Below are 57,671 nucleotides of genomic sequence, written 5' to 3'. Positions count from 1 at the left end.
GGCTTGAAGGTCCCCATCACGGCGCTCCACCAGCCCTCCTCGCCTGAACCCTTGCGGCGGAGCTGGAGCAGGTACCTGAACTGCTCGGGCTCGCGGTTCATCACGAAGCGCAGCTCGTGGCCGGAGATTTCCGCGTCGTCCCAGGGTCCCCAGACGCGCAGCTCCGATGCGCGCGTCGTCGGCCGCAGCTTCCGGATGCGCTCCAGGACGGTGAGCAGTCCGTCCAGCCCGGTGTTGAACTCGTCCGAGACCCTGCGCGTTTCCACGTAGCGCTGGGAGATGTTCCCCAGGGCCTGAAGCTCCGTGCGCTGGCCGAGGCCTTGCTCGCTCACGGACTCCCCGGTCCCGGGAAGCTTGGCGGTCAGGTCCTCGCGCGTGGGCAGGGCGTTGAGGAACTCGAGGTCGTCGTTGGAGAAGTTCCCACCACACGAGGCGGTGAAGCAGCCCAGGAGGAGGAGCCAGCAGGTCCGCATCACGCGCTCCTTGTCAGAGGCGGTACGTCAGGAGCGCCCCGAGCTCCCAATAGCCCAGGGAGCGCTTCGCATCGACGTTGTAGAGGAGGTAATGGACGCGGGCGCGTCCGGTGAGCTCGAAGCGCTCCAGGAGCCGCCAGTGCACGCCCGTCACGAGGCCCGGGGTGAGCACCGCGTAGAACTGGTCCGGGAGACTCGCGTCCTCGAAGTCTCGGACCATGACCAGATAGGACAGCCGCGCCCCGACGAAGGGCGACACCCTGCCCAGGGGCCACTCGGCCACCAGCGAGGTGCCCACCGTCAGCAGCGAGTAGCGGTAGTCCAGGCCCGAGAGGGTGGGCAGCTCCAGGGTGGCCCGCTGGCTTCCCAGCGAGACATCGAAGTCCCAGCGCCAGTTCTCGCGGAAGTAGTGGTGCAGGCCCACCTCCAGGCCCAGCAGCGGGGTGGAGAGGAAGAGGTTCTCGCGCGTGGGCGCATCGAAGAAGGAGTGGTAGCCGCCGGTGAGCCCCAGCGTCCAGGCCGTGCGGAGCGCGCGCTCCCGAGGCGGTGCGCCCTTCACCGGGTCATCCGAGAAGGGCGCGTCGCGCAGCAGCGACTCGTCGAGCACCGAGGTGCGCCCGCGCCGGACCTCCGCCAGGCCGATGCGCAGCCGGTCCGGCAGCCGGCGCTTCACCGTGTACGTGCCCGGGGCGAGCGCCACGCGCCGCTCCGAGTCCGCGGCCTTGTCCAGCTCGGCCACCACGGCGCCTCGCGGATCCACGAAGTAGTAGGCCCCGGCGGGCGCGGTGGCGGGCACCAGCAGTCCCTCGTCGTGTACCCGCAGGTCCGTCAGCACCAGGTCGCCGTTGCCGGCCAGGTCGTAGCTGAAGGTGGGGTGTTGGGGCCCGGCGCTGCTGTCCGCGGTGTCCGCCACGGTGCGGGCGTAGGCATGGGAGTAGGCCTCGAAGAGCGTCACCTGCCCGTCGCCCGAGCGGTCCGCGTCTCCCATCAGCCCGCTGACCAGGTGGTGGGAGAAGTAGCTGGCTCGCAGCAGGTCCGACTCCTGCGAGTCCTCGTCCGACGCACTGGAGGTGAGGATGACGAGCCCCCGCGCCTCCCGTGGCGCCCCCGCGTCGATGGCGAAGGCCGGCGCGCGCCGGGCCCCCTTCGTCCGCGTGAGCGCCCCCGAGCGGCACGAGTCCAGGATGGCGATGCGGATGTCCGCGGGTGCCGCCGACAGCCGGCGCTTGAGCGCCTCGAGCTCCACCGCGCTGTCCCCCAGCCGCAGCGAGCCGTCCTTCGCATGGCCCGAGTAGTAGACGATGAGCGCGGTGCGCTCGCCCCGGGCCCGCGCCGCCCGGACGCCCGTCTCCAGCTCGGCCAGCGCCTGGTGGAAGTCCTCCGCGTCCTGGTCCAACAGCAGCCGCGCGTCGCCGCGCGCCACGCCGCCGAGCCGCAGCAGCAGGTCGTGCATCTTGCGCGCGTCGTCCCGGGCGAAGCGCAGCGGCCGGGTGTCCGCGCCGCCCTCGTCGTTGCCCACCACCAGCGCGAAGCGGTGCGGCGTCTCCGCCCGGACGGCCGCGGCCAGCAGCAGCACCACCAGGGCAAGCGCCTGGCCGTAGCCCACGAGGCGTCTCATGGCTTGCGCAGCAGCCAGTGCGTCTCCTCGCCGTCCACGCCCAGCGAGGTCATGGCCTCCACCTTCCTCCCGGCGGCCTCCCAGGCCCGCCGCGCCTCGGCGGCCACCGCCTCCGCCTCCAGCGGCTTCTCGGAGAGCACCATCACCACGCGCTCGTAACCCCCGGGGGTGAACGCCACGCTGTCGGGCAGCCAGTGCCTCCCGGCGCCCGCCTCCACGGGAAGGCTCGGCCCCGACTCGGGGTAGAGCGACGACACCACGCCGGCCTCGTCCACCGACACCGCCAGCACGTACCGGTACGTCCCCGCCACGTACCCCAGCCGGACCTGCTCGTCCGGCAGCAACTCCTCGGTGTCGCCCGGCAGGACGGCGCGCTGGGGCCCGTTGCCTCCGATGCGCAGCTCCGCCGACGCGCCTCCCTTGAGCCGGTTGCCCGCGGGGGGCTCGGACAGCAGCGGACGCACCGCCACGGCCAGCAGCACCGTGGCCGCCACCGCCACCAGCAATCCATTGAGCCGGGGCCTTGTCTTCTCCGCCGGCCCCTCCTTCACGATGCGCTCCACCCCGGCCGCGAAGCGCTCGAAGGGCACTTCCGCCTCGAACCGGGCCTGGTTCGCCTCGAGGCCCGCGAGCACCGCGTGACACTCCGCGCAGGCGGCCACGTGCTCCCGGGCGCGTTGGGACTCCGCTTCGGGGAGCTCTCCAACGTGCAGCCGCCGCAGCGTCCACTCCGACAGGTGCGCGCTCATGGGACCTTCAGCTCCTCGTTCGTCAGGGTGGCGAACTGCTCCAGCCGCTTGCGCACCGTGGGCACCGAGCGCCCCAGCACCGCGGCCACCTCTTCCATCGTCATTCCATCCACCCAGTAGTGCACCACCGCCGTCTGTGTCTCCAGGTCCACCCGGGACAGGAGCGCGCGCACCAGCTCCCGCGTCTCCATCACCTGCGCCCCCCGGTCTCCCTCGGGGCGGGCCAGCTCGTCCCGCTCGAACCAGCGCCGCCAGGGCGCCCGCTCCGAGCGCAGCTGGTTGAGGCAGTGGTGGGTGGCGATCTTCATCAACCACGCCAGCGGCGAGGACTCGGCGCGGAACTCATTCGAGTGGGTGAGGGCGCGGGCGAACACCTCCTGCATCGCGTCCTCCGCCTTGGTGGCGTCCTTCAACAGGTAGCGGCAACGTCCATACACGCTGCCGCCATATGCCGAGTACAGCTCGCGCAGGAACGCGCGCCGATCCTTCTGACCACCGTCGATGACCTTCAGGGCCGGTTGGGGCGTTCCCGACAAGAGCTGCCTCATGGGGTTACGGAGTGGGCTCCCCCGAGCTTACAACGTGGAGTAGGCCGCCGGGGTGAAGACGCAGCCGGTGGCCTCGGTGCCATAGCCCACCCGAGGGTCATAGCTGGCGCGCATGAAGCGGCTGATGAAGTTCGTGTCCCAGCACTCGTTGACGGTGGCCTCGCCGACGAGGTCCCCGCCCGACAGCCGGACATCCGAGCGGCCAGCGCCCCCCTGCTGCCAACGGCTCTTGATGGTGAGGACCTCGAGCTGGCTGGTGGTGTTGTCCGGCTTGTACCAGTCCTGGGTCAGCTTGAAGTTGAACTCACCGCCCTGGCCCGGGGTGGCGGCGTAGCGGTAGTCCGCGTCCGCGCGCCGGGTGGCGTCCTGGTCGTCACGCACCTGGCGGAACGCCGCGTCCACGGTGGCGGCGCTCTTGTCGTCCAGGCGCGAGTACTTGACCGTCATGCGGCCGACGTTGTCGTCGTTCTCGGGCAGCGTCCGCTGCCGGTCCCAGTCGAGGGTGAGCTCGCCCTGGCCGAAGCCCCTCATCGGCTCGCCGGCCTCGTTCAGCGCGGCGGTATGCGTGCCGGTGATGACGTCCACGAAAGCCGAGTCGTCCGCAGTCTTCGCCTTGGCCGAGACGGTGTAGCTATAAGTGTTGTCGCCCGTCTTCTTCACGGTGAGCTTCCAGGTGTTGCGGGCCAGCGCCTCCGTGTGCGGGCCCCACACCGCGGTGTCCTCGGTGACGGTGGTGGGCTTGTGCTTCGTCACCGCGTCCACCAGACGCAGTACCGCCAGCGTGCCGCCGTTGACCACCGCGGTGGTGCGGCGGGTCAGCTGGTAGAGGTCGCTCGTCCGTCCCTCCCCGGCCTGCGCGCTCACGTCATCCACCACCAGCGCCTGGCCGCTCTCCTGTGGCGTCTTCACCTCCACCAGCTCCTGGGTGGGGAGCACGGAACGGAACTCCTCCTCGCGGTCCATACGGCCACAGCCAACGAGCATCAGGGCGGCGAACAGCAGGTTCTTGCGCAGCGTCATGGGTAGGTCCCCCTCGGGTTTCCGCCCGGCCTCCATGGCCGGTGCGGGTCATTCGTCCGTAGGGACACGGCAGGGGTCCAAAAACAGAAAGTCGATTTTCAGAAGACGAAAAACCCAGGGATTCCAGGCCCTTGGAGGTCCCCTGGCTGCCCACCAGGCATACCGGACGGGGGCTCCGACGGGGAAAAGGACCCGTTCCTAGGTTTGCCGCATGGAAACGCGACACCCCAACCATCCCGGGGACATGGGAACCGACGCCTCGCTCGCGGAGCGGGCTCGTACACCAGAGGAAATCAACGCCCGGGGCCGGGCCATCGAGGTGTTGCTGGACGCCGGTGTCCCGTTCCTGGTGGGCGGGGCCTACGCCTACGCCACCTATACGGGCATCTACCGGGACACCAAGGACCTGGACCTGTTCCCTCGCAAGTGCGACGCGGAGCGGGCGCTCGTGGTGCTGGAGAAGGACGGCTGGCGCACCGAGCGGGCCGACGAGGTGTGGATCTACAAGGCCTACCGGGGCGAGTACTTCGTCGACTTCATCTTCTCTTCCGGCAATGGCGTGGCCACCGTGGACGACGAGTGGTTCGTCCACGCGAGGTCCGCCACCGTCTTCGGCCACCACTGCCTCATCGCACCGGCCGAGGAGATGATCTGGTCCAAGGCCTTCGTGAACGAGCGGGAGCGGTATGACGGAGCGGACATCAACCACCTCATCCTCAAGATGGGGACGGGGATGGACTGGGAGCGGCTGCTGCGGCGCTTCGACCGGTACTGGGAAGTGCTGCTCAGCCACCTGATGATGTTCCGCTTCGCCTACCCGTGTGAGCGCGACCTCATCCCCACGTGGCTGATGACGGAGCTGATGTCGCGCACGCTGGACACGCTCAAGGAAGGCAACTGGGACGAACGGCTGTGCCGCGGGAATCTCATCTCGCGGGTGAACTACGCGGTGGACATCCATCACTGGGGCTACGGTGATGGACGGTCCTGGGACGAGCGAGATCGACAGAAGGGGGAGGCACGTGGCGCGGGATGCGAGCTCGAAAATACGGTTGGCGGCGGTCGGTGACCTGCACTGCCGCGAGGACCAGCACGGCCGCTTCCGCCAGCTCGTCAAGCAGATCAACGCGGAAGCGGACATGCTGTTGCTCTGCGGGGACCTGACGGACCGGGGGATGGTGGAGGAGGGCAAGGTGCTCGCCGAGGAGCTGTCGGCCCTCCGGGTGCCGGTGGCGGCGGTGCTCGGCAATCACGACTACGAGCACAACCAGGCCAAGGAGATCTGCGGCGAGCTGTCACGGGCGGGGGTGCACATCCTCGATGGCGACCACTTCATCTTCGAGAAGATGCTGGGCGTGGCCGGGGTGAAGGGCTTCGGCGGCGGCTTCGGCAACGCCACGCTGCAGGCCTTCGGCGAGGGACAGACGAAGTCCTTCGTGCAGGAGGCGGTGACCGAGTCGCTCAAGCTGGAAGCGGCGCTCAGCCACCTGGATACGCCGAAGAAGGTGGTCATCATGCACTACGCCCCCGTTCCCGAGACGCTGGAGGGCGAGAACATCGAGATACGTCCCTTCCTGGGGACGAGCCGCCTGGCGATGCCTGTGGACCACTATGGGGCGGAGGCCGTCTTCCACGGACACGCGCACCACGGTGCGCCCCAGGGGAAGACGAAGAGCGGCATCCCCGTCTACAACGTGGCGATGCCGCTCATGACGAAGATGCACCCCGAGCAGCGCTTCCTGCTGCTCGAGGTGTGATGCGGGGACTCAGGGCGAGCCGTTCGCGGCCGGCACGCCCTGCATGAGGTCCTCGAGCTTCAGGGGCAGGGCGTCGAGCACGGACTTCTCCAGCTCGAGCACTTCCTCGCCCGAGCCGCGCGCCCACAGGCGCTTGGGGTTGCCCTTCACCTCGTTGCCGACCGACAGCCGGACCAGCTCCTTGCCCTGGGCGTCCAGCAGCGCCACGCCGCGCGAGGAGTCGGAGATGCCGTACCTGCTCCAGCTCTTCGGGCGGGCCTCGCCGAGCGCCGCGGCCTTGAGCTTCTCCAGCGAGCCCAGGAGCGAGGCGACCTTGAACTCGCGGGCCTTGCCGGGCATGGGCGCCACCACCTCCCACGTCTTGGTGTCGAGCGTCTTGGCCAGTTTGACGAGCTCTCCGCCGGCGGCCGGGTGGATGACGATGTGGTGCACGTCGTCGGCGGTGAACGCGAGCGCCTTCTTGTCCTTGAATTCGGACACCGCCAGGTCCAGGACGTTGACGGTGTTGCTGTCCACCAGGGCGAGCACGGAGTCCCGGCCCCACTCGCTCAGCGAGACGATCTGCTTCATCCCGTTCAGGTCCGCCTCGGCGAGGCGCACGCGCAACGGATCGCCCAGGTGGGGGACGAAGAGTGCCTCCACCACGGGCTTCTCCAGGGCGGCCCGCGCCTTCGCCTCCCAGTCCCGCTCGGGGAAGGTGAGGGCCCGATAGCCCTTGAACGTGGACACCATGCTCGCCACCCGCTCTCCATCCGCGCGCAACGCCACCGGCTTCGTGAGCTGCCAGGGCTTGTCGGTGCTCGCGCGCTCCAGGGTGAAGGCGTTCTTGCGCGTCTTCACCTCGATGCGCAGCAGCGAGGGCTCGTTCACGGGGAACGCCTCGTGATCCCTCCAGTCATGGGTGCGCTTCTGCACCGCGAAGCGGAGCGAGCCCTGGGAGGAGTACACGGCCGGGTCTCCCTCGCGGCGCACGTACACCGAGCCGTCGAAGCGGTTCTCGACGCCGGTGTGGAACGTCAGCGTGCGCTGGCGGGAGGGCTCCTCCGCCCCGCCGCCCTTCGCGTCCGGCACATACGCCCTGGCCGTCACGGTGACGACGGGCGGCTTCAGCCCGTAGCGCTCCAGGTCCGCGTCGGTGGGGTTCTTGTCCAGCACGCTCAGGAACTTCGCGGAGGCGAGCTCCTGGGTGAGGGCGTCCACCTCGGTCTTGTTGGCCAGCGCGGACACCGGCGCGGTGACGCGCCACTGGCCCTCCACGAGCTGCATCTCCGTCTTCGACCCCGTCATCTCCACGGAGAGGTGCGTGAAGACGGGCGCAGGGGGCGCACCGCCGTCCTGGCCGCGCTCGCCGGGATCGTGGGTGACGAAGAGCTTGTCTTCCACTTCCTTGCGCTGGGCCTCCTGCTCCTCCGGCTTCATCACGCCGAAGTACGTGTAGAGCCCGAGCCCACAGGCCGCCAGGGTGGCGGCCAGCACACTGACGAGGTTCTTCTGTCTGGCGTTCACTTGTTTCGCCTCGAGAGCCAGATGGCCAGCCCCACGCCGAGCAACGACAGGGGCAGGACGTCGGTGGATACGAACCGGATGCGGTTGAGCATCTCCGCATCCAGCTCCAGGGTGGACGTCGCGCGGTCGGGCGGGCGGATGGTGATCTTCTCCACCTGCTGGGTGGCCCACCCGAGCGCGTTCATCACCAGGTTGCGGTTGCCCTCGTGGCCCCAGTTGGAGTCCAGGAGGAGCTCCGAGTCACCCACCACCACGAGCCGCGCCTCGTCGAAGCGCTTGACCAGCGCCTTGGAGGTATCGCGCGTGCTTGCCATCACCAGGTTGAGCTGCCCCTTCTTCTCTCCCTCGGTGGGGGCCGGCTTGTCGTCGGGCGTCGTCTCCACCCAGCCGAAGGGCGAGGTGAGGATCACCGGCGTCACCTTCACGCCCTCGGCGAGGCCCTGGCTCAGCCCGCTGATGCTGCGCGCGGTGGGGAACTCGATGTTGAGCTGCCGCTGGCTCAACGGCAGGGAGATCTCATGCCGGCCGAAGAAGAGCGAGAGGACGACGTAGGGGCTGCCACCGTTGAACTGACCATCGGCGACCACGCCCTTGTCGAGCTCCACGCCGTACTCGGCCAGCAGCTTCGCCAGCTCCGGGCCGGGCTCGCCATAGGCCTCGGCGAAGTAGAGCAGCCGGCCACCGGCGGCGAGGTACTGACGCAGCGACTCGACCTCCGGAGCGCTGAAGGGGGCCTTGGCGCCAGCGATGAGCACCAGGGAGGCGTCCCTCGGCACCGTGGTGCCGCCCGCGAGGTTCAGCTCCCGGGGGGTGTAGCCCTCCTGGATGAGCTGCTGCTTCAGCTCCGAGAGGCTCGTCGTCCGCCCGCGCTGGCCGGGCATGGGCACCTGCCGGTCCAGGGGCCACTCACCATGGCCCACCACGAAGTAGACCATCTGGTCCTTCACCTTCGTGAGCTTGAGGAGGGCGTTGGTGAGCTCCTGCTCGCTGATGACGTTGAGCGAGGTGTGCGACTCGTTGGCGCCCTCGCCGCGGGTGAGCACCACCGTCGTCTGGCTGTCGCGCAGCTGGTACTTCTGCGCCAGGTCCGGGTGCCGGCGCGGATCCTTGAACGAGTAGTCGAACACGTCCGGCGCCTCGGTGTGGTAGCGCTCGAAGGTGGCCTGGAGGCCCGCGTAGGCGGGGTGATCCGGCTGCACGAAGCCGATGGCCCGCACCGGCTCCTTCAGGCTCTTGAGCGTGCTCACCGTCTGGGGCGAGAGCGTGAAGACCTTCCGCTCGGTGAGATCCCACCGCTGGTTCTTCTTGTGGGCGATGTAGTTGATGGCCACGAGCGCGCCCAGCGTCATCAGCACCATCACCGCCGTGGTGCCGAAGAAGAAGCTGGAGCGGCGCGAGGCGAACTGGCCGAACTGCTTGAAGTTCGTGGCGAAGTACAGGCCCACCATGATCGCGCCGGCCACGGCCTTCGTGGCGGCGATGGCGATGGAGCCCGAGGTGAGGAAGAGGGTGAAGGGGCTGGAGAGCAGCAGCAGCAGCCCGAACACGCCGAGGATCTTTCCGATGTTGGCCGCTTTCATGGGCATCCTCGAGAGGGGCTCACGTCCAGCGCTGCGCCTCCACCGTGCGGTGGCTGAGCAGCAGCGAGAAGAAGATGACGGAGACGAAGAAGACGAGCGCCTTGAGATCCAACACGCCGCGCAGCAGGCCGGCGAGCTGCACGTCGAAGGACACGGCGTTGATGAGGGAGCGCACCGGCTCCTCGGTGCCCTCGGCGAGCCCGCTCAGGAACATCCACGGCAGCAGCACCGCGAAGCTGAGCAGGGCGGCCACCATCTGGCTCTCCGTCAGCATGGAGATGAACATGCCGATGGCCATGCACGTGGCGCCCCACAGCAGCAGCCCGCCATAGCCCAGCAGCACCGTGCTCCACTCGAGCGCGCTGCCGGACTCGCCCTTGCCGAACACGGAGAGGATGACGGGGAAGACGATGGTGAGCCCCAGGGTGGCGGTGATGACGCCCAGGCCGCCCAGGTACTTGCCCAGGACGATCTCCAGGGGCCGCACCGGCGCCGTCATCAACAGCTCGAACGTCCTGTTGCGCTTCTCCTCGGCGAACAGCCGCATGGAGAGGAAGGGCGCCACGAACAGGGTGATGAACATCACCGTGCCCCAGAAGGGCACCGCCACGCCGTCGGTGAGGTTGCGGAACTGCTGCGGCACCTTCTCCCAGCCGTACACCCGGGCCAGTTCCTGGGCCTGCTGGAACTTGTAGAGGTTGTTGATGAAGAAGAACGACGCGAGGGCCTGCATCGCGGTGAAGACCGCGTAGGCCCAGGGCGTGGTGAAGTAGATGGACAGCTCTTTTCGAGCGATCGCCAGCGCGGTGCGCATGGAGTCCTCCGGAACCGTGGATGGGGGAACGCGCGGGCGCTAGGCCGCGGTCAGCTTGATGAAGATCTCCTCCAACGACACGTTCTCCGCCTTGCCGCCGTGCACGTGCGTCAGCTTGCGGATCTCGTCGTACGCCACCACCCGGCCCTGGTTGATGATGAGGACCTTCTCGCAGGTCATCGTCACCTCGGGGAGGATGTGGGTGGAGAGGATGACGGTGTGCTTGCCCGCCAGCCCCTTGATGAGGCCGCGCACCTCGGCGCGCTGGGCGGGATCCAACCCCTCGGTGGGCTCGTCGAGGATGAGCACCGGTGGGGAGCCGAGCAGGGCCTGGGCAATGCCCACGCGCTGCTTGTAGCCCTTGGACAGGTTCTGGATGACCCGGCCCATCACGTCGGACACGCCGGCGAGCCCGCCCACCCGGTCCACCTCGGCGCGAAGGCCGCGGCCGGGCAGCCGCTTGAGCTCGGCGACGAACTTCAGGTACCCGGCCACCGTCATCTCCGGGTACAGCGGCGGGGTCTCCGGCAGGTAGCCGATCCGCCGTTTGACCTCCAGGGGCTGCTCGAAGACGTCGAACCCCGCCACCCGGGCCGTCCCCTCGGAGGGAGGCAGGAACCCGGTGAGGATCTTCATGGTGGTGGACTTGCCCGCTCCATTGGGCCCGAGGAAGCCGAGTATCTGTCCCTCGGCGACCGAGAAGTTCAGGCGGTCCACGGCGATCCGCTCACGGTATCGCTTGGTGAGGTTCTGGACCTCGATCATCGGCATGGGACGGCTCCAGGGAGAAGCACTCGACCGGCGGCCGATATAAAAGCCGTTTCCGACCTGTCAAGGAGGGCAGGCAGGCGTCGGGGAGTGTCGGGGCGGCGCTGGCGAGCCTTGTGCATGACGTGCTTCCAGTGTGTCCTGACGGACACGCCCGGCAGGTTACCTGTGACCTTGACCGGCCCCTAGGAACAACGCAGCGGGTGCTTTATGCCGATCGTGGTGCAGAAGTACGGCGGCTCGTCAGTCGCCGATGTGGAGAAGATCCGCAAGGTCGCACGCAGAGTGAAGGAGACGCGGGACCGGGGCTACCGGGTGGTGGTGGTGGTGTCGGCCATGGGGGACACGACGGACGAGCTGCTGGCGCTGGCCAAGCAGGTGTCGCCGGACCCGGCGCGGCGCGAGCTGGACATGCTGCTCACGTGCGGGGAGCGCATCTCCATGGCGCTCTTGTCCATGGCGCTACAGGAGATGGGGGTGCCGGCCATCAGCTTCACGGGGAGCCAGAGCGGCATCATCACGAATGACGCGCACTCGCAGGCGCGCATCGTGGAGGTGCGGCCCTACCGCATCCAGGACGAGCTGGAGCAGGGCAAGGTGGTCATCGTCGCGGGGTACCAGGGCGTCTCCTACAAGAAGGAGGTGACGACGCTGGGGCGGGGTGGCTCGGACACGACGGCGGTGGCGCTGGCGGCGGCGTTGAGCGCGGAGTCGTGTGAGATCTACTCGGACGTGGACGGGGTGTTCAGCGCGGATCCGCGGGTGGTGCCGGACGCGCGCAAGCTGGAGACGCTCTCGTACGACGAGATGCAGGAGCTGGCGAGCGCGGGGGCGAAGGTGCTCAACGCGCAGGCGGTGGAGTTCGCGAAGGCGAAGGGGATCGTCATCCTGGCGAGGACGGCGCACGGGCAGGGGAGTGGGACGGCGGTGCAGGAGCTGGTGGCGCCGGCGGACACACGGGTGAAGGGGGTGACGGCGGAGGCGGAGATGGCGGTGCTGTCGGCGGCGGTGGAGGAGGTGCGGCTGCCGGAGCTGCTGGAGTTCCTGGACGCGCGAGGGGTGCGCGGCAGGGCGCTGGCGTTCGACGGGTTGCTGGGGCGCGAGGGGCGGGCGTTCATCGCGGTGCCGTTGCAGGACGTGCACGGGTTGGAGGCGCTGAAGCGGGACGTGGTGGCGCGCTTCGGGGAGACGGTGAGGCTGAGGGAGGAGGTGGGGACGGTGACGGCGGTGGGGGCGGGGCTGAACGCGGACTGGAGCTACCTGCGCCGGGCCCTGGACGTGGCGGAGGAGCTGGGGGCGAGGGTGCATGCCGTCCACACCTCGCCACTCCAGCTCACGTTGCTGGTGGACAAGCAGCACCTCAAGCCGCTCACCGCGAGGCTGCACCGCGAGTTCCTGGGCAGCTGAGGGCAATCCGCGAGGACGGGCAGGCGTTGAACTGTCCACGAAAACGCCCTGGAAGGAGCGGAAGACTTCCCACACCGGACCTCATGCTTACCCTCGCAGCCCGAGAGGGTGGAGGCAGGCATGGGAAAGGGTGGTCGGGTCATCGGGGTGTTGGTTTCCGTACTGTGCCTCCTGGGCCTGGTCGGAGGGTGTGAGGATTCCTCCTCCGGCATGGGTGGACGGGATGGCGGCTCACGGGACACCCCACCGCTTCAACGCTCGGACGGCGGGCAGCCAGACATCGGGGATGGAAGTGTGCCGCCGCCACCGGACCCGGATGGAGGCGTGCCGGATGGGGGGTCGATTCCTCCGCATGACACGCAGGCCATCCGCAAGGAGAACGCGCGCCCGGGGACGACGGCGTGGCGCATCGTCAAGAAGGCGGCCAACAACAACGAGATCGAAGGTTACGCGCTCGTCTCCACGGTGTCGCCGGGCGAGCGGGTGCCCATCGCGGTGTCGGTGACGGGCTCGCCCCGCAAGTTCAGCTGGGAGGTGTACCGGCTGGGGTACTACGGGGGAGCGGGGGCACGCGAGGTGGCGCGGGGTGGTCCGCTGCAGGCGGTGCCGCAGGCGCCGTGTCCCGCGCAGCAGCCCACGGGCATCGTCGCCTGCAACTGGACGCCGACCCTGGAGCTGCCGACGAACGGGTGGATGCGCGGGGTGTACGTGGTGAAGCTGGTGCGTGAGGACGGCTTCCAGCGCTACGTGCCGTTCTTCGTGAGGGATCCGAATCCGCGCTCGGAGGTGACGGTGATCATCCCGACCGCGACCTGGCAGGCCTACAACACGTGGGGCGGCACGAGCCTCTACGACGACAAGTTCCGCATCACCGGGGTGGGGCGCGGCTTCCAGGCCTCGTACGATCGGCCCTACTACCGTGGCTACGGCTCGGGCCACCTGCTGGATGACGACCAGGGCCTCATCATGTGGCTGGAGGCGCAGGGGCTGGACGTCACCTACGTGACGAACGAGGAGCTGGACCGCAGTGGGGACGCGCTGCGCGAGGCGAAGGTCCTGATCATGTCCGGGCACGACGAGTACTGGACGCGCACGCTGCGTGACCGTGCCGAGAAGGCGCAGGCCGAGGGGCGGTCGATCATCAACCTCGGCGCGAACCAGGCCTACTGGCAGGTGCGGCTCGAGCCGGCGGCGGACGGCCGGCCGCGGCGCATCATCACCTGCTACAAGGGCGACGCGAGGGATCCGGTGGGGGTGAGGAGCCTGGATCGTTCGACGAAGTTCAGGGATCTGGCCACGCCGCGCCCGGAGAACTCGTTGCTGGGGGTGATGTTCTCCAGCCGCTGGCACCAGTTCGCCTTCCCGACGGTCATCACGAACGAGGGGCACTGGGCGCTGGAGGGGACGGGGCTGAGGAACGGGGACACGCTGTGGCGTGCCAACGGCTACGAGCAGGACCAGGTGGTGGACAACGGCCGTTCGCCCGCGGGGCTGGAGGTGCTGGCCGAGTCTCCCGCGTTGTCGCTGCAGGGGGCGTTCGGCTTCGGACAGATGGTGGTGTTCCGCAAGGGGAACGCGTGGGTGTTCTCGGCGGGTGGCATCGACTTCGTGCACACGCTGGGGACGACGGAGGCGGCGGATCCGCGCGCTGCGCGCATCGTGGCCAACGTCCTCTACCGGGCGTTGGGGAGGCAGGTGCCGCGGGATCTGGTGGTGCTGCCGGCGACGCAGTTGCCGCGAGCGCGAGGTCCCTTCGCGACCGACGTGAGGACGGTGGCCGGGCAGCCGGGGCGGCGGGGTGATCAGGATGGTGAGCAGGGCCGTGGACTGCTGGCCGCGCCGGTGGCGGTGGCGGTGCTGCCCGGAGGTGGCTGGGCGGTGGCGGACGCGCTGGCGAACGAGGTGAAGCGGGTGGGGTCGGACGGGAGCATCTCGACGCTCTCCTCGGTGAAGCTCAACGGCCCGATGGGGATCGCCGCGGACGCGCAGGGGAACGTCTACGTGGCGGACTCGGACAACTACTGCATCCGCCGCATCACGCCGGACGGGACGACGACGGTGTTCGCCGGGGCGGTGATGGAGCCGGGGCTGATGGATGGACCCGCCGCGCAGGCGCGCTTCAACCAGCCGGCGGGGCTGTTCGTCACGCCGCAGGGGGAGTTGCTGGTGGCGGATCTGGGCAACGGCGTCATCCGGCGGATTGATCTGCTGACGCCGGGCAATCCGGTGACGACGCTGCCGGCGAACCTGTGGCTGTACCGGCCGTCGGCGGTGGCGGCGGCGCCGGACGGGACGGTGTACGTGGTGGAGACGGGGATGTCGCGCGTGGTGGCGTTGCGCAACGGCACGGTGAGCGTGCTGGCGGGAACTCCGCCGGGAGGCTTCGCGGAAGGGCAGGGCGAGGACGCGCGGATGCTGCCGTACCTGGGCATCGCGGTGCTGCCGGACGGGAGCGTTGCGGTGTCGGATCCGGGCAACTACCGGGTGCGGCGCATCTCTCCGAACGGGATGGTGACCACATTGGCGGGCTCGGGCCGTTTCGGGGCGCGTGATGGGACGGGGGATGACGCGGACCTCGTTCTGCCGGCGGGTCTCGCGGTGGGCCCGGACGGAACGCTGTACGTGGCGGACTCGGGCAACGCGTTGCTGCGCGCCATCACTCCGTAGCGAGTACCTGGTCACTGGCGGAGACCCGTGGGTCGTCGACGCGGGTCTCCCTGCCTGGGGTACAATCACGAGCGTTGCTTCCGGTGGTGCTGCTCGGAGGAACGCATGCGTGACTGGAAGTGGCTTCTTGGTGCGCTCGTGCTGCTCGCCGCCATGGGATGCGGCCATGTCGGTGCGGCCACCATCGACGAGGCGCCCGGCTCGCGGAGCGCGACATCCCGTGCGTTCGATGACGTGCCGGAAGAGGGCGTCCGAATCAAAGGAGGCACGCTCTCCGCACGCATCTGGGCGCTGATCGGTCAGGGGGAGTTCGCCCAGGCCGAGGCGCTCATCGCGGAGGGAACGGCAGCGGGCTTGTTGTCGAAGTCAGTGGCAACCCAGATGCTGGATAGGATCGCGCTGCTGAATACGAAGTTGGGTCAGATTCCCGCTTCGCTTCAGCGTGCGCCCAATTTCCCCTCCCAGCTCAAGGACTACTCCCTGTTCGAGATCAAGCAGATGCTGGAGCGGCGGGATTTCAGCCTGGCGACGCGGGCTCAGCTCGACATGGTCAAGAAGCTGCTTCAAGACCCGGAGCGTTTGATGCAGAAGATGGGGACGGTGAGGTGAACCATGGCTCATCTCGGGCTCGAGGAGTTGGTCCTGAAGTTTCAGATCGCCCGGCAGTCGGGTGACATCGCCAGGCCGAGTGAGGCGCAGATCCGCTTGCACCGTGAGCTGGCCGAGGCGTGCCCGGCGTTTACACAGAACACGCTGTTCCTCGCGTGGTTGCTGCAGCGGCGGCTCTGGACCGCGGAAGATGATGGTAAAGGACCTGAAGAGGCCTTCGCGGAAATCCAGCGACTGTTGGAGCAGGCTGTCCTGGGCTCGTACCGGAGCGCGCCCGCGTTGGTCGAACTCGGCTTCTTCCTGGACACCTACCGCAATTCCCCTCACGAGGCCGCGAAGCTCTACGAGGAATCTGCCGCCAAGGCGTCGGAGACGCTCAAGGATGCGTGGTGGGGATTGATCCGCTATTGGAACGCCGAGCGGACGCGGGAGACCCTGACGAAGGCGCTCCAGTTGGGGGAACTGGCCGAGAATCTCTTCCCAGACTCCCAGGAGATCATCGAGGAGATGACGACGACACGGCGGTACGCTGTCGAGGCAGGCCTGATCGAGCCCACGCGGGGCTGAGCTGGGGTGGGCTCAGCGTCCCGAGCGCATTCCGCCCGGAGGCGGGCCCGGCCTGGGCTCCAGTTCCTGCCGCATGCGCCGCTGATCCGGCGTCGTCTCCTTCGGAAACTCCACGAAGTTGCACATCTCGCACAGCCGGCTGTAGATGCGCTCGCCCACGCGTTCGCGCAGCAGCTCCATCTCGCGCACCGCGCTCTTCGCGTCCTCCGTGGCGCGGTAGCCGCTCGGAGCAGCGGTGCGCGAGCTCCGGCGCTCCGGATCCAGCGAGTAGTTCGTCGCGAAGAGGGTCGTGCGCGCCGCGTTGTAGCGCCGGGCGATCAGCTCATCGAGCGTCTCCATCTCGAATTGGCTGCCGCGCCCCTTGCCCATCTCGTCGATGGCCAGCACCTCGACCTCCGACAGCGGACCGATGATCTCCCCGCCGCTCTTGCCCTCCTGGAAGCCTCGCCGGATGGTGGCGTAGAGCAGGGAGATCTCCACGTACCGGGCCTCCAGCCCCACCTCGAGCACCAGGTGTTTGAGCGTGGCCGCCAGCAGGTGCGTCTTCCCCGTGCCCACCGGACCGCTCAGGATGAAGCCCTTGTTCACTCCCGCTTTGTCGTAGTGGTGGGCGAAGTGCATCGCCAGGTTGCGCGCCCGATCCTGCGCCTCGTTGAAGGCGCGGTAGCCCTCGAAGCCCGCGTGCGCCACCACTCCGGGCAACCCCACCTCGTTGAAGTGCTCGAGCCGCTTCGCCCGCCGCTGGCACACGCACGGCACCAGCACCTCGTAGCGCTTGGGGCCCACCTTCGCGCTGAACGTCTCCTCGCGCACCTCGTACGCGTACCCGCGCCCCTCACACAACTCGCACCGGGCCGAGCACGTGCACACCCGCGCGTGCGCCCTGTCCCCACGCCGTTCGATGACGTACGTCCGTCCCCCACACTCGCCACACACCTCGCCGATCGCCTTCGTGACCATGGCCGCAGGCCATAGCAGAGCGCCCTGACGCGCGTCAGCCCGCTACACGCACGTTCAGTCGGCTACCCTCTAGGCATCCATCAGCCCGAGCCGCCGGCGCACCACCGTCAGCAGCCGGAAGCGCCGGGCCAGCCGCCGTGCGCGGAAGGACATGTACTGCTGATCCGCGTCCTCCCCGTGCGCCGTGCGCCACAGCGTCAGCCGCTCGGAGAAGGGCAGGGCGCGCAGCAGCAGCATCCCCATCAGCGTCTCCTGTGCCTCCATCCGCGCGAACTCGCTGGGGATCTCCCGCAGGACCGTCTCCATCAGCAGGCCGATCCGCGGCGCCAGCACCGGCTCCCTCTCCGCCAGCCGCTCCAGCGAGGCCCGAAGCTGCGCGTGTCGCAGTTCCTCCCACGTTCGCGCCTTCGCGGAGCGCCGGCTGTTCTCACTGCCCGCGCCCGCCGCGCGCTCCCGGTGCTTCTTGATCTCCGCCTCCACCTGCTTGCGGCAGGCGCGCAGGCTGCGCAGCACCGGCTCCCCGGGGCGCGCATCCCACAGGGCCTTCTCCGCTGATCGGGCGATCCCCCGCGCCACCACCTCGAAGGGAACTCCTTGCGCGGCCCAGGACGTCAAAAGCTCCACATCCAGGGCGGACAGCATCAGTCCGCTGCCTCGGATTGCAAGGAAGTAATCCTGCACCAGCTCTTCGAAGCTGGCGCTCTCGGGCAGGAGGCTCATGAGTCGCTACGTCTCCCAGGTGTGTAGCCGGACGGACAGGGGCAAGGCTCCCCCTTACCAGCCGGGACTGACATCGCAACTCACGAAACGCTCCCAGCACAGCCTTCCTGGAATCTTTCCGGCCGCATTGCACCGAGCCAGCATGCCTCGAAGGGCCTGTTGACCCGCCCCGACGCTCCGCGCATAGTGCGCAACCTTCCAGATGGAAATTCCCGAAGAGTCCCGGACACTTGCCGAGCAGGCAAGAGACCGGGCCGGTAGAACCCAGCAGAGGAAACACATGCGCCGCACGCTCCTCCTCAGCCTCCTGCTCATGGCCTCGATGGCCCACGCGCAGGAAAAGAAAGCGCCGCGCGACGCCAACCTCGGCAAGAAGAGCTCCACTGCCGTGGTGGACAAGTCGCTCGCTGGCGACATCAGTCGTAAGAAGGAGAAGCAGGACAACGCGCCCGCGCTCCAATACGACCAGTTCCGTCTCGGCGTTGAAGGCCAGGTCGCCTCCAAGCGCCGCGAGCAGATCGAGTCGCTCAAGAAGATCATCTCGCTGTCGGCGGACGCCAAGGAGCAGCCGGCGCTCCTCTTCCGTCTGGGCGAGTTGTACTGGGAAGAATCCAAGTACTACTTCTTCGAGGCCAACCGTAAGGACGACGAGCTCATCGAGGCGATGAACCGGGGTGACTCGGCCGCCCAGAGCCGCGCCAAGGCGGGCAAGGCCGAGCTGCTCACCCGGCAGAAGCAGTACGGCAAGCTCGCGCTCGAGCAGTACACGAAGATCGTCCAGGACTACCCGGACTTCGAGCGCTCGGACGAGGTGCTCTTCTTCCTCGGCACGTACCTGATGGAGGACGGCCAGGACCGCAAGGCGCTGGTGGCCTTCAAGCGCCTGGTGGAGAAGTTCCCCAAGTCCAAGTACATCCCCGACGCCTACCTGGCCTTCGGCGAGTACTACTTCAACAACTCCAAGGGTAAGCGCGCGGACCTGGAGAAGGCGCTGGCCGCCTACAAGAAGGCCGCCGAGTACCCCGAGAGCCAAGTGTACGCCTTCGCCCTCTACAAGCAGGGCTGGTGCTACTTCAACCTGGCGGACTACACGAACGCCAAGGACAAGTGGAAGGCGGTCGTCCTCTACGGCGAGCTGGCGGGCGCGCAGAACATCGAGAAGGACGGCAACGCGAAGAAGACCAACTCGCTGGCCCGCGAGGCGCGCACCGACTACGTCCGTGCCTATGCGCGCGAGGGTGACGTGATGCTCGCCCGCGAGGACTTCTCCAAGGTGGCCAGCAACCCCGAGGACCGCTTCGCGATGATGCGGACCCTGGCCAACATGTACTACGGCGATGGCAAGGACCGCGAGGCGGCCATCACCTACAACTCCCTCATCAAGGAGAAGCCGCTGTCGCCCGAGGCCCCGGGCTTCCAGGGCCGCATCGTCGACATCGTCCTTCGCATGGGCAACAAGGAGCGCACCGTCACGCAGGTGCGCCGGCTCGTGAAGATCATGAAGGAGGTCGAGGGCTCCGGCGTCATCAAGGACGACAAGGACAAGAAGGCCCTGGCCGAGGCGAAGGATCTGTCCGAGCGCACCCTGTCCAACCTGGCCGTCACCTGGCACAACGAGGCCAAGAAGACGCGCGAGGAGGCCACGTTCGGGTACGCCGACATGATCTACTCGGACTACCTGACGCTCTTCCCGGAGAGCCCCAAGGCGTACGACCTGCGCTTCTTCTGGGCGGAGTTGCTCAACGACAACCTCCAGAAGTTCGACAAGGCCGCGGCCAACTACACGCTCGTCGTCCTCCAGGACGTGAAGCTGCTGGAGGCCAAGGACGAGCAGGGCAACCCCAAGCCGGGCAAGCCGGGCAAGTGGCTGAACAACGCCGCCTACAACGCCGTGCTCGCCTATGACGAGATGGTGAAGGACGCCGAGTCCAAGGGCGCCTTCAAGGACGTCGACACCAAGGACATCCGCAAGAAGGCCGCCATCCCGCAGGGCAAGAAGGATCTGCTGGAGGCCTGCGAGCGCTACCTCAAGTACGTGACCAAGGGCGACAAGCGGGTGGAGATCGCCTTCAAGGCGGCCAACATCTACTACCGCCACAACCACTTCGACGAGGCGGTGCTGCGCTTCAGCGAGATCGCCCTGGGCTCGCCCGAGTACAAGTTCGAGTCCGGCGAGCGCGCCGCGGAGATCGCCGCCAACCTGGTGCTCGACTCGTACAACCTGCTCGAGGACTGGGCGAAGGTGAACGAGTGGGCGCGCCGCTTCTACAACAACGACAAGCTCGCGGTGGGCAAGTTCCGCGAGGACCTGTCCAAGGTCATCGAGCAGTCCGCGTTCAAGCTCGTGAGCCAGCTGGAGGCGAAGAACCAGTTCGCCAAGGCGGCCGAGGCCTACCTGTCCTTCGTGGCCGACTTCCCGCAGACGGAGATCGCCGACGTGGCGCTCTTCAACGCCTCGGTCGACTACTACAAGGCGAAGATGCTGGATAAGGCCATCCAGGTGCGCCAGCGCATCATCGAGCAGTACCCCGCGTCGCGCTTCGTGCCGGAGTGCATCTACAACAACGCGGAGGCGCTCGAGGCCATCGGTGACTTCAGCGAGGCCGCGGACGTGTACGAGCAGTACGTCAACGGCTACGAGGCCAGCCTGTCCGGTGGTGGCAAGGTGGTCGTGGCCAAGAAGGCGGCACCCGCCCGCGGCAAGAAGGGCAAGGGCAAGGGCAAGGCGGCCGCGAGCACCGTGGTGTCCGACAAGCCCGGCCAGCCCCAGAAGTGGGAGGAGTCCAAGGCCCAGGTGGCGCTCTTCAACGCGGCCACCTACCGCGAGGGTCTCGGCCAGTTCAAGGCGGCGCTGGCCCTGCGCGAGCGCTACCTGACCGTGTGGCCCAAGGCCAAGGACGCCGAGGACATCTACCTGTCCATCGTCGACCTGCACGTGAAGACGGGCAACTACAACAAGGCCATGGGTCAGCTCGAGGAGTACGAGCGCCAGTACATCCGCAGCCCCAGCAAGGTGCTGATGGCCGAGGGCCGCATCGCCGACATCTTCGAGAACAAGATGCGCAAGGAGCGCGACACCGCTCGCCTCTACGGCCGCATCCTCGACTACTACGAGAAGCTGCCGCGCCGCATGCAGCAGTCCCTGGAGAAGCCGGCCCTGGAGGCCGTGGCCCGCGCCCAGTACCGCAGCGTGGAGCCGGACTTCCAGTTCTACTCGCGCCTCAAGCTCTCCTGGGGCCGTCCGCCCAGCCCGGACAAGCTCAAGGGCTCCATCGCGGAGAAGAACAACTCGCGCGAGGTGGTGGAGAAGAAGTACGTGCAGACGGTGTCGCTCGGCGCGGCCGAGCCCGCCATCTGCGCCCTGCACCGCATCGGCCTCATCTACGACAACTTCGCCGACAAGATCAGCAACGCCCCCATGCCTCCTGGCATCGACGAGGAGACCGAGGGCGCCCTGCGCGAGGAGTTCGGCAACCAGTCCCTGCCGCTCAAGGAGAAGGCCGCCGAGGCGTTCTCCACCGCCGTGGCCAAGAGCCGCGAGCTGAGCGTCTTCAACTCCTGCGCGGCCGAGAGCCTCAAGATGCTGCGCGACACCTACCGTCCGGAGCAGTTCCCGACGATGGTCGAGGAGAAGGTGGCCCTCTCCAAGGGCCGCGACCTGGCCATCGGGGGCGATCTGCTCGCCGCCATCCAGGACGTTCCTCCGCCCGTCGTCGAGGCGGCCCAGGACGACAAGAGCAAGACCGAGGAGGTGGTCGAGGACGTGTCGGATCTGGCCAAGCGGCTGCAGCAGCAGACCGCCACCCAGGTCGACGGCCCGGCCGCCCCCACCAAGGAAGGCACTCCTCGCAAGTCCGCGGTGGATGATCAGGAACCGGAGGACTTCCTCAAATGAATCGCACCCCCATGATGCGCTCACTCCTCCTGGCCGCGCTCGCGGCACTCCTCGCCACCGGCTGCGCGGGTTCCAAGGCCGCTGGTCCTGGCACTGGCACCACGGGCAAGGCGAACGTGGCCAAGTCCAACGAGCCCGTTTCCATCTCCAACCGCGCCAAGCTCCTCTTCGACGATGCGCTGGGTGCCTTCGAGGCCCAGAAGAAGGCCAACGCCTTCGACTACCCATCGCTCGAGCGCAAGTTCAAGGCCGCGCTGGACGCGGATCAGAACCTCGCCGAGGCCGAGTACAACCTCGGCGTCATCGCCGAGCGTCAGGGCAACCAGAAGGATGCCATCGCCCGCTACCAGTCGGCCCTCCAGAAGAAGCCCTCGCTGCGTCAGGCCTCGGAGAACCTGGCGGTCATCGCCCAGAACAATGGTGACATCGCCGGCGCCGTGGCCATCTACCAGGGCGTCCTGAAGACCTACCCGGACGACGCCAGCAGCCGCGCCCGCCTGGCGGAGATCTACCGGCAGACGGGTGACCACGACAAGGCGATGGAGTTCTCGCGCGCCGCCCTCATGCGCGAGCCCCAGTCCGTCACCGCCTACAAGGTGATGATGCGCAGCTACCTGGAGCGCAAGCAGCTGGCCATGGCCAAGCTGGTGGCCCTGCGCGCGCTGAAGATCGACCAGAACGATCCCGAGCTGCACCACACCATCGGCCTCATCCTCCTGCAGGAGGAGAAGAAGGACGAGGCGCGCATGGAGTTCAAGCGCGCCATCGAGGTCCGCGCCGACTACGTGCCCGCTCACGTGCAGCTGGCCCAGCTGGCCCTCGACGTGGAGGACTACCCCGGCGCCGAGGAGCACCTGCGCCGCATCCTCCAGGCCGACAGCAAGAACGCCCCCGCGCACCTCAACCTCGGCATCGCCTACAAGGGCCAGGGTCAGTTCGACAAGGCCATGCAGGAGTATGACGAGGCGGAGAAGCTCGACCCGAAGCTGGCCGCCATCTACTTCAACCGCGCCGTCATCCTGCACCGAAACAAGGGCGCGCCGGACCGGGCCATCGAGCTGTACCGCAAGTACATCAGCCTCTCGGGGGGTGAGGTCGCCCTCAACGCCGAGCACCCCATCTTCAACCTGCTGCGCGAGGCGGAGTCCATCGTCCAGGCCCAGCGCGAGGCCGTCGCCGCCGAGGAGCAGGCCAAGAAGCTCGAGGAGCTCCAGAAGCAGCAGCAGGAGCTGATGAAGGCCGAGGAGGCCAAGCAGGGCACCGTCAACGCCGCGGGCACCAACGCCCCGGCTCCCACCCAGCCCGCTGGCGCCACCCAGCCCGCCGGGGAAGCCAGTCCCGCCGGCGACACCCAGCCCGCCGCCAACCCGCCGCCCGCCGCTTCCCAGCCGGCTAACGCGCCGCAGCAGAAGAATCCAGCCAAGCCGGATTCGAATGAGCCCACCGACGATCTCTTCTGATCGCGGTGGTAGTGGTCAGGGTGGGGGGATAAATGAGAATCTTCGTCCGCTGGTGCCGGATTCCGGCGCCAGTGGACGTGACGCGGGGACCCCGGAGAGGGGAACCGCTCGGAGGCAGTCATGCGGAAGCTCCTGATGCTGTGTGCGGTACTGGCGGTGGCTCCGGCCTACGCCCAGGACGAGGGTGGGTCGGGCGAGGGTGGCAAGGCGGCTGGTGGTGGCAAGGCCCAGAAGGGTGGTCCGCAGACCATCGACTTCGAGGACGACACCATCGAGGGCGATCTCACCAAGCCGGACGGCGAGTACGTCGAGGCGCGCAAGACGGTCAAGCACTCCAACCTCATCCGTATCCGCGAGGACTTCGAGGACAAGGTGATGCAGTCGGTGGGCGAGCTGTGAAAATCGTTGGGAACCCACCGACGAACGCGTTGTCCTAGAGATCGCCGAAAGCCAACTGGGGAATTTCAATGCCCGTGCCTCTGACACTCAAGGTCTTCAAGGGTGACACCCTCGTCACCGCGAAGGACTTCGAGCGCGACATCATCAAGATTGGCCGTCTCGCCTCGGCGCACCTGTGCCTGGAGGACGAGAAGGTCAGCCGCATCCACTCCGTCATCGAGGTCGCCGCCGACGGCAGCCTGTCCATCATCGACATGGGCAGCGTCGAGGGCACCTACGTCAACGGCAAGCGGGTCAACAAGGGCCAGCTGGTCTTCGGAGACGAGATCAAGGTGGGTGGCACCACCATCCGCCTGGAGAACCCGGCCGCCGTGGCCGCGGTGAACCTGGCGACCGCCGCCGCCACCGTGGCTCCCGCCGCGGCCGCGGTGGCTCCGGCGCCCGAGCGCCCGCTGGCCGCGGGCCTCGCCCAGGCCGCCACTCCGGCGCCGACGGTGACTCCCGCTCCCGTGGCGGTGGCGCCGCAGCCGGTGGCCGCCCCCGCTCCCGTGCAGAAGGCCGCTCCGGCGCCGCAGCCGGTGGCCGCTCCCGTGGCGCATGCCGAGGCTCCGGCCGCCGAGCCCGTTCCGCGCGTGCGCCGGGTGGCTCGCAAGGGCAGCGGTCCGCTCGGTCTGGGCCTGCACTTCATGTGGGGCGACCAGCGCGTGGGCGAGTACTTCCTCGCGCCGGGCAAGAAGCAGTCCTTCACGGTGGGCAGCGCCAAGGGCGTCAACTTCATCATGGGCGACGCCAAGCTGGGCGGCGAGCGCTTCGAGGTGGTGCGCACGGATGGCCAGTCCTTCACCGTGCTCTTCACCGGCAAGATGAAGGGCGAGCTCACCCGCAAGGGCGAGACGATGGACCTCAAGGCCGTCATCGAGTCCGGCAAGGCCAACCACGAGGGCGAGTCCTACGCGCTCACCCTCAAGGAGGATGACTTCCTCTCGGTGGACCTGGGCGGCGTGACGCTCGAGGCCCTCTTCGAGTCGGTGCCCAAGAAGGCCTGGGCGCCGCTGGGCGAGTCGCTGGACTTCACCGTCCTCAACATCTTCCTGGTGACGTTCTTCCTCGGCGCGATGTTCGTCATCGCCGCGGCCAACCATGCCGCCGCGGGCGAGGAGTACGCGGACGAGCTGGCGGGCACCAACGCGCGCATCGCCAAGCTCATCGTCAAGCCGCCCGAGACGCAGAAGAACAAGTTCCTCGAGAAGCTCAACCAGCAGAAGGCCGAGAAGCAGGCCGAGAAGCAGGCCAAGAAGAAGGACGACGGGCAGACGAAGAAGGAAGTCGTCAAGCAGACCGCCCCGAGCTCCAACCAGGCCAAGCCCGACAAGAAGGCCGTGGCCAAGAACATGGCCGCGAAGATCTTCGGCGGGAAGGGCGGCGCCGCGAGCCTCTTCGGCGGTGGCGGCCTGGGCGGTGACCTGAAGGGCGCCATGGGCAACATGTTCGGCGCCAAGGTGGGCGCGGGTGGCGGCTTCGGCGGCCTGGGTCTGCGTGGCGGCAGCGGCGGTGGCGCGGGTGGTGGTGAGACCATCGGCATCGGCGCGGTTGGCACCAAGGGTCGCGGCGGTGGCATGGGTGGTTACGGCTCCGGCGTGGGCGGACTGGGTGGCAAGCAGAGCGTGGAAGTGGGCATCGCGGCCGAGGACGCCACGGTGTCGGGCTCGCTCGACAAGGAGCTCATCCGCCAGGTCATCCAGCGCAACAAGGGGCAGATCCGCTTCTGCTACGAGAGCCTCCTCAACCGCTACCCGAAGCTGGGCGGCAAGGTGTCCATCCGCTTCACCATCGCCTCCGAGGGCAACGTGGTGACCTCGTCGGTGGCCCAGTCCACGGCGGGCAACTCCGAGCTGGAGCAGTGCGTGGCCGGCCGCGTGCGCACCTGGGCCTTCCCCAAGCCCAAGGGCGGTGGCTCGGTGGTCGTCACCTATCCGTTCCTCTTCAAGGCGGCTGGTGAGTAGCCGGGTAGCCTCCCGCTGAGTGAAAAGGTTCAGGTGGGCGGTTCCCGTTCCGGCGGGGCCGCCCATCTTGCTTTTTGGCGCTGGTGTCTCCGCCCTCCTGGGCTAACGTCCGCCCCCGTATGAAAGCCTTCCGCCCCTTCGTCGTTTGCGCTGCTCTGGCGATCCCCGCTCTTGCGAATGCGCAGGCCGCCGGTGACAGGCCAGCCGAGACCTTCAATGAGATCGAGCGTGGTCTCTACTTCTCGGTCTTTGGTGGCCCCTCGTTCATCGTCAACCCTCCCGCCTCCGCGGGTCCTCGTCCCTTCTCGCCCGGGCAGATGGCCCAGGTGGAGGTGGGCGTGGACATCGGCGAGCGCCTGTCGCTCGGCCTCTTCGTGATGGGTGCCTCCAACCGAGCCGGCTCGGACTATGTGGGCTACTCGGGCGGCGCGGCCTCCGGAGACTTCTCCATGCTGGTGCCCGGCGCCGTGGTGCGCGCGCACCTGGTGAGCTTCGCCGACGCCCAGGAGGTCAAGCGCACGTGGATCTACGTCCGCGGCGGCGCCGGTTATGCCTTGTTCAGGCCCAAGCAGCTCCTGCCGGATCCCGACATTCTGGTTTTCGCGGGACCGGGTCTGGAGTACTACACACGCCTTCGTCACTTCTCGGTGGGTATCGAGGTGACGGGGTCGTTCCTCGTCAAGTCTCAGTCATTCGGGTTCGCGGTGACGCCGAACCTTCGCTACGCGTTCTAGCGGGAGAGTCACGTGCCTCAGGAGAATGGAAGCGGTGGGCCTCGTGGTGGGAGGGGTCGGGAGGGTGGTGCCCCCGGTCAGGGTCCTCGTCGGGAGGGTCCGGGTGGTGGTTTTGGCGGTCGCGATGGAGGGGGCCGGGGCCGGGGCCGGGGTGATGGCCCCCGTGGCCGGGGTCGGGATCGCGCCGAGGGGCCCGTCGGCCCCGGTCAGCGTGTCATCGCCGAGCTGAGCACCCTCGAGAAGGCGCTGGGCAAGTCGGACTTCGCGGCCCAGAAGGCGCCGCTCGAGACGATCGTCCGCTCGCTGCGGTCCATGCGGGTGAAGTCGATCGACGAGCTGGAGCTCAACGTCAAGGGCCGGCTCATCACCACGCTGCTGCGCGTGCAGCGCCAGGTCAAGCCGCCCATGCCCGAGGCATCGGCCACCCCCGCGGGTGAGGCCGGCTCCGCCGCGGGCGACACCGGCGCCGTGGCCGAGTCCACGCAGGCGCCCGCGGGCAGCGAGCCCGTGCAGGCGGACGCGGCGGGAAGCGAAGGCGCGGCCACGCAGGAGCAGGCCCCGGCGGGTGCGCCCGCGGAAGGCGCTGCTCCGGCGGCTCCGGCGGCGGACCCGGTGAAGGAGAAGTACCTCGCCTACGTGGACGTCATGTACCTGGTGGGTCGCGCCTGGCGCGCCGCCGGGGATCAGGAGCGTGCTTCGGCGGCCTTCGCGCTGAGCGGCCGCGAGCCGCAGCCCGAGCGCGAGGAACCCGCCGCCAGGCCGGCGGCTGAGCGCGGCGAGCGGCGTGAGGGTGGCCGTGAGGCTCGTGAGGGTGGCCGCGAGGGCCGCGATCGTCGTGAGCGCGGCGAGCGGCGTGAGGGTGGCCGTGAGGCTCGTGAGGGTGGCCGCGAGGGTGAGCGCCGGGAGCGTCGCGAGCGGGGTGAGCGCGGCGAGCGGCGTGAGGGTGGCCGTGAGGGCGAGCGCCGTCAGCCGCTGCCCGAGCTGACGGGCGACTGGCAGGAGCAGTCGAAGCAGCTCGAGACCATGGGCCGCACCCGCGACGCGGCGCGCATGCACGAGCGCAACAACTCCTTCGCCGAGGCCGCCCGGCTCTTCGAGGCCGGCGGGGACGTGAAGAGCGCGCTGCGCAACGCGCTGGCGGGCAAGGACAACGACACCGCGCGCCGCCTCATGGCGACGGTGCCGCCGGAGCAGCTCGCCCAGACGCTCGAGAAGGCGGGCGCCTACGAGCTGCTGATGGAGGTCTACATCGGCAAGGGTGACTTCGAGAACGTCGCCCGGCTGTACGAGCGTGCCCGTCAGTTCGACCAGGCGGCGCTCGCCTATGAGCGCGCGGGCAAGCTGTCCCTGGCGCGCAAGGCGTATGAGCGCACCCGTGACTTCGCGGCGGCCAACCGCATCCGCGACCTCGAGGTGAAGGCCCTGGTGGAGCGGGGCGACCGGCTCGGCGCCGCCACCCTGCTGGTGAACGCCGGCCGCGGCAAGGAGGCCGTGGACGTGCTCGGCACCCTGCCGCCGCCCAAGGCCTTCCACTTCCTCCAGCGGCTGAAGCTGGAGGAGGAGGCCAAGGCGCTCGCCCAGAAGGAGCTGGCCCGCGCCGAGGCGGAGAACAAGCCCGCTGGCCGCGCCCGGTGGCTGGAGCTGCTCGGAGAGTCCGCCACCGCGGCGACGCTCTACGAGGAGATCGGCCGCAAGGAGAAGGCCATGGGGCTGTACGAGCAGATCGGCCACCTGCCGAAGGCCGCCTCCCTGGCGGAGGAGCTCCAGCTGAGGGACAAGGCGACCGAGCTGTACAAGAAGCTCGGCGATGAGGCGGGCGTGCAGCGCGCCCAGGCCCTGCCGGCCACGCCGCCCCCCAAGCGGCCCGCTGATGCCGCCGCGGCCGCCGAGGAGGCCGCCGAGACGGGCGCCGAGGGCACGCAGGGGGCCGAGGGCAGCTCGTCCGCTCCTGCTGCAAACGAGCGAGAAAGCCAATAAATCTCGACAGTTGGCGGGATTTGCGCGATTGCGGGGGGTGGTGAGCGGGCTGTAGAGTCCCGCTCTCCGCCCCCTTTCTTTTCGCGAGGCCCGCCTTACATGGACCAGCCGAACCTCCGTCGACCCGCCGAGCGTGTCGTTTCCGACCGGCCTTTCGCCGAAGCGGAAGCCGCACTCGAGAAGGCAGGCCGAGTTGAGGACCTCATCCGTCTTTACGAGGGACGTGCGCGGGAGACTCCCGCCGCCGAGGCAACGCGGGTGCTGGTTCGCGCGGCTCAGCTCTCCTACGAGCGGTTGCGCAACCCGGCCCGCTCGGAAGAGCTGCTGCGGCGCGCGCTGCTGATCGCCGAGGACGTTCGCCCCGTGCTGCGCGGGTTGAGGACCGTCTACGAGGCGCGCCAGGACATGGCCGGGCTCGTCGACGTGCTGGAGCGCCTGGGCGCCCTGAGCCAGGGTGAGGAGGCCGCGGCGTCCTTCATGAAGGCGGCCAACCTCCACGAGCAGAAGCTGTTCCGGCGCGACCGCGCGGTGCTGTGCCTGCAGCGCGCCGCTCGCGCGAAGCCGGAGCGCGCCACCTTCAAGCGCGCGCGCCAGCTGCTCCTGTCCGAGGAGCGCTTCCAGCCCGTCTTCGAATCGCTGGAGCGCGAGCGCGCCACGCTCGGTGGCGAGGGCATGGTGGAGGAGTACGTGGCCTTCGCCGAGCGGTTGGTGGAGGACCCCACCGAGCACGTGCTCGCCCAGCAGGCGCTGGCCGTGGTGCGGGAGCTGGATCCGCAGAACGCGCGGGCGGAGAAGGCCACGCAGACGCTGCAGCGCTTCGAGCAGACGTGGCGCGAGCGTGCCCGCATGCTGCGCGGCATGTCGCTGGAGGAGCGCGATCGCAAGAGCGCGGCGCGGCTGTCCCTCCTGGTGGCCAAGCTGCACGCCTGGTACGAGCCGGCCGCGGTGGACAAGGTGAAGGAGGCGCTGGACCGCTGCTTCCTGCTGTGGCCCGGTATGCCCGAGGCCCTCAACCTCATCGAGCGCGTGGCCGAGCGCAATGGGGACTTCACTCCGGCGCAGGCGTGGATCGAGACGCTGGCGAACGAGGCCCGCGAGCGCAACGCGCAGGTGGACCTCTGGCTGCGGCTGGGCACGCTGCGGCTCACGCGGCTGAATGACGCGGCCGGGGCGCTCGCCGCCTTCGAGAAGGCCGTATCGGTGGATCCGGCTCGCGCGGACGTGGCGAGCCTGGGCGCGGAGCTGCTGCTGGAGCAGGGCCGTGGGGCGGAGGCGCTCGCCATGCTGGAGCGCTACCTCGGCACGGTGAAGGACCGCGTGACGCAGGTGGCCCTGCGGCTGCGCCTGGCGGACCTCTGCCTGCATCAGAAGGACGGTGACGCGGCGAAGGTGCACCTCGAGGCCGCCCTCAAGGTGGATCCGGCCAACGCGCTCGCGGCCTTCCAGCTCGTCCGCCTGCTGGCGGAGGAGGAGAACTTCGAGGGGCTGGAGCCACTGCTGGACCTGGCGATGCTCGCCCCGCGTCCGCGCGCCGAGCGCGTGGCCTTCTGCGAGGGACTCGCTCTCCTCTACGAGGAGGCGGACAACGCGCGGGGTGCCTTCGAGGTGCTGGCCCGCGCCCTGGCGTTGGATCCGACCCGGCCCCTGCTGCTGGACTCCGTGCTGGAGCACGCGAGCAAGGCCCACGCGGAGCCCGCGCTCGCGGCGGCGATTCGGCGTGCGGCCCAGGTCGCGCCTCCCGAGGCCTCCCTCCCGCTCTGGCGGCACCTCGCGCAGCTGCTGCAGGGCTCGCTGGCGGATCCCGCGGGCGCCGAGGCGGCCTGGCGGGAGGTGCTCGCGCGCGCTCCGGGTGACAGCGCCGCGCAGGAGGCGGTGAAGTCGCTCCGGGGCGCCGCCGCGCTCGCGGATGACCCGAAGGTGCGTCTGGAAGGGGAGATCGCCCGGCGCGAGGCCACCGGTGCGTCTCCGGCGGAGCTGGAGCCGATGGTGCGCGAGCTGGTGAAGCTCTCCCCGGAGGACCCGGGTCCCGTGCGGCGCCTGCAGGCGGTGTGTGTGGCGCTGTCGAAGTTCGAGGAGGCCGCGGCGCTGGCCGGCAAGCTGGCGAAGCTGGCCGAGACGCAGGTGGAGCGCACCGATTGGGCGGGACGTCAGGCCCGCCTGTACGCCGAGCGCCTGAACCGTCCGCAGGAGGCGGCGGGCCTCTTCCTGCAGCTGCTCGCGGAGAACGTCTCCACGGGGGTGGTGCTGGGCGGGCTCGAGCGGCTCGCGGCGGCGGGCGTGCGCACGGCGGAGATCGCCGAGGCGCTCGCGGGCCACTACGGCCGCAACGGTGACCACCAGCGCCAGGTGACCGCGATGCTGCAGCAGCTCGAGGCTACCCAGGACGCGGCGGTGCGCCAGCGGCTGTACGGTCAGATCGCCGGCATCCACGAGAAGCAGCTCGCCGACGGCCGGGCCGCCTTCGATCTGCGCATGAAGGCCATTCGCGAGGCCCCCGCGGACGAGGTGAACCGCGCCGAGGCGGCGCGTCTGGCGCACGACCTGTCGGCCCACGCCGAGCTGGTGCGCGTGCTGAAGGCGCTGGCCACGGAGGCGGAGGCGCCCGCGCTCGCGGTGCAGCTGCTCTCCGAGGCCTCGAAGCTGGCCGACGAGTCCGGGGCGCTCCCGGAGGCCATCAGCTCGCTGGAGGTCGCGCTGCAGCGGGTGCCCGAGTCGCCCGAGGTCCTCAGCCGGCTCATCAAGCTGTACGGCAAGGCGGGGCGCGCGGCGGACGCGGACGCGCTGCTGCGCAAGCTCATCCTGACGGCCACCAAGGCGGAGAAGGTGGAGCTGCAGATGCAGCTCGTGGAGCTCAACGCCGAGCTGGGCCGTCCGTTGCAGGCCGCCGAGGCGCTCCAGGCCGCCATCCACTCGGGCGCGGACGAGGTGCGTCACCTGCCGCGTCTGGCCGATCTGTACGAGAAGGCCGGCCGCAAGCGCGAGCTGGGCGAGGTGCTGGCACGGCAGATCGCGCTCGCGGAGGACGCGGGCGACCTGGATCGCGTGGCGCGGCTGACGCTCAAGCGCTCGCAGGTGTTGCAGGACTCGTCGGGTGACCGCACGGACGTGGTGCGCAGCTTCGCGGACATCCTCCGCCAGCGCCCCTCCGACACGGATGCCCGTGCCGCGCTCGAGGGAATGCTCGCCGATGGCAACGCGCGCGAGGAGGCCGCGAGGGCCCTCATTCCCGCCTACGAGGCCACCAAGGACCACCGCAAGCTGGTGGCCGCGCTGGACGTGCTCGCCGAGGTGGCGCGCGACGACGCGGCCCGGGTGCTGGCGCTCCGCCAGGCCGCCCAGGTGCACCTGACGCAGCTGCGCCAGCCCGAGCTGGCCTTCGCCTCGCTCGCCCGGGCCCTGCGCCTGGCGCCGGGGGATCTGCCCCTGCGCGCCGCCGCGCGCCAGGCCGCCGAGGACGCGGACTCGCTGGACGCCTTCGCGGAGATCCTCATCGAGCTGACGGAGGAGGGGAGCACGGGTGCCGCCCGGGCCGGACTCCTGCGCGAGCTGGCCGAGGTCCAGGAGAAGAAGCTCGACGATCGCGACGCCGCGGTGAAGTCGCTGCGCGCCCTGTTGCAGCTGGAGCCGGGCAACCTCGACTGCCTGCGCGCACTGCAGCGCCTGCACCGCGCGGGCGAGGAGTGGGCCGCGCTCGCCGAGGTGCTGGAGAAGCTCGCCGCCGCCGCGGCCGAGCCGGCCGAGCAGCTCGCGCACCTGCGCGAGGCCGCCCTGCTGCACGAGTCGAAGCTGTCCGACAAGGAGAGCGCCGCCGCCGCGTGGCGTGCCATCGCCGAGCGGGATCCGCTGCAGCGCGAGGCCGCCACCTCCCTGGATCGCCTCTACAACGAGCTCAACCGCCCGAAGGACCTGGCGTGGGCGCTCGGTCTGCGCCGGACGCAGGAGGGACAGAGCCCGCAGGGCCGCGAGGTCTCCTTCCGCCTCGCCGAGCTGCTGCGCACCCGCCTGGATGACCCCAACGCGGCATTGCAGCTCTACCAGGGCATCCTCTCCGAGGACCCCGGTCACCCCGGCTCGCGCTCGGCGCTCGAGGAGTGGGTGAAGGCCGCGGTGCCGATGAGCGCGGGAGCGCTGGATGTGTTGGATCCGGTGCTGGCCCGGCTGGGCGACCACCAGCGCCGCGTGGCGCTGCGCGAGGCGCGCATGGACTCCGCGCTCAGCACGGAGAAGGCGCAGCTCGCCGCGGACATCCGCCGCATCTACGAGCAGGACATGCAGCAGCCGTCGCTCGCCTTCATGGCGGCGGTGAAGTCCTTCTCGCTCGGGTTGGATCGCGAGGGCCTGCAGTCGGAGCTGGAGCGGCTCGCGCGCGAGACGGGCTCGCACGAGATGCTGGCCGAGCTGTACGAGGAGGCCGCCTCGGATCTGCCCGAGGGTGACGCGTCGGCGGTCGGGCTGCTGCGGCGGTCCGCGGAGCTGCGCGAGCAGCTCGGCCAGACGGAGGAGGCCACCAGCGTCTGGAAGAAGATCCTCGAGGACGCGCCGCAGGATCGGCAGGCGCTCGAGGCCCTGTCGCGCCTGTACGAGCGGGGGCAGAACGCGAAGAACCTCTCCGAGGTCTACGCCACCCAGTCGACGCTGGCCAAGGATCCCGAGGAGCGGCGCGCCCTGCTGGTGAAGGCGGGCGAGTCCTTCGCCGCCGCGGGCGATGACGCGAAGGCCATCGAGACGTGGCGCTCGGCGCTGGCCATCCGCAAGGCGGCCGACGGCCTGCTCGCGCTGGACAAGCTGTTCGCCAAGACGCGGCGCTTCGTGGAGCAGGCGGACGTGCTGCACCAGCTCTCCGAGCTGGCCACGGACGTCGAGTCCCGCCGCGGCTTCATCCTGCGCCGGGCGCAGCTGCTGGAGAAGGAGGGCAGCCACGCCGAGGCGCTGAGCGCGTACCGCGCGCTGATGGGGCTGGCCCCGGGAGATCCGCAGGCCGTCGCCGGTCTGGAGCGCATGCTCCAGGTCGACGCGCAGCGCGTGGAGGCGGCGCGGCTGCTGGAGCCGGTCTACCGCGGCCTCAACGACACCCGGAAGCTGGTGGAGGTGCTGGAGGTGCTGCTGCCGGGGACGGTGCCCGCGCAGAAGCTGGAGCGCATCCAGGAGATCGCCACCCTGCGCGAGGCGCTCGGGCAGACGTCGCTCGCCTTCGCCGCGCGCCTGCGTGCCTTCAACGAGTCCCCGCAGGATGACGGCGTACGCGATGACCTGGAGCGGCTCGCGGCCGACTCCGGCTCCTTCGAGGAGGTCGCGGCGGCGTACGAGGATCAGCTCGACCGGGGTGCCACGGAGCCCCTGGCGGGCGACCTGTGGCGGCGGCTCGCGGGCATCTACGACGGGCGCCTCAAGCGCTACGACCTGGCGGTGCGCGCGCTGGAGGAGGTCAGCCGGCGCGATCCGCAGAACAAGCAGGTGCTGGAGTCCATCGCCCGCGTGCACCGGCGCACCGGTGCGACCCGCGAGCTGGCGCTGGTGATGCGCCGGCAGGTGGCGGCCGAGTCGTCCGTCAGCACCCAGGTGAACGTGCTCTTCGAGCTGGCGCACCTCGCCGAGGAGACGCTCTCCGACAAGGCGCTCGCGGCACAGACGTACCGAGATATCCTCGAGCGCCGGCCCGAGGACGCCAACGCGCTCAAGCTGCTCGGTCGCGTGCTGACGCAGATGGAGCGCTGGCCGGAGCTGGCGCAGCACATCGAGCGGGAGATCCAGCTCACCGACGCGCGCAACGCCCAGGAGGAGGGGAGTGATCTGCGCGTGCGCCTGGGCCGCTTGAAGTTCAGCCGCCTGGACGATCCGCGCGGAGCGCTCGCGCTGTTCCAGGAGGTGCTCCGCCGCCGGGCCGGTCACGCCGGTGCCGTGGGCGCGCTGGAGGAGATGGCACGCTCGGACAGCCCGCTGCGCGGCCAGGCCGCCCTGGCGCTCGAGCCGGTGTTCGCGGCGGTGGGAGACCACCTCAAGCAGGTGCAGATGCTGGAGTCGCGCATCTCCGCCGAGCCGGTGCCGCAGGAGCGCGCGGCGCTGCTGCGCCGCATCGCGGAGACGTACGCGGGCCCGCTGGAGAACGCGGAGATGGCGTTCCTCTCGGCCACGCGCGCGCTGCGCGAGCAGCCGGATGACGCGCGCACGCTCGAGCTGTGCCTCTCGTTGGTGGACAAGGCGGGGGCCGCCGAGGAGTTCGCGGCCGTCCTCTCCGAGATCGCTCCCCGGGCGTCGGACAACGCCCGCGCCGAGCTGTACCGGGCGTTGGCGAAGCTTCAGGCGCGCCTGGGCGAGGACGACGAGGCGCTGGCCTCGTGGCGCAAGGTGCTGACGCTGCGGCCCACGGACACGGACGCGCTCGACAGCGTGGCGCGGCTGGTGGCCGACTCGGGCACGCCGCAGGAGCTGCTGGAGGTGCTGCGCCGCCAGCTCGCGAGCGCCGAGGAGCCGGCCCGCCGTGCCTCCGTGCTGTTGCAGATCGCCGTGCTGCAGGAGGAGAAGCTGCAGGACGGGCTGGGCGCACTGGCCACCCTGCGTCGCCTGCTGGACGTGAAGCCGGACGACACCGCCGCGCTGACGCGGATGGACGGCCTGTGCCAGAAGCTGGAGCGCTGGCCGGAGCTGGCGGACGTACTGTCGCGCCGCATCGCGCTCGTGTCGCCCGAGGAGGGGCTGGAGCCGAAGTTCCGCCTCGCGGTGGTGCGCGAGACGAAGCTGCTGGACAAGGCGGGCGCGCTGGCGCTCTACGGCGAGGTGCTCTCGCTGCAGCCCAACCACGCGGGCGCGGTGGGCCGCCTGGAGGCGCTGGTGGCCCGCGAGCCGCAGAACCTGCTCGCGGTGGAGACGCTGCTGCGCGCCTTCCGGGCGAGCGGTGACGCCGGGCGGCTCGCGTCGCTCATCGAGACGCGGGTGGGTGTGTCGCCGGACGCGCACGAGCGCAAGACGCTGCTGAGCGAGCTGGCCACGCTGCGCGAGAGCCAGGGGGAGCCGGAGCTCACCTTCCTGGCGCTCTTCCGGGCCTTCAAGGAGGACCCGAACGACGGCGAGCTGCGCCATCGGCTGGAGAACGCCACGGACGCGGCTGGCTCGTACGACGAGCTGGTGGTGGTCTACGAGGAGTCCCTGCCGCGCGTGGCCGAGGCTTCCGAGGCGGCGGAGATGTGCCTGAAGCTGGGCCAGCTCTTCGAGTCGCGGCTGCAGGAGCCCGAGCGCGCCGTCATCTACTACGAGCGTGCGCGCACGCTGGATCCGACGTCGCAGCAGAAGTCGCTGGTCGCGCTGGATCGGCTGTACGTCGCGCTGGAGGCCTGGCCGGAGCTGGCCAACGTGCTGGAGGCGCTGGCCTCCACGGCGGAGGAGAAGGCGGACAAGGTGGGCTTCCTGTTCCGCCTGGGCCAGCTCGTCCAGGAGAAGCTGGACAGCATGGACCGCGCGGCCTCCGCGTTCGAGCAGGTGCTGGAGCTGGAGCCTGGGCACCTGGCCTCGGCGCGGTTGCTGGAGACCATCTACGACTCGGCTGGTGCGTACGACAAGCTGTACAACATCCTCAAGCTGCAGGCCGAGCGCGTCACCGGTCCGGAGCGCGAGCGCGTGCTCACGCGCATGGCGCAGGTGTCCGCCGAGGGGCTGGAGGACATCGATCGCTCCATCGAGCTGTACCGCGAGCTGCTGGCGAAGAACGCGCGCAACGAGCAGGCCTTCACCGCGTTGGAGGCCCTCTACGAGAAGTCGGGCCGCCACGAGGAGCTGCGCAAGCTGCTGGCCGATCGGCTGGCGCAGACGTTGGATCCGCGCGAGGTGGTGCGGCTCAACGAGCGGCTGGGCCGGGTGCTGTACCGGCTGTTGAAGCAGCCCGAGGCGGCGGTGTCCTACCTCAAGGCCGCGCTGGAGCGGGACGCACGGCACCGGGGCGTGCTGGACACCCTGCGCGAGCTCTACGAGGAGACGGGGCAGGCGGAGGAGCTGGTGGGCGTCTTGCGGCGGCTCATCCCGCTGCAGGACTCGGCCGAGGGCGTGAAGGCGCTGCGCCTGCGGCTGGCCGAGGTGCTCGCGGGCGTGAGCCGTCGCGAGGAGGCCCTGGACGCGGCTCGCCGCGCGCTGGAGGTGGAGCCGCACGCGGTGGCGGACCTGGAGCGCGTGCACGCGCTCTTCCTCTCGCTGCGGGCCTACAACGACGCGGTGCGCGCGCTCGAGCTGAAGGTGCAGGTGCACCAGCAGGCCGAGGAGCGTGACCAGGCGGTGGCCACGTGGTTCGCGGTGGCGGACCTGTGGTCCGGCGCGGGCAACAAGCCCGAGCTGGCCGCCGGCGCGTTGGAGAAGGTGCTGGAGATCGACCCCGCCAACCGTACGGCCTACGAGCGCGTCTGCGAGCTGTACCGTGGGAACAACGACTGGCGGGCCTACGCGCAGGTGGTGGACCGCTACCTGCCGCACCTCGTCACCGAAGAGGAGAAGCTGGCGACCCTCAAGGAGCTGGCGAGGGTTCAGGAGCAGCGGCTCGGCCAGAAGGACGTGGCCTTCCTGGCGCTCTGCCGCGCGCTGCAGATCGACGCGGCGGACGACACGCTGCGCGAGGAGGTGGAGCGGCTCGCCGACGAGACGGGCTCGCACGAGGAGCTCGCCGCCGTCTACGAGGAGGTGGCGGACAACCTGCCCCGGGGTCCGCTGGCCGAGCGGATGTACGCCACGCTGGCACGCGTCCACGACCTGAAGCTGGACGACGCGACGGCGGCCGAGGGCGCGCTGCGGAAGATCCTCGAGTTCGATCCGACGAACGTCACGGCTCTCGACGGGCTGGCGGGGATGTTCCAGCGACGTGGCCGCGACCGCGAGTACGTGGTGGCGCTGGAGCAAAAGATCGAGGCCGCCGGTTCCATCGAGGCGCGCAAGGCCATCCTGCGGGAGATCGCCCGCGTGTGGGACGAGCGCCACGATGATCCGGTGGAGGCCGCGGGCGCGCTGTTGCGTGCGTTGGACCTGGAGCCGGACGCGGAGACGCTGGGCGTCCTCACCGACCTCTACCGCCGCCAGAAGTCGTGGCCGGACGTGGCGTCCACGCTGCTCCGGGCGCGAGACCTGGCGGCCACGGTGGAGGAGCGGGCGCGCATCCAGGTGGAGATCGCGGGCGTCTACGAGCGCGACATCGGCGATGACGAGGCCGCGGTGGTCGCGTACCGGCAGGCGCTGGAGTTCGAGCCGTACAACCGTGAGGCGCTGGATGCGCTGGAGCGGTTGCACACGCGGCTGGATCAACCGGCGGAGCTGCTCGCCACCTACGAGCGCATGCTCGAGGTCATCACCGACTACCGCGAGCGGGTGCGCGTGCTGTTCCGCTGCGCGAGCATCTGGGAGGACAAGTACCAGAACCCGGCCAACGCGGACGCCTTCATCGAGGGTGTGCTGGCCATCGATCCGCAGAACCTGCAGGCCATCAAGGCGCTGATCCGCCTGCGGCGCATGCAGGGGCGGTGGGAGGATCTGGTCCAGGCCTACGAGCGGCAGCTGCAACTGGCCACGTCTCCGCAGGAGCAGGCCGAGCTGTACGTGGAGATCGGCAACGTCTACCACCAGCAGCTCAAGCAGGTGGACCGGGCGGTGAACACCTACAGCTACGCGCTGGAGGTGGATCCGGGGAGCCGGCCCGCGCTGCACGCGCTCGGCAAACTGTACGAGCGCAGCGGCAACTGGCCCTTCGCGCTGGAGATGCTGGCGCGCGAGGCGCAGATCGCCGGCTACGCGCCCGACGCGGTGGAGCTGCACTTCCGCATGGGCAAGATGAACGAGGACATGCTGATGGACACGGGCAGTGCCCGGTCGTGCTACCAGCAGGCCCTCGCGATCGACCCGGGCCACCTGCCCAGCATCCGCGCCCTCAAGGGCATCCAGGAGCAGGAGAAGGACTGGACCGGCTACGAGCAGACGCTCCTCCAGGAAGCGCAGCAGACCGAGGACAGCGAGGCCAAGACGCGCGCGCTGCTCGAGGTGGCGCGCTACAACGCGGAGACGAAGGGCGATCCGGACACGGCCACGGCCTACTTCGAGGAAGCCTTGAAGTACTCGCCGGAGAGCCTGGAGGCGGCGCGTCCGCTCGCGGACGTCTACAGCGCTCGTGAGGACTGGGTGACGGCCGAGCGGATGCTCGACATCGTCGTGCGCAAGATGGCGGAGAAGGCCATCGCGGAGAAGGACGCCGCGCTCACCGCGGATCTCTGCCGGCAGCTGTACCGGCAGGGCTACGTGGCGGACAAGCTGGGCAAGCGCGACAAGGCGCTCGATGCCTACGAGAAGGCGTACGGTCTCGACGCCACCTACCTGCCGGCGCTCGAGGGCTACGGCCACCTGCTGGTGCACGCGAAGCGGTACGAGGACGCGCTGCGCATCTTCCAGACGATCCTCATCCACCACCGCGAAGAGCTCACCGACATGGAGGTGGTGGAGGTCTACTGGCAGCAGGGTGACATCTACGCGAAGCTGAACCAGGCGGACCGCGCGCAGAATCACTTCGAGAAGGCGTTGGCCATCGACTCCAACCACGAGGCGTCCCTGCGTGCGTTGGTGGCGCTGATGGACAAGGCCGGCAAGTGGGAGCGGGCCGCCGACCTCCGCCTGCAGCTGGCCAACGTGCTGGAGGGCGAGGCGAAGGTGGGCGTCTTCCTGGAGCTGGGCCAGCTGGCGCGCGAGAAGCTGAAGGATCCGTATCAGGCCATCGACGCGTACACCGGGGCGCTCAAGATCCAACCGGAGTCGCCCGAGGTGCTGGACGCGCTCTACGTGCTGTTGCGTGAGACGCGCCAGGGCCAGAAGGCCGCGGACATGCTGGAGCGGATGCTGAGGCTGCCGGCGATCACCGCCGAGCCGAACAAGGCGAAGCGGGTGTGGTTCGCGCTCGGCGAGCTGCGCCGGGACGAGCTGCGCGACGTGGATGGCGCGGCCGTGGCCTTCAACACCGCGCTGGATCTGGATCACCGCTTCGTCGAGGCCTTCAGTTCCCTCGAGGCGATGCTGGGTGGCGCGGGCCAGTGGAAGGCGCTGGAGGAGAACTACGCGAAGATGCTCGGGCGCATGCCGAAGACGCCCGACACGCACGTGGCGCGCATGGCGCTGTGGCGGGCGCTGGGTGACCTGTACCGCCAGGTGCTGAAGAACCAGGAGGGCGCGGTGGCGGCCTACGGTGTCGTCGCCAAGGGCCTCCCGGACGACGCGCAGGTGCAGGAGATCTACGCCGAGCTGGCGGCGGCCTCTCCGGGCAAGGAGGACGAGGCCATCGCCGCGCTCCGCCGCGCCCTGCCGAACACGAACGAGGCTCGCAAGGTCGTCTCGCAGCTGGTGCGTCTGTCCGCGCTGCGCAAGGACTACGACAGCGCGTGGATGGCCGCGCAGGCGGTGTCGGGCCTGCTCGGCGAGGCGGGGGATGACGAGAAGGAGATCCTCACCAAGCTGGGGCCCTACGCGAAGCGCAAGGAGGTGGCCCAGCGGCCGCTACCGGACCGGATGTGGCAGACGCACCTGCTGCACCCGAAGCTGCGCGGGCCGTTCACCGAGCTGATGGGGCTGCTCTTCGAGCAGGTGGGTCACCTGTACGCGGTGCCTCACCAGAACTACCAGATCGTCCCGAAGAAGCACCGCATCGACCTGGCGAGTGCGCAGGAGTACCACGTGCAGCACTACCGGTACGTGGCGCGCCTCTTCGGGCTGGACGCGGTGGAGCTGTACTCGCCGCACCTGGTGAGCCGCCGCGAGAACATGGCGAAGCGCTCCAATGATCCGGCGCCGGATCCGCTCGTGAACGTGGAGGTGCTGCAGACGCACCCGGCCTGCGTGCGCGCGGGTGGACGCTTCTTCGCGGAGCAGGGCCAGAAGGAGGCGTACTACCTGCTCGGGCGGACGCTCGCGCTGGTGCGCCCGGAGCTGGCCTTCAGCCAGCGGCTGGCCCCGGAGCGGCTCGAGGCCGTGGTTCAGGCCGCGCTCAGCCTGGTGGTGCCCAACCTGCGCTTCACGGTGGATCCGCGCATGGTGGACGCCGAGCGCCGGGTGTTGGAGAAGAGCATCGGCGAGCCGGGCCGTGCGGCCCTGGCCAAGGTGGCGCGGGTCTATCTGCCCACGGCCACACCCGCGGATGTGCGCCAGTACCTGGAGGGGGCGGAGCTGACGGCGGCGCGTGCCGGCCTCTTCGCCGCGAGCGAGTGCGAACCCGTCAAGCGGATGGTGATGGGGGAGACGGGCTCGGCCTTCCGGGTGGCGCCGAAGGCGAAGTTGAAGGAGCTGCTGCTGTTCGCCACGTCCGACGAGCTCCGCGAGCTGCGTGTCGCGGTGGGTACGGATGTGGAGGTGCAGGTAAGGAAGTAGATGTGCGGCTCGAGGGCAAGTGGAGACCCGAAACGGGGATTCACACGTTGAAAGAGGCAGCCGGGCGGGCGAGGTTCGCGTCCTTGACCCCCCCGGATGCCACCTCTACGATTCCGGCGGGTTTTCTCCCGTCATTTCTGAGGGTTGCGGGGAACGATGCGTTTCGTCTGCGATAGCTGCCGCGCGCAGTACATGATCAGCGACGACAAGGTTGGCGCGAAGGGCGTCAAGGTTCGTTGCAAGAAGTGCGGCTATAACATCGTGGTTCGTCCAGCCGGCTCGGCGCCGGCGAAGGACGAGGGGACCGAGGCCGACAGCGGCAACGGTTCGGCCACGTCACAGGGTCAATCGAACAGCGACGGCTTCGGGCTGCCCGCGTCGCTGGGCACGCCTCCCGAGGGCGGCATCTTCAGCGGTGTCGAGGATGACGAGCTGGGTGCCGTGTTCGATCAGGTGCTCAACTCCGGATCTCACCGGATTCCGGCGGGCGAGGCGGTCGGAGACGGCCCTGCCCAGCTTGACGCGTCGGCGCTCTCCGACGCGGGTGAGACGGTGCGCAAGCTGGCGGAGGCCGAGACGGGGAGCGTGAAGCCCGCGGCCGCGCACGAGTGGTTCGTCGCCATCGAAGAGAAGCAGGTGGGTCCGCTGTCTCTCGAGAAGGTGAAGGACCACTGGGAGAAGGGCGAGGTCGGTCCGGACAGCCTGTGCTGGCGCGCGGGCTTCAGCGACTGGATTCCGCTCTCTGATGCCACGGAGCTGGCGTCGGTGCTGGCGCCGCGTCCGACCAAGGCGGTCATCGTGGAGCCGGCGCCGGTGGCGTCTTCCTCGCCGGTGGCATCCGGACCGGTGGAGTCCGCCTTCAGCGCGGGTGCTCTCTCGAAGAAGGCCAACACGCCGGCACCGGTGGGTCCGTCCGCGCAGGAGTCGGGCTGGAAGCCGTCGGCCGCGAGCGTGCTCGCCTCGCTGGTGAAGGAGGAGAACGAGGCGCTGACGAAGCCGGCGGCCAAGGCCGCGGTCGTGGAGGAGAAGGCAAAGCCCGTGGTCTCGGGGCTGCTCGATGTGCCTCCGCCGGAGCCCGCGCCCGTGGCGGCGCCGAGATCCATGATGGCCGAGCCTCCCGCTCAGGCATCGCCGTACCTGCCTGCTCCGGCGGCACCGGCCTATGCACAGCCGCCCCCGCAGGCATACGCGCAGCCGTACGCTGCTCCCCCGGTGCAGCAGTATGCGCCGCCAGCGGGGTACCCTGGCTATCCGCCTTCGGCCGCCCAGGCGCCGAAGCAGGGCGGCAAGATGGGGCTGATCATCGGCGTGGCCGTGGGCGTGCTGCTGGTTGGCGGAGGCGCGGGGTTCTACTTCGCGACGAAGTCCTCGTCGCAGACGGAGACGCCCGCGACGACGCAGCAGGCGGTGGCGCAGGCTCCGACGACGGCCCAGCCGAAGCCGGCGGAGCTGCCGCCCATGCCGCCTCCTCCGGCGGCGGTGGCGCAGAACACTGCGGGTACGCCTGCGGGGGCCACGGCGCAGCCGGCGGCGGGCCAGGCCGCTACGAGCCCGACGACCACGCCCCCCGCGCCAGCGGTTGCGGCAGCGAACCCTGGGACGGCACCGGCCGCGAACCCACCGCCGCCCGCGCAGACCGAGCCGACGAAGCCCTCCGAGCCTCAGCAGGTGGCCCGTGCGGAGGTGCCGGATCGTGGTGGCTCCAAACGTGGCACCTCGCGTCCCACGGCGAGCCGTCCCTCGTCGAATGAGGATGATGATGGGGAGACGATCACGGCTTCGCGTGGCAGTACCGCTAGCAAGCCGGCGGCGCGCTCATCGGGTGATGCGGACGACGAGTTCGACGAGCTCTTTGGGACGAAGAAGCCCGGCAAGACGGAGAGTGCGTCTGGCCGCAACGCGCCCACGGCCTACATCCCGCCGGAGCCTGGCGGGGGTGCGACGCTCGAGAAGCTCGGTCAGTCGGACATCATGCAGGTGGTATTGGCCAACAAGCCGGCCATCGTGAAGTGCGTGAACGAGCAGAAGAAGAAGGATCCGGGCCTGAGTGGCAAGCTGGTGATGCGCTGGACCATCCAGACGAACGGGAAGACGAAGAACGTGTCTTGCCAGACGTCTGAGTTCCGCTCGACCTACATGGCCACCTGCATTTCCGGGTTGATCAAGGGTTGGACCTTCCCGAAGCACAAGGTGCAGGGCGACTCGATCGACTTCCCGTTCACCTTCTAATAGTCAAGGGGAAGGACAGTCACGCAGGTCACAATCCTATCGCGTGACTGTCCGGCCCGAGGCGGCAGAATTTCCCTGAAGGAGGATGCGTCGTTAGCGCGTGTCGACATTGGTTGACACGTCTTGAGCGCCGGGACTAAAGCCGCGCGCTGCGGGACGGAGGGGGGCTGGAGTGAGGCCGGAGGCCCTCGTCCGAGCGACGTATCCATTCAGGAGGAAGTCGAGAATGCAGCTTCGTAAGATGTCGTTGATGCTCACGGTGCTGGGCGCGGTGGGCATGATGCTGACGGGTTGCGGCGGGGGCGAGGAGACCCTGACGTGCACTGCGGACACGGACTGCTTGGAGTCCGAGATCTGTCACCCGAACGCGAGGGTCTGCGTTCAGACGTGTACGGCTGGCGCCGACTGCCCCGACACGGCCAAGACCTGCGAGGCGCTGGACACCTCGAGCGCGAGCTCCCCGAAGATCTGCAAGTGCAGCACGGATGCGCTGTGCAACACCGGCCGCGAGACGGCGGACCTTGAGTGCTCTGACGCCTACAAGGTTTGCGTGCCCACTGGGACCGCGTCCGGTTGCACCACGAACGCGGACTGCTCCTCGGGCCAGGTCTGCGAGTCGGGTGTGTGCAAGACGCCGACCACGGGTTCTTCCTGCCAGGGCGAAGCCCAGAGCTCCTGCACTTACGGCCAGTACTGCGCCTCCAGCACGTGTACTGCGGTTCCTGCTCCGACCTGCCCGAACTTCGCAAACAACACTGCGGTCAAAAACTTCTCCCCCGCGACTGGCACGGGCAACATCATCTACAACGTACAGAAGCTGATTTTCGGAACGCAATGTGGCTCTGACACGACTGCTCAGATCGTCAAGGCTCGGGTCTCCTTCTATACGAAGACCGGCACGCTGCCGACGAGCAAGGAAGGGCTCAATGGCTTCTTCTACGTGAAGACGGATGGCGGGGAGTTGCCCGGAGTTCCCCTCAGCAATGAGTACCAGCGGTCTGCGGATGGCAAGAGTGCTTCCCTTTCTGTCAATCTCTGCACTGATAAGAACTTCGATCAAATCGTTCTTGGCTTCTACTTCACGGGTGGCAACGGCTATTGCGCCACCTTTACGAAGTAGCACCATGATTGGAGGTGTGTGACCTCCGGTAGGCCCTGCCCTCGTTGTGGGGCAGGGCCTTTGTTTATTGTAAGAATGAGCAAAAGTGCTTTGTGTGTGCGTTTGGGGCCGTGAATTTTAGAGCCTTTTGCTCGTCATATTGAGTGCGGCACAAGGAAATGCCGCTCGGCTTCGAAAGGAAGATCCATGTTCAAGAAGGCTTCGTCCCGCGTGCTGGTCCTTTCTCTCTCGCTTTGCGCGTCTCTGACATGGGCTGCTGACGTGAGCGGCGAGGTCAAACTGTCCTGCCCGGCAGGCACCAAGCAGTTTGGTGGTCGGAGCACGATGACGGATCGAGGTGTCTTCTGCGTCAAGAACGTTACCGACACCGGGATGCCTATTGCTCATGGGCCGTACATGAGCTTCCATGCCAACGGGCAGAAGAAGGCCGTGGGACAGCACGTCGATGGCGCTCAGTCCGGAATGTGGACGTTTTATGATGAGAACGGTGTGAAGACGGAGGAGATCGAGTTCTCGGGCGCCAACTATCACGGCAAGCGCGTGCAGTACTTCTCCAACGGCAAGCCGCGCGTGGTGGAGCAGTACGTGAAGGGCAAGCGTAACGGCCTCGTCCAGGAGTTCTCCGAGGACGGTAAGCTCCGTAGCCAGACCCAGTACAACGACGGCCATCAGGTTGTCGCTAAGTAACTTGATTGCGTAGCGATCTCATAAGAGGGCCCTCGCCAAGTGGGCGAGGGCCCTCTGTTTTCGCAGAGCCTCTTCCCTCCGTGTACAGGCTCGGTTAGAAGCCCAGACGTGAAGGCCGAGCCCACTATCCCACAGTTGCCCGACATCCCCGTTTGCACCGTGGCGGACATGGGCCTCCGCGAATTAGAACGTATCCGGCTCATCCTCCGGGGTAGCTCGGTCATCGACTGGCGGCGGATGCATTTCCAGGCCAGGGATGAGGTCGACCGTTTCCTCAGGCTCTGCCAGGTCGACACCAGTCAGCCTCACGATGAGGCGTGGGCGCGTACGGTGCTCGCCGATGCGGTCGAGTACCTTCGGCGCACCTTCGATTATCGCGTCGCGGATGCCGTGGCGAACCCGGAAGAGATCCACGACCTGTTCCTCTATGCATCGGGTGCAAAGGGGCAGCCCAGGCATCGGCGCATTGCCTGCATTGTGCTCAAGGTGATGCACGTCATCCAGCACATCGAGGGGCGAGATCTGCTTCACAGGTTGGCCGTCTCCGAGGCGGACTTGTCTGAACTGGTGACCGCCAATGTGCTGCGGGTGGCGCAATTACTCCGCGACAAAGGACTTCCTGTCATCGAGTTCGCTCACTCCATCAAGACGCGTGAGTCACTCATCACCAAGCTGATGGCCAAGAAGGAGACCGTGGCCGCGCAGATCTACGATCGGACCCGCTTCCGCATCATTACGAAGACGCGTGCTGACATCCTTCCAGTCGTGTATTTCCTGACCCAGCACCTGTTCCCTTTCAATTTCGTTGTCCCTGGGCAGACGGAGAACACCCTCATCTCGTTCAAGTCTGTGCTCGAGGAGAATCCGCACCTGCAGCAGTACGCGCAGCAACTTCATCTGGACCTTGATTACGAGTCACGAGAAGAACAGTCTCGAAACCTCTTCTCCGGGAGTTCCTACCGGGCACTGAACTTTGTCGTGGATGTTCCCCTGCGGATGGATGCGTATCTGCCGCCACCGGAGCAGGACACACGCGAGCGTAAGAACCGGACGGTCTTCACGCTCGTGGAGTTCCAGATCATGGACGAGGAGATTGCTCGCCAAAATGAGGAAGGGGAGAACGCTCACAAGCTCTATAAGCGTCGGCAGAAGCGGCGCGTGCTGCGCCGCCTCTCTCGAGGGCTTGTAGTTCCAAAGCGGCAAGGCTGAAGTGTTATTGCGCTGCTTTGGGTGAGGCTACTCTAATTGTTGTACCGGCGTACGTAGACGTAGTCTCCAGCGAAGTCATCGCCGATGTTACGACTCTCATACCAGGCGACCACAGGCCTTCCGGATGAGTCGATTGCAAGCATGGGTCTTACGCTACTCTTTTGCCCCTCATTGATGCCGTTCCTGGTGGTCAATGTCTTCCAAGACTGATTGTCCCAGTAACTGGCGAACAGGTGTGTATACCCTGTTTCGGCCGTCCCGTCGAACTCATGCCAAGTGAGGAAAAGCTTGCCAGCGGAAGTTGATTGAATTCGCGGTTGTCCGGCATAGGTGATGCCTCCGAATGAACTTAAAGCACTTCCAACTCGCTCCCAGGTCTGCGGACCACTGGAACGATAGACGTGAACGTCCGGTGAGCCGGTATTGCTCTCTTCCGACCAAGCCAGATACAAATTATTCTGAGCGTCAATGCTCAATGAGCAATCCTTGGCAAAGGTTGCTCCAGTGGATGCGCTGAGTCCGCCAGATACGTAGCCAGTTGTGTCGTCACCGTGGAAAGGAGGTACGGCGTAGACCCAAGAGCCACCTTTGGGAAGGCGCATGACGTAGATGTTGGTGGGAGAATACTGTTCCAAGGACTCCTCTTGGAAGGCCACGATGGGTTGCCCGCTATCATCCAATACAAGAGAGGGCTTGGAACCGCTGGTGAACCTGTGTACGGCGCTGATCGAGCCTTCGCTGTTGCCTACGCCAGTGAATGGGCCTCCATCGACTGACTTCTTGACATAGATGACGGAGTACTCATCGATATTTAGTTCATCCCAGGCGACGTAGATTTCATTGCCGCGTACTGCGATCGAAGGGTTCCGCGCAGGTGTCGGAGTGGGGGTGGGGCGAGTGTCATTCACGGCAGATAGCCCTCCTGTGCCCACGGATTGCCAAGTAGTCCCCGTCCAGTGTTTGATATAGATGTTCTCGTTAAAGCTGTCCGACTCCTGCCATGCAACGACAGGGTTTCCGCTACCATCGAGCGCCAAGGCGGGTTTGTATGCGGACCCAGACGGCGTGCCATTGAGAGGGGAGCCCAGCGGCGTAAAGGCTTTGCCGTCCCAACGGTAGACGAAGATGGATGTCCTGCCGCCAGCCGAGAGTTCCTCACTCCAGGCGACCACTGGATTGTTCTGACTGTCGAGGACCATGGCAGTGTCCTTCAGGAGGGTGCTCCCTCCTACCGCATTCAACGGTCCGCCAAATGCGTACCAATTGGGAAGTTCGAAGCTCCATGGTGTGCTAGGCACTATGAGCGTATTTCCGGCCAAGTCGGTAATGCCGCTACTCAGGCTGACTGAGAAAGTCGCGGGTAGAGATGGCTTTTCCTTGGGTGTAATGGTCAGCGTCTTGCCGTCGCTCGAGAGCGAGAGCGTCTTTTCAGTCAGCACTCCAGAGGTGGCGAGTCCCACGGTGGCATCATTGACGGTTGTCGCTTTCACGGCCTTGGTGAAGACCACTTGAATGGGCGTGCTGTAGTCCACATTGGTCGAGCCGGGTACTGGTGAGCGTGTGGAGACACGCAGATTGGCTCGGTCGACGATAACGGTCACGGACTCACTTGAGAACGTGCGGCCCGATCTGGTTGCGCGAGCCGTGATTTTGTAACTGCCTTCGCTTTCGGTTGCGGTGTTCCAGGTGTACGTATAGGGAGGGGAAAGCGTTGCGATCTCCACCTCATCTTTGAAGATCTGCACGCTCTCAGGCGTTCCTCCTCCTACATCCACGGAGATGAACACGGAACCGCTGGTGTAGATGGTCCCAGTAGGGGCGGTGAGCTTGACGGTGAGCCCGCTCGGTTGTGTACCTGAGTCGGGTGTGTCCACTGAACCCGCGTCTCCCGCGTCCGGTTGCGTTGTCGACGTTCCCGAATCAGGAGTGGGCTCGATCTCCGGCACGTTGATGCATGCGGAAACCAGTCCGATGAAGACCAGGGGGATGAATCGTTTGAGGGTTTGCATGCTGCTCCGCTGTGCAGGGCTCATTCCAGGCTCCTGCGGCTGAGTTCCGGAGGGCTTACTCACGTAAGTCCTCGAAACAACTCGCGGAGAATGCCTCAATCGGGTCCGCAGCGGGAATCGGGCCCCAGAGCCTCGTCCAGAACCCGAGACGCACCGTCCACGGCCCTGGATAGGCTCCGGAAACAGCAGCGCCGCTCCAGGAGGCCCTCCGTGGGCTTCCCGAGCGGCGCGTACCCTGCGCTCCTCTTTAGGAGCGGCGGCTACTTCTTCTTCCGGTTCTTCTTCTTGTTTTCCTTCTCGCGCTTGCGGCGCTCCTTGATGGCGTCCTTGTTCTCGGACTTGGCGCCCGCAGCCGAGGGCGGGGCGTAGCCCATCATGCGCGCCTTCGCCATGGCCGCCTGGCCCATCGGCGGCGTGTAGCCGGGGGCGATCTGCGGCAGCTGCATCGGCATTCCGCCCATGCCCATGCCGGCCATCGCCTTCTCCATCATCTTCGGGTCCTTTCCGAAGATGCTCGACATGTCCATGTTCTTCATCTGCGCCAGCTGACCCATCTGCCGGAAGCCGGGGATTCGTCCCAGCAGGCCCGGGTTCTGGCCGATCGTCCCCATCACCTGCTGCATCATCCCGAACTTCTGCAGCAGCTCGCGCACCTCCTCGGGCTTGCGGCCGCTGCCCTTCGAGATGCGCTTCACCCGGCTGTCGGTGATGAGGTTCGGACGCAGGCGCTCCTGCTCCGTCATCGAGTCGTACATCGCCTCGATCTTCGTCAGCTCCTTCTCGTCCGGGTTCAGCTGCTCCGTCAGCTCGCCGAAGAGCGGGAACTTCTCCAGCAGATCCTTCAGCGGGCCCATCCGCCGCACCATGCGGATCTGCTCGACGAAGTCCTTCATCGTGAAGTTGCCCGACAGGAGCTTCTGCGCGTCCTCCGCGGCCTTCTTCTCGTCGACGACCCCCTCGAAGTCCTTCATCAGGCCCACGATGTCGCCAAAGCCCAGGATCCGGCTCGCGAGTCCGTCCGGACGGAACTCCTCGAGCTTGTCCATCGACTCGCCCATGCCCAGGAACTTGATGGGCTTGCCCGTCACCTCCTTGATCGACAGTGCCGCGCCACCACGTGCGTCACCGTCCAGCTTGGTGAGGATGAAGCCATCCAGGCTCAGGCGCCGATCGAACTCGGCCGCCGTGCGCACCGCGTCCTGGCCAATCATCGCGTCGCACACCAGCAGGATGTTGTCCGGCCGGACGTTGCCCTTGATGGCCTCCAGCTCGGTCATCAACGCTTCGTCGATGGCCAGGCGGCCCGCGGTGTCGATGAGCACCACGTCGCACTTCTGCTCGCGCGCCGCGGCGTACCCGCGCTTCGCCAGCTCCGGTGGCGGCACGTTGGGCTCGAAGTACACAGGCACCTTCAGCCGCTCGCCCAGCACCTTGAGCTGGTCCACGGCCGCCGGCCGGTAGATGTCCGCAGCCACCAGCAGAGGCTTGCGACCCTCCTTGAGCAGCTTGCTGGCGAGCTTGCCCGTGGTCGTCGTCTTACCCGAGCCCTGCAGACCCACCATCATGATGCCGCTGACCTGGTCCTTGGGCTTGAGCTGCAGGCTCGTATCCACCGGACCCATCAGGGCCTCGAGCTCGTCGTGGCAGATCTTGACGAAGTGGTCGCCCGCGCTGACGCGGTGCTTGCGGCCGGCCTTGTCCGTGATGGTCGTCTGCACGACCTCTCCGACGGCCTTCTCGCGCACGCGCGCGACGAACTTCTTCACCACATCGAAGGCGACGTCGGCCTCCAACAGGGAGACGCGGATGTCGCGGAGCGACTCATCCACCATCTCGGGGGTGATTTCACTCTTGCCCGCAAGGCGGTTCTTGGCGGCGCGGAAGCCCTTGGCGACGGTTTCAAGCATGGCGGTCGCTATATAACAGCGGTGGCGTGGACGGGATGCCCATGTGCGTTGCAGTCGTTCAGCCGTTGAGAGATGGTGTCCCTGCCGCCTGCACGAGTGGCGAAACTGGCAGACGCAGCGGACTTAAAATCCGCAGGCCCGAAGGGGCCGTCCGGGTTCGATCCCCGGCTCGTGCATTCCTAAGTGGTTGAATTTACTGAGGATTCTCTCCCGTCCCGCGCCATGTGCCGTCAGTGTGCCCCTCGAGCGCGCGCACGGCGTCCTTCTTCACGTCCGGACTGAGGTGGGCGTAGCGCATCGTCATCTCGATGGTGGCGTGCCCGAGCAGTTCCTGGACGGCCTTGAGCGGCACGCCGCGCGCCACGAGATGGCTGGCGAAGCTGTGCCGTAGCGTGTGCCAGCCGATGGGACGCAGGCCCGCCCGCTTGCTGGCCCGGAGGATGGCGTTCCGGCAGGTGTCGTTCTTGAGGTAGGCGCCTGTGGCATCGCAGAAGACGAAGGCCCCGCGGAGGTGCCGGTGCGCCTTGATGGCCTGGAGGGCCACCGCGTTGAGCGGCACCTCGCGCGAGCGGCCTCCCTTGGGCGTACCGAAGTGGCCGCGCCAGACGTTCCGCTTCACCAGCAGGCGACCGGCGACGAGGTCCACCGCGTCCCACTGGAGGGCGATGAGCTCGCCGCGCCGCAGGCCCGTGTGGAGCGCCACCTGAATCATCGTCCGCCATTCCGGGGGCGCGGCGGCCACCAGGCGCTCCGCCTCCTCAAAGGTGAGGAAGTCGAACTCCGGCCTCTCCACCTTCAGCAGCTTCACGCGCGGCACGTGGGGGAGCACCTCCTGCTCGGCGGCGACCGCGAACAGGGTGCGCAGCACCGTGAGCGCGTTGTTGATCGTCTTGGAGGCGAGTCCCTCCTTGCGCTTCTGGGACTTGAACGTCTCGATGTCCGCCGGTCCGACGCGGTCGAGCCGCAGGTGCCCGAAGGTCGGCAGCAGGTGGCTGTCGAGCAACTGCCTCTTGGCGGCCAGGGTGCTGGCCTTGTTGTTGTTGGAGCTGTACGTGAGGAATCGCTCCGTGAAGCTCCTCACGGTGGGCATCTCCGGTTCGGCCTCCCTTTGGTTGTAGGAGCCGCCCAGGAGGGCCTGACGCAGCTCCCGCTCGTATTGCTCGGCACCCCGGCGGGTATTCACCGGGGACGCCTTGCGCACGCGATCCACGCGCCCGTCCGGGTGCTGGAACATCACATCGACCCACCACGCCGCCTGCACCTTGCCCTCCTTCGTCTTCCACTTCCGCAGCCTGACGCTCATCGCTTCTCTCCGAGCGCAGGACCGCCGTTACCCTGGATCCAACTTATCAGGGCAGCCTTGCTGATGCGGATGACCCTACCCAGGCGGATGACACCCGGGACGCTGCCCAGGCGGACGGCTTCGTAGAAGGTCTTCCGGTTCACCCGCAGGAAGGCCGCAGCCTCCTCTACGGTGAGCACTTCCGGGAGGGGGGCAGGGGTTCCCGTTTCGTTGTTCTGCTGAGACAAAACTTCACCGATGCGCCGGGGCACGCCGGCGCCTTCACTGCGAAGCGCTGACCTGTCAGGTGCGGCGTTGCGCCGCGAGGTCAGCTATCGGTTCAAAGTGCCGCCCGGCCTTACTGCCGGAGCGTGGCTCCCTTTGTTTCGTCCACTGCTGCCATGTGCCGAGGTCGGCCCGGTGGCCTTCCTCGTGCTGGTGAGTTCGCGGTCCCGGCCGTGCCGCCGGAGCGCCGCAGTCCGCCTTGGCGGGCCCTCGATATGGATGCGGACAGGCGATTCGCTCAGCCCGCTCCAACTCCTGGAAATTCATCCCGAACTCACATTCTGTCAAGGGAACCTCGCCTCGACCCGATGTACCCCAGGCCCACCACCCAGGCCGAGGGGGGCCTGTGCCCACGGCGTTTGAACGCAGGCGAAGGCCGCGAACCTCCCTTCGGACCTGTTGTTGACGAGCCACGGCTGCTGCGGCATCTTCCGCGATACCGCGTTTGCCTGCCGCGGAACCCTCGTTGGTCAGCCCCTGCCTGGCCACCATTTGGGAGGGCAAAGGGGATTCGATTCCTCGGGCTTGCTGTGAAGCTCCGTCCTTCGCCAAGGCACGGGAGCAGGGGTCCGTCGTGCCTTGTCGCGTCGAGGATGGATCCGTGACCCAGAACAAGAAGTGGAAGCAGATCGTTCGTGAGCGTGCCGCGAAGCTCGGTGTGCCGTATCGCGAAGCCTTGCGGCAGCTCGAAGCGAGCGCCGAGGGCGCCCAGGAGCACGGCGCTCATGCCGTGCTGCCGGCGCCCGAAGCACCAGAAAACGTTCAGCCCTTGGTGTCTGAGCCCGCGAAGCGGGACTTGAGGTTCTTCGACGAGAAGGCCGATTACTTCACCAGTGACCCCACCCAGAGCTACACCCTCCAGATGTGGCGTGGCCGGGTGCTCGTCACCCGGACGGTACGCGTCGGGATGAAGTGCGTGGTGGAGCCCCTTAACCCGCAGAGCACCAAACACCGTGGGCGCGTGGGCATCGTGCGCAAGCTGCGGCACGACTACGTGGGCTCGCCGTACCGGGCCACACTCAAGTTCATCGACGGCAAGGGCCCGCACGGCGTCGTGAAAATCGAGGATCTGCGCGAGCTCACGGCCGACGAGGAAGCCGCGCTCGACGCGGGCCAATGGCCGCCTCGGATGCGGCGTACGGCTGAAGACCAGGAGCGCGAACTGGCGCGCCCCTCAAGTCTGACGCAGATGACCTTCTCCCGAACGGACTTCAACCAGCGGCCGCCTCGCGCGGATGTCCAGGCGCTTTGGGATGCGGCGAAGCCGCTCGACGCGCCCTCGTTGGCCACCGACCCCTCCACCGAGTACCTCTTCAAGACGGTCTTCCCCGCAGCACGGCTCGACGTGGGCAGGCTCGCGGCAACGGGGGTGGCCCGCTGGCTGCCGTCGTACGAGGAGAAGCCCTGCACCTGGTGGGGCTCCCCGCGGCTGGCCGACATTTATCGGCTGGCCGTGCGCGGCTACGAGCCAGACGGGACGCTCGGTGCGGTGTGCGCGATGGCCAGTGCCGAGGCCGTAGGCGTGAAGACGGGCAAGCCGATCAGCAGGTCGACGGTGAAGTGGCCGCGGCCCTGGCGGACGGACGGCCTCCTGCTGGCAGATGAGGCGGCGTTGGCCGTGCTTCAGGGCCGGAAGGTCGAGACGCTCACGGCCATTGTCATCGCAAGCCACATGATCAACTTCCTTGGTTTCTGCGCGATCTGGGGCGCACCCGCCGGCAGCTCCACCCCGTCCGTGGGTATCATCGGGCTCACCAGCGGCACCCATGTCGAGGACTTGGCGTCCGTGCGGTGGCCTGAGGGCCTCATCGCTATATACGCTGCGTATCAGGCGGGGACGGACACGCGTGCAGTCCTCAAACGCCTGCGCAAGGTCCTTGGGCCTCGGGTGCCCATCGTCGATGTGGCAGAGGTGCTACGCGCCCGGGCGCCGAAGGTCGAGCGCTAGTCCAGAGTGACCCGCTTCCGGGCGTCCCACAGTACTTCGGGATGCCCGGGCCGCGGGGCCGGATCTGCTCTAAGCCCCCGGACATGGTTTCTGTCCACGTTGTGCCTCAGCGGCTTCGCCGGTGGGGGTGGACAGTACCTATGTCCAGGTGCTTAGAGCTGACCGTTCGGTCAAACCGCGCGAAAGGAAATAAATGATCACCCGAGGGTACTTCATAGGCGAGATCGTCGATGGGCTCAGCGACATCGCTCACCAAGTCGACACGCGGACGAAGCTTGGTCTGACCGACCTGAACCTCTTCGTCGAGAATTTTTTCAAGACTGCACTGAACCTCCTTCTCGACATCAACCTCGAGAACATGAACCAAGAGCGGAGCAACTTCCCCGGGCTCGACCTCGCCGATGTGGTCAAGGGCTGGGCGTTCCAGATCACCTCGCAGAAGACATCTGCGAAGGTAAACGAGACCTTGACCAAGATTACCGACGATCAGTTGCGCGACTACACGAGCATCAGGGTGCTTGTCGTAGGCAAGAAGCAATCGACCTATTCCCTGGACGATGATCAGAAGCTGCGGACCGGCTTCACGGAGGGTAACGTTCTAGACGTTGACGATCTCTGCAAACTCGCCATGGACCTGCCGATCGACCGGCTCCAGTCGCTCTACGACCATGTGCGCAAAGAGACCGCGAGCGTGAAGATCGATCTCGAGGTGCCCGACGAGGAAGGCAAATACCCGACGACAATCTACGACTATATCGAGAAGATCCCACAACCGAAGCTGTCCGACTTCGCGCGCTACGCCGCTTCGGAGCAGGTGGTGCAAACGGGCCTCACGAGAGAGGCCGTGGAGAAGGATTTCCGCGCGCTCGCTGCGGAACTGGCCAAGCTGCCTCGCATAACCCGGGAGTTCTTCGCCGTCCTCATTGAGAGGCGCGACGACGACGAGCAGAGGCACTTTGGAGACGACCGCTTCCGCGTAAATACAGACCGGCTCAAGCGCATATTGCGTTATCCGGACTTGGACGGAGAGCTTCGCATTCTTCAGGCGCACCGCTTCGTCGATTACCGGGAGCCCGATCAACACGGAGACAGCGGCCACTGGCGGCTGTTCTTCCCGGGAACCTCGGAGTACTTTCACTTCATGGTGGATGAGTTCCTGAAGAAGCGTGGGCTTTCGTGGCGCCGACCGATCGTTGACCTTGACTTCAGCGAATTCTAAGTGCCGACGCATGGCGCCCGGCTGGAAGAGGGCCAGCTTCGACGTCGTCATGCGCAGCGGCGCTTCACCATCGACCCGCATCCAGAACGCCTCGAATCCAAAAAAGCAGCTCGCGCTCGGTGCTGGAGTGAGTGGCCCCTGGGGGACGGCGGGCGAGCTGCCTGTCTGCTGTCGGGGCACGCTATTGCATCACGATCCTCGGGCGGGAGTAGGCTTCTCGCGCTCCTCGTTCCGATCGGTCGCCACCTTCTGCTGAGCGCGGTACGCGGTGCGCCGCTCCGCGGTCCACGGCCGCAGCCGCACGTCGGGGTCGTCCCCTGGTTGTGGCTCGCCAGTCTTGTTGGTTGGCGAGAGGATGGTTGCCGGATCTTCCACTCCGGACACCACACGGCGTACCTGGTCCAAGCGGGCCTGGACCAGTTCGAGTACAGCGCCGACCGCGGCGTGGACCTGTTCGGCGGCCTTCGGGGCAGGGAGCGACTTCTGCGTGAGCGCCTCGATGAGAAGGACAGCGGCGTTCACCGCGTCGCCGAGACGACACAGCTCTGCCGCCAAGCTGACGAGCTGCTCGGCCTCGTCGGTAGGACTCTCCGCGGACGTAGCTCCAGGTAATGATGGCTCAGCCATGCATGGACCTCCTTCGATGTAAGGGGAATGGGACTGCGTGAGAAAAACGGAGGGCGCCGTCTGAAGGACCGGCGCCTTCCTCTCCTTGGGCTACCACCCGGGATTTTCCGTGCCACCGCCGTAGGAGTCGCTGCTGTACGGGCTTCGTCGCCCGTACCGGTCAGCGCCGCTGGTCAGCTCCTCGACGAGAACCACCAGCACTGCGGCGATGAGGCGGCGGACCATTCGCGATGACAGGGCCCGCTTCAGGCTTATCCACACCATGGGGTTCTCCTCCCGCCGTGTCGGCCGACAAGGCTTCAACGTGTGATTACGGGCGGGAGGACGTGACAGCCCGAGGATTGCCGTGGCCCTCGCCCTCTCTGGATGGAGGACGAGAGCGAATGAGCCCGGCATACCCGTGGAGACGGGCGCGCCGGACGTGAAGGTGAAGGACGCTCACTTCAACAGCTTGAGGCCCTGGTTGGCGTGAACGTCGCGGGTCAGCTCCGCGTGCAGCTCGTTCAACTCGGTGACGGCATCGTCGATGACGAGTCGAGCGCGGCGGCTGGCGGACTCGGAAAGTTGCACCAGCATCTCCACCTGAGCTCGCAGCATCAGCAGCACCCGCGCCGCCTGGGCGACGTAAGCCCGCCGGTGTTGAGTCCTGAGGGCTTGCGCCTGGGCAGCCGCTTGGCGTGCGTCCTCCAGTACCTCGTTGGCCTGGAAGACCGCCGGGTTGATCAGCTTGGTCACGAGGCGAGACAGGCGGGGCCTCTCGCGTGGATGGCGCCAGACGACGTTCACCAGAACCGCGAGATCCTCGGGAGACGTCTGCACCTCGCCCGCGAGGAAGGCGACGGCTTGGAGCAGGCGCAGCGACCTCTTCCAGCGCCGGTCGGAGGCGACCATGCCCTCGAACTTCAACGCATCTCGTAGCGCGACGATGGCCTCCAGGGTGTCCGCCGTCACCTTCACGTTGGTGATGTCCGCATGCATGGCACGCAGTGCCTCCATGCCCAGGACGGTGGTGTCGACGGGCCCGGGTGCGGTGAGGACGTCCCGGAAGCTGCTGGGCCGCTGGAGGTAGTCCACCTCGAAGCGCAGCAGGAATCGGTCGAGGAGGGACTCCTGCGCGTTGTCCTCGGGCAGCTCGGTCGTGGTGCCGAAGAGGCTGATTAGGGGGACGGGCGCGTCGGCGAGGACGACACGCTCATCGAGGAGTCGGAGGAGCAGGTTGATCACGGGGCCGTTGGCCGCGAAGACGTTGCCGACGAGGACGAAGTGAGCCTCGGGCAGCATCCCCACGGGGACATGGGCGTAGCGCCCTTCTTCAAGAGCCTGGGGACACAGCGGGCCAAGCAACTCCTCCGCCACGGTGTGCCGCGTGAGGACCCGCTCAAAGTAGTTGCCACCGAAGGCATGTGCCATGGCCCGGACGAGGGCGGACTTCGCGGTGCCTGGTGGGCCGAGAATGAGGACGTGTTCTCGGATGAGGAGGGCAGCGAGGGTTCCGTCGATGACTTCCTGGCGCTCGGGGAAACGTGCGCGCAGCTCGTCGCGCAGCTGCTGGAACTGGGCTTGCATAGAAACCTCCTTTGGTGAGGATGGAAGAGCGAAGGGCGAGCCGGAGGTGCCGTTGCCTGAGGGTTGGTCGATGGGCTAGGTGCTCACGTTGCCGCAGCGGCACAGTCGCCAGACCGTTGAGCCCTGAATGCGTCAGAGCACCTCGGTAGAGCGCCGACGCCAGCCCGTTCGCTCTTATACCCATGCTGCTCTCGCCTCTTCGGGCGTGGACGTATCGAGGCGGAAGTCGTCAGGGCGCTCATCCAGCCCCACACGCCCGCCGCACTTGCACCCGGGGGGGAGCTGCGTTACCTCATCCTCGCCCTGGACACGTGCAGGGCGCCGAGAAGTACAGCCGTCGTAGTACGTGCAGTACGCAAATGCCGTTGCCAGCGCAGCCACCGTCCACTTTGCTGAGAGTGACGCGGTGACTGCAACCTCTTGTTCGCCAGAAGTTCGGCGAGCCGTCCGTGCGAACTGGCCGCACACGCCAATGCCAATGACCGCGCTCATAGCCTGAGCGCATGTAGCCGTCCGCGAGCGCTTCGTGCCTGCGGCGGCGTGAACTCGACGCGTGGCGCCCGTAGTGGCGCTCCTGCGTCGCATTGCGTCGCCCTACCTCAAGGTGGGGCGGGGACGGTCAGTCATGTCCGAATCGAGGAAGAACTCCCCCCAGGAGAACTCCAAGGTAAGCAAGAAGGCGAAGTCCGTGGGCGAGATGAGCCCGGAGCTGCGCGAGGTGTACGAGCAGCTGCGCGAGCTGGTGACCCAGAGCGATACCCAGGATGCGGACGCGCAGTACCGCATCGGCTGTGTGGTGCGCGACGTGCAGGATGCTCCCGGCAAATACGGGGCGGGAAGTGTGAAGCGGCTGGCGCAGGGTAAGCATCCGGTCCAGCCCAGGGTGTCGGCCACCGAGGAGCATGGCACGGTGGCCGCGTGATGGACGGCACACCGACAAGCCTATCGCTGCTGAGCCTGCTGCTGGGCCCACGACTCGGGGAGGA

At 67.7% G+C, this 57,671-nt stretch carries 38 protein-coding genes and 1 tRNA gene (1 of these 39 running past the window's edge); 21 read left to right on the top strand and 18 right to left on the bottom strand.

Going from position 1 to position 57,671, the window contains the following annotated elements:
- The 5 genes in view from NR810_RS31655 to NR810_RS31635 are tightly spaced (at most 39 nt apart) and all read right to left on the bottom strand, a layout consistent with a single transcriptional unit that may run on beyond the window.
- A protein-coding gene (locus NR810_RS31655) for a hypothetical protein (RefSeq protein WP_257458147.1) crosses the window boundary here: on the bottom strand, window positions 1–473 show its 5' end (the start). Its footprint begins 487 nt before the window's first position; only the first 473 of its 960 coding nucleotides appear in the window; it begins with the start codon at window positions 471–473; its stop codon lies beyond the left edge, outside the window.
- 13 nt (window positions 474–486) lie between these two features.
- Window positions 487–2,091 carry a caspase family protein gene (locus tag NR810_RS31650; RefSeq protein WP_257458146.1) on the bottom strand — a complete coding sequence of 535 codons (1,605 nt, stop codon included), beginning with the start codon at window positions 2,089–2,091 and terminating at the stop codon, window positions 487–489.
- The gene (locus NR810_RS31645) at window positions 2,088–2,840 is read right to left on the bottom strand and encodes an ACP synthase (RefSeq protein ID WP_257458145.1); all 753 of its coding nucleotides are present in this window, start codon (window positions 2,838–2,840) and stop codon (window positions 2,088–2,090) included. Before NR810_RS31645 ends, NR810_RS31650 begins: the two co-directional genes overlap by 4 nt.
- Window positions 2,837–3,376 (bottom strand): RNA polymerase sigma factor, encoded by a 540-nt coding sequence (locus NR810_RS31640; RefSeq protein WP_257458144.1) that lies wholly within the window; start codon window positions 3,374–3,376, stop codon window positions 2,837–2,839. The genes NR810_RS31645 and NR810_RS31640 overlap by 4 nt, the downstream gene beginning before the upstream one ends.
- Before the next feature lie 39 nt (window positions 3,377–3,415).
- A complete protein-coding gene (locus NR810_RS31635) occupies window positions 3,416–4,408 on the bottom strand; it encodes a hypothetical protein (protein ID WP_257458143.1) in 993 nt (330 codons plus the stop codon).
- Window positions 4,409–4,619: 211 nt separating this feature from the next.
- On the opposite strand from NR810_RS31635, the gene NR810_RS31630 reads away from it, so the two are divergent.
- Both NR810_RS31630 and NR810_RS31625 read left to right on the top strand, forming a co-directional pair.
- The gene (locus NR810_RS31630) at window positions 4,620–5,477 is read left to right on the top strand and encodes a nucleotidyltransferase family protein (RefSeq protein WP_407653858.1); all 858 of its coding nucleotides are present in this window, start codon (window positions 4,620–4,622) and stop codon (window positions 5,475–5,477) included.
- Complete coding sequence (locus NR810_RS31625; protein WP_257458142.1) at window positions 5,461–6,165, top strand: metallophosphoesterase family protein; 705 nt, start codon at window positions 5,461–5,463, stop codon at window positions 6,163–6,165. The genes NR810_RS31630 and NR810_RS31625 overlap by 17 nt, the downstream gene beginning before the upstream one ends.
- 9 nt (window positions 6,166–6,174) lie before the next feature.
- Here NR810_RS31625 and NR810_RS31620 read toward each other — a convergent pair whose 3' ends face one another.
- The 4 genes from NR810_RS31620 to NR810_RS31605 are packed head-to-tail and all read right to left on the bottom strand — an operon-like array spanning window position 6,175 to window position 10,836.
- The gene (locus NR810_RS31620; protein ID WP_257458140.1) at window positions 6,175–7,671 is read right to left on the bottom strand and encodes a DUF4340 domain-containing protein; all 1,497 of its coding nucleotides are present in this window, start codon (window positions 7,669–7,671) and stop codon (window positions 6,175–6,177) included.
- Window positions 7,668–9,251, bottom strand: a complete 1,584-nt coding sequence (locus NR810_RS31615; RefSeq protein WP_257458139.1) for a GldG family protein — start codon at window positions 9,249–9,251, stop codon at window positions 7,668–7,670. Before NR810_RS31615 ends, NR810_RS31620 begins: the two co-directional genes overlap by 4 nt.
- Before the next feature lie 19 nt (window positions 9,252–9,270).
- Window positions 9,271–10,065 carry an ABC transporter permease gene (locus NR810_RS31610; RefSeq protein ID WP_257458138.1) on the bottom strand — a complete coding sequence of 265 codons (795 nt, stop codon included), beginning with the start codon at window positions 10,063–10,065 and terminating at the stop codon, window positions 9,271–9,273.
- Window positions 10,066–10,104: 39 nt separating this feature from the next.
- The gene (locus NR810_RS31605) at window positions 10,105–10,836 is read right to left on the bottom strand and encodes an ABC transporter ATP-binding protein (protein WP_257458137.1); all 732 of its coding nucleotides are present in this window, start codon (window positions 10,834–10,836) and stop codon (window positions 10,105–10,107) included.
- Window positions 10,837–11,043: 207 nt separating this feature from the next.
- On the opposite strand from NR810_RS31605, the gene NR810_RS31600 reads away from it, so the two are divergent.
- From NR810_RS31600 to NR810_RS31585, 4 genes are all read left to right on the top strand, one after another.
- Window positions 11,044–12,240 carry an aspartate kinase gene (locus NR810_RS31600; RefSeq protein WP_257458135.1) on the top strand — a complete coding sequence of 399 codons (1,197 nt, stop codon included), beginning with the start codon at window positions 11,044–11,046 and terminating at the stop codon, window positions 12,238–12,240.
- Window positions 12,241–12,450: 210 nt separating this feature from the next.
- Window positions 12,451–14,907, top strand: coding sequence for a N,N-dimethylformamidase beta subunit family domain-containing protein (locus NR810_RS31595; RefSeq protein WP_407653857.1), 2,457 nt, complete (start codon window positions 12,451–12,453; stop codon window positions 14,905–14,907).
- Window positions 14,908–15,012: 105 nt separating this feature from the next.
- Window positions 15,013–15,516 carry a hypothetical protein gene (locus tag NR810_RS31590; protein WP_257458133.1) on the top strand — a complete coding sequence of 168 codons (504 nt, stop codon included), beginning with the start codon at window positions 15,013–15,015 and terminating at the stop codon, window positions 15,514–15,516.
- Window positions 15,517–15,519: 3 nt separating this feature from the next.
- Window positions 15,520–16,083 carry a hypothetical protein gene (locus NR810_RS31585; RefSeq protein ID WP_257458132.1) on the top strand — a complete coding sequence of 188 codons (564 nt, stop codon included), beginning with the start codon at window positions 15,520–15,522 and terminating at the stop codon, window positions 16,081–16,083.
- A gap of 12 nt (window positions 16,084–16,095) precedes the next feature.
- Here NR810_RS31585 and NR810_RS31580 read toward each other — a convergent pair whose 3' ends face one another.
- Both NR810_RS31580 and NR810_RS31575 read right to left on the bottom strand, forming a co-directional pair.
- A complete protein-coding gene (locus NR810_RS31580) occupies window positions 16,096–17,043 on the bottom strand; it encodes an ATP-binding protein (protein ID WP_257458130.1) in 948 nt (315 codons plus the stop codon).
- A gap of 69 nt (window positions 17,044–17,112) precedes the next feature.
- Complete coding sequence (locus tag NR810_RS31575; protein WP_257458129.1) at window positions 17,113–17,763, bottom strand: hypothetical protein; 651 nt, start codon at window positions 17,761–17,763, stop codon at window positions 17,113–17,115.
- 280 nt (window positions 17,764–18,043) lie between these two features.
- Between NR810_RS31575 and NR810_RS31570 the strand changes: the two genes are divergently transcribed.
- The 11 genes from NR810_RS31570 (at window position 18,044) to NR810_RS31520 (ending at window position 45,842) form a co-directional block, all read left to right on the top strand.
- Complete coding sequence (locus NR810_RS31570; protein ID WP_257458128.1) at window positions 18,044–21,658, top strand: tetratricopeptide repeat protein; 3,615 nt, start codon at window positions 18,044–18,046, stop codon at window positions 21,656–21,658.
- Window positions 21,655–23,118, top strand: coding sequence for an adventurous gliding motility TPR repeat lipoprotein GltE (gene gltE, locus NR810_RS31565; protein WP_257458127.1), 1,464 nt, complete (start codon window positions 21,655–21,657; stop codon window positions 23,116–23,118). Before NR810_RS31570 ends, gltE begins: the two co-directional genes overlap by 4 nt.
- A gap of 120 nt (window positions 23,119–23,238) precedes the next feature.
- On the top strand, window positions 23,239–23,517 hold the full coding sequence (gene cglF / locus NR810_RS31560; RefSeq protein ID WP_257458126.1) for an adventurous gliding motility protein CglF: 279 nt from the start codon (window positions 23,239–23,241) through the stop codon (window positions 23,515–23,517).
- A gap of 68 nt (window positions 23,518–23,585) precedes the next feature.
- The gene (gene gltG / locus NR810_RS31555) at window positions 23,586–25,520 is read left to right on the top strand and encodes an adventurous gliding motility protein GltG (RefSeq protein WP_257458125.1); all 1,935 of its coding nucleotides are present in this window, start codon (window positions 23,586–23,588) and stop codon (window positions 25,518–25,520) included.
- Window positions 25,521–25,639: 119 nt separating this feature from the next.
- Window positions 25,640–26,254 carry an adventurous gliding motility protein CglE gene (gene cglE / locus NR810_RS31550; protein ID WP_257458124.1) on the top strand — a complete coding sequence of 205 codons (615 nt, stop codon included), beginning with the start codon at window positions 25,640–25,642 and terminating at the stop codon, window positions 26,252–26,254.
- Window positions 26,255–26,266: 12 nt separating this feature from the next.
- Window positions 26,267–28,231 carry a DEAD/DEAH box helicase gene (locus NR810_RS31545; protein WP_257458123.1) on the top strand — a complete coding sequence of 655 codons (1,965 nt, stop codon included), beginning with the start codon at window positions 26,267–26,269 and terminating at the stop codon, window positions 28,229–28,231.
- 99 nt (window positions 28,232–28,330) lie between these two features.
- Window positions 28,331–40,597 carry a tetratricopeptide repeat protein gene (locus NR810_RS31540; protein ID WP_257458122.1) on the top strand — a complete coding sequence of 4,089 codons (12,267 nt, stop codon included), beginning with the start codon at window positions 28,331–28,333 and terminating at the stop codon, window positions 40,595–40,597.
- Between the two features lie 156 nt (window positions 40,598–40,753).
- Window positions 40,754–42,826, top strand: coding sequence for an adventurous gliding motility protein GltJ (gene gltJ, locus NR810_RS31535; RefSeq protein WP_257458121.1), 2,073 nt, complete (start codon window positions 40,754–40,756; stop codon window positions 42,824–42,826).
- Window positions 42,827–43,052: 226 nt separating this feature from the next.
- Entirely contained in the window at window positions 43,053–43,946 is an 894-nt protein-coding gene (locus NR810_RS31530; RefSeq protein ID WP_257458120.1) for a hypothetical protein, read from the top strand.
- A gap of 186 nt (window positions 43,947–44,132) precedes the next feature.
- The gene (locus NR810_RS31525; RefSeq protein ID WP_257458119.1) at window positions 44,133–44,633 is read left to right on the top strand and encodes a toxin-antitoxin system YwqK family antitoxin; all 501 of its coding nucleotides are present in this window, start codon (window positions 44,133–44,135) and stop codon (window positions 44,631–44,633) included.
- Window positions 44,634–44,672: 39 nt separating this feature from the next.
- Window positions 44,673–45,842, top strand: coding sequence for a TIGR04552 family protein (locus tag NR810_RS31520; RefSeq protein WP_407653856.1), 1,170 nt, complete (start codon window positions 44,673–44,675; stop codon window positions 45,840–45,842).
- A gap of 32 nt (window positions 45,843–45,874) precedes the next feature.
- Here NR810_RS31520 and NR810_RS31515 read toward each other — a convergent pair whose 3' ends face one another.
- Window positions 45,875–47,875, bottom strand: a complete 2,001-nt coding sequence (locus NR810_RS31515) for an Ig-like domain-containing protein (protein WP_257458116.1) — start codon at window positions 47,873–47,875, stop codon at window positions 45,875–45,877.
- Between the two features lie 236 nt (window positions 47,876–48,111).
- The gene (gene ffh, locus NR810_RS31510; RefSeq protein WP_204227298.1) at window positions 48,112–49,758 is read right to left on the bottom strand and encodes a signal recognition particle protein; all 1,647 of its coding nucleotides are present in this window, start codon (window positions 49,756–49,758) and stop codon (window positions 48,112–48,114) included.
- A 90-nt stretch (window positions 49,759–49,848) separates the two neighbouring features.
- Here ffh and NR810_RS31505 point away from each other — a divergent pair.
- Window positions 49,849–49,934: transfer RNA gene (locus tag NR810_RS31505), tRNA-Leu, on the top strand.
- A gap of 17 nt (window positions 49,935–49,951) precedes the next feature.
- Here NR810_RS31505 and NR810_RS31500 read toward each other — a convergent pair.
- Both NR810_RS31500 and NR810_RS31495 read right to left on the bottom strand, forming a co-directional pair.
- A complete protein-coding gene (locus tag NR810_RS31500; protein WP_257458115.1) occupies window positions 49,952–51,061 on the bottom strand; it encodes a tyrosine-type recombinase/integrase in 1,110 nt (369 codons plus the stop codon).
- The gene (locus tag NR810_RS31495; RefSeq protein ID WP_326522526.1) at window positions 51,058–51,240 is read right to left on the bottom strand and encodes a helix-turn-helix domain-containing protein; all 183 of its coding nucleotides are present in this window, start codon (window positions 51,238–51,240) and stop codon (window positions 51,058–51,060) included. The genes NR810_RS31500 and NR810_RS31495 overlap by 4 nt, the downstream gene beginning before the upstream one ends.
- 686 nt (window positions 51,241–51,926) lie before the next feature.
- Between NR810_RS31495 and NR810_RS31490 the strand changes: the two genes are divergently transcribed.
- Window positions 51,927–53,273 carry a hypothetical protein gene (locus tag NR810_RS31490; RefSeq protein WP_257458114.1) on the top strand — a complete coding sequence of 449 codons (1,347 nt, stop codon included), beginning with the start codon at window positions 51,927–51,929 and terminating at the stop codon, window positions 53,271–53,273.
- Between the two features lie 193 nt (window positions 53,274–53,466).
- A complete protein-coding gene (locus NR810_RS31485) occupies window positions 53,467–54,492 on the top strand; it encodes an SMEK domain-containing protein (protein WP_257458113.1) in 1,026 nt (341 codons plus the stop codon).
- Window positions 54,493–54,681: 189 nt separating this feature from the next.
- Here NR810_RS31485 and NR810_RS31480 read toward each other — a convergent pair whose 3' ends face one another.
- From NR810_RS31480 to NR810_RS31470, 3 genes are all read right to left on the bottom strand, one after another.
- Window positions 54,682–55,119, bottom strand: coding sequence for a hypothetical protein (locus NR810_RS31480; protein WP_257458112.1), 438 nt, complete (start codon window positions 55,117–55,119; stop codon window positions 54,682–54,684).
- A gap of 90 nt (window positions 55,120–55,209) precedes the next feature.
- On the bottom strand, window positions 55,210–55,383 hold the full coding sequence (locus tag NR810_RS31475; protein ID WP_257458110.1) for a hypothetical protein: 174 nt from the start codon (window positions 55,381–55,383) through the stop codon (window positions 55,210–55,212).
- Between the two features lie 174 nt (window positions 55,384–55,557).
- Window positions 55,558–56,685: an AAA family ATPase gene (locus NR810_RS31470; protein ID WP_257458109.1), complete on the bottom strand. Its 1,128-nt coding sequence runs from the start codon at window positions 56,683–56,685 to the stop codon at window positions 55,558–55,560.
- Between the two features lie 625 nt (window positions 56,686–57,310).
- On the opposite strand from NR810_RS31470, the gene NR810_RS31465 reads away from it, so the two are divergent.
- Window positions 57,311–57,607, top strand: coding sequence for a hypothetical protein (locus NR810_RS31465; protein ID WP_257458107.1), 297 nt, complete (start codon window positions 57,311–57,313; stop codon window positions 57,605–57,607).
- The last annotated feature ends 64 nt before the right edge of the window (window positions 57,608–57,671 follow it).

Source organism: Archangium lipolyticum (assembly GCF_024623785.1).
GTDB classification, from domain to species: Bacteria; Myxococcota; Myxococcia; order Myxococcales; family Myxococcaceae; genus Archangium; species Archangium lipolyticum.
The sequence above is the reverse complement of the archived record's forward strand: the minus strand, read 5'-3'. Positions and strand labels throughout refer to the sequence as shown.

Coding starts and splice junctions, on each gene's coding strand:
- NR810_RS31650 (WP_257458146.1), bottom strand. CDS start 2,091: ATGAGACGCCTCGTGGGCTACGGCCAGGCGCTTGCCCTGGTGGTGCTG.
- NR810_RS31645 (WP_257458145.1), bottom strand. CDS start 2,840: ATGAGCGCGCACCTGTCGGAGTGGACGCTGCGGCGGCTGCACGTTGGA.
- NR810_RS31635 (WP_257458143.1), bottom strand. CDS start 4,408: ATGACGCTGCGCAAGAACCTGCTGTTCGCCGCCCTGATGCTCGTTGGC.
- NR810_RS31630 (WP_407653858.1), top strand. CDS start 4,620: ATGGAAACGCGACACCCCAACCATCCCGGGGACATGGGAACCGACGCC.
- NR810_RS31615 (WP_257458139.1), bottom strand. CDS start 9,251: ATGAAAGCGGCCAACATCGGAAAGATCCTCGGCGTGTTCGGGCTGCTG.
- NR810_RS31610 (WP_257458138.1), bottom strand. CDS start 10,065: ATGCGCACCGCGCTGGCGATCGCTCGAAAAGAGCTGTCCATCTACTTC.
- NR810_RS31605 (WP_257458137.1), bottom strand. CDS start 10,836: ATGCCGATGATCGAGGTCCAGAACCTCACCAAGCGATACCGTGAGCGG.
- NR810_RS31600 (WP_257458135.1), top strand. CDS start 11,044: ATGCCGATCGTGGTGCAGAAGTACGGCGGCTCGTCAGTCGCCGATGTG.
- NR810_RS31595 (WP_407653857.1), top strand. CDS start 12,451: ATGGGTGGACGGGATGGCGGCTCACGGGACACCCCACCGCTTCAACGC.
- NR810_RS31590 (WP_257458133.1), top strand. CDS start 15,013: ATGCGTGACTGGAAGTGGCTTCTTGGTGCGCTCGTGCTGCTCGCCGCC.
- NR810_RS31585 (WP_257458132.1), top strand. CDS start 15,520: ATGGCTCATCTCGGGCTCGAGGAGTTGGTCCTGAAGTTTCAGATCGCC.
- NR810_RS31580 (WP_257458130.1), bottom strand. CDS start 17,043: ATGGTCACGAAGGCGATCGGCGAGGTGTGTGGCGAGTGTGGGGGACGG.
- NR810_RS31575 (WP_257458129.1), bottom strand. CDS start 17,763: ATGAGCCTCCTGCCCGAGAGCGCCAGCTTCGAAGAGCTGGTGCAGGAT.
- NR810_RS31570 (WP_257458128.1), top strand. CDS start 18,044: ATGCGCCGCACGCTCCTCCTCAGCCTCCTGCTCATGGCCTCGATGGCC.
- gltE (WP_257458127.1), top strand. CDS start 21,655: ATGAATCGCACCCCCATGATGCGCTCACTCCTCCTGGCCGCGCTCGCG.
- cglF (WP_257458126.1), top strand. CDS start 23,239: ATGCGGAAGCTCCTGATGCTGTGTGCGGTACTGGCGGTGGCTCCGGCC.
- gltG (WP_257458125.1), top strand. CDS start 23,586: ATGCCCGTGCCTCTGACACTCAAGGTCTTCAAGGGTGACACCCTCGTC.
- cglE (WP_257458124.1), top strand. CDS start 25,640: ATGAAAGCCTTCCGCCCCTTCGTCGTTTGCGCTGCTCTGGCGATCCCC.
- NR810_RS31540 (WP_257458122.1), top strand. CDS start 28,331: ATGGACCAGCCGAACCTCCGTCGACCCGCCGAGCGTGTCGTTTCCGAC.
- gltJ (WP_257458121.1), top strand. CDS start 40,754: ATGCGTTTCGTCTGCGATAGCTGCCGCGCGCAGTACATGATCAGCGAC.
- NR810_RS31530 (WP_257458120.1), top strand. CDS start 43,053: ATGCAGCTTCGTAAGATGTCGTTGATGCTCACGGTGCTGGGCGCGGTG.
- NR810_RS31525 (WP_257458119.1), top strand. CDS start 44,133: ATGTTCAAGAAGGCTTCGTCCCGCGTGCTGGTCCTTTCTCTCTCGCTT.
- NR810_RS31515 (WP_257458116.1), bottom strand. CDS start 47,875: ATGAGCCCTGCACAGCGGAGCAGCATGCAAACCCTCAAACGATTCATC.
- ffh (WP_204227298.1), bottom strand. CDS start 49,758: ATGCTTGAAACCGTCGCCAAGGGCTTCCGCGCCGCCAAGAACCGCCTT.
- NR810_RS31500 (WP_257458115.1), bottom strand. CDS start 51,061: ATGAGCGTCAGGCTGCGGAAGTGGAAGACGAAGGAGGGCAAGGTGCAG.
- NR810_RS31485 (WP_257458113.1), top strand. CDS start 53,467: ATGATCACCCGAGGGTACTTCATAGGCGAGATCGTCGATGGGCTCAGC.
- NR810_RS31480 (WP_257458112.1), bottom strand. CDS start 55,119: ATGGCTGAGCCATCATTACCTGGAGCTACGTCCGCGGAGAGTCCTACC.
- NR810_RS31475 (WP_257458110.1), bottom strand. CDS start 55,383: ATGGTGTGGATAAGCCTGAAGCGGGCCCTGTCATCGCGAATGGTCCGC.
- NR810_RS31470 (WP_257458109.1), bottom strand. CDS start 56,685: ATGCAAGCCCAGTTCCAGCAGCTGCGCGACGAGCTGCGCGCACGTTTC.
- NR810_RS31465 (WP_257458107.1), top strand. CDS start 57,311: ATGTCCGAATCGAGGAAGAACTCCCCCCAGGAGAACTCCAAGGTAAGC.